General features: G+C 62.3%; 50 protein-coding genes, 3 tRNA genes and 4 pseudogenes. 27 read left to right on the forward strand and 30 right to left on the reverse strand.

What is annotated here, in order from left to right; all coding sequences use genetic code 11:
- Together CY652_RS06665 and CY652_RS06670 are read left to right on the forward strand one after the other, a co-directional pair.
- Positions 1 to 135 (forward strand): annotated as a pseudogene (locus tag CY652_RS06665) (IS5/IS1182 family transposase); the annotation flags it as partial.
- Between the two features lie 355 nt (positions 136 to 490).
- Positions 491 to 664, forward strand: a complete 174-nt coding sequence (locus tag CY652_RS06670) for an integrase (protein ID WP_258002215.1) — start codon at positions 491 to 493, stop codon at positions 662 to 664.
- Positions 665 to 773: 109 nt separating this feature from the next.
- On the opposite strand, the gene CY652_RS06675 is transcribed toward CY652_RS06670, so the two are convergent.
- The 5 genes from CY652_RS06675 to acs form a co-directional block, all read right to left on the reverse strand.
- A tRNA-Ser gene (locus CY652_RS06675) sits at positions 774 to 864 on the reverse strand.
- A 59-nt stretch (positions 865 to 923) separates the two neighbouring features.
- On the reverse strand, positions 924 to 2942 hold the full coding sequence (locus CY652_RS06680) for a sodium:solute symporter family protein (RefSeq protein WP_102129932.1): 2019 nt from the start codon (positions 2940 to 2942) through the stop codon (positions 924 to 926).
- Positions 2939 to 3235: a DUF4212 domain-containing protein gene (locus CY652_RS06685; RefSeq protein ID WP_308410376.1), complete on the reverse strand. Its 297-nt coding sequence runs from the start codon at positions 3233 to 3235 to the stop codon at positions 2939 to 2941. Before CY652_RS06685 ends, CY652_RS06680 begins: the two co-directional genes overlap by 4 nt.
- A 240-nt stretch (positions 3236 to 3475) precedes the next feature.
- Complete coding sequence (locus CY652_RS06690) at positions 3476 to 4072, reverse strand: acetate uptake transporter (RefSeq protein ID WP_102129934.1); 597 nt, start codon at positions 4070 to 4072, stop codon at positions 3476 to 3478.
- A gap of 119 nt (positions 4073 to 4191) precedes the next feature.
- Positions 4192 to 6174 carry an acetate--CoA ligase gene (acs, locus tag CY652_RS06695; protein ID WP_102129935.1) on the reverse strand — a complete coding sequence of 661 codons (1983 nt, stop codon included), beginning with the start codon at positions 6172 to 6174 and terminating at the stop codon, positions 4192 to 4194.
- Positions 6175 to 6489: 315 nt separating this feature from the next.
- Between acs and CY652_RS25020 the strand changes: the two are divergent.
- The 9 genes and pseudogenes from CY652_RS25020 to CY652_RS06740 all read left to right on the forward strand — a co-directional run.
- Positions 6490 to 6600 (forward strand): annotated as a pseudogene (locus CY652_RS25020) (DMT family transporter); the annotation flags it as partial.
- 338 nt (positions 6601 to 6938) lie between these two features.
- Positions 6939 to 7532, forward strand: a complete 594-nt coding sequence (locus CY652_RS06705) for a TIGR00645 family protein (protein ID WP_102129936.1) — start codon at positions 6939 to 6941, stop codon at positions 7530 to 7532.
- Positions 7533 to 7583: 51 nt separating this feature from the next.
- A complete protein-coding gene (locus tag CY652_RS06710) occupies positions 7584 to 9107 on the forward strand; it encodes a fumarate hydratase (RefSeq protein ID WP_102129937.1) in 1524 nt (507 codons plus the stop codon).
- A 128-nt stretch (positions 9108 to 9235) separates the two neighbouring features.
- Positions 9236 to 9715, forward strand: coding sequence for a bacterioferritin (bfr, locus tag CY652_RS06715; protein ID WP_102129938.1), 480 nt, complete (start codon positions 9236 to 9238; stop codon positions 9713 to 9715).
- A 62-nt stretch (positions 9716 to 9777) separates the two neighbouring features.
- A complete protein-coding gene (gene murI / locus CY652_RS06720) occupies positions 9778 to 10647 on the forward strand; it encodes a glutamate racemase (RefSeq protein WP_102129939.1) in 870 nt (289 codons plus the stop codon).
- A gap of 151 nt (positions 10648 to 10798) precedes the next feature.
- Positions 10799 to 11062, forward strand: coding sequence for a (2Fe-2S)-binding protein (locus CY652_RS06725; protein WP_102130120.1), 264 nt, complete (start codon positions 10799 to 10801; stop codon positions 11060 to 11062).
- A 252-nt stretch (positions 11063 to 11314) separates the two neighbouring features.
- The gene (locus CY652_RS06730) at positions 11315 to 12034 is read left to right on the forward strand and encodes an energy transducer TonB (protein WP_102129940.1); all 720 of its coding nucleotides are present in this window, start codon (positions 11315 to 11317) and stop codon (positions 12032 to 12034) included.
- A gap of 29 nt (positions 12035 to 12063) precedes the next feature.
- Positions 12064 to 12783: a MotA/TolQ/ExbB proton channel family protein gene (locus CY652_RS06735; protein ID WP_102129941.1), complete on the forward strand. Its 720-nt coding sequence runs from the start codon at positions 12064 to 12066 to the stop codon at positions 12781 to 12783.
- A 17-nt stretch (positions 12784 to 12800) separates the two neighbouring features.
- Positions 12801 to 13220 carry an ExbD/TolR family protein gene (locus CY652_RS06740; protein ID WP_102129942.1) on the forward strand — a complete coding sequence of 140 codons (420 nt, stop codon included), beginning with the start codon at positions 12801 to 12803 and terminating at the stop codon, positions 13218 to 13220.
- A 362-nt stretch (positions 13221 to 13582) separates the two neighbouring features.
- Here CY652_RS06740 and CY652_RS06745 read toward each other — a convergent pair whose 3' ends face one another.
- Positions 13583 to 14659, reverse strand: coding sequence for a LysR family transcriptional regulator (locus tag CY652_RS06745; protein WP_102129943.1), 1077 nt, complete (start codon positions 14657 to 14659; stop codon positions 13583 to 13585).
- 145 nt (positions 14660 to 14804) lie between these two features.
- Between CY652_RS06745 and CY652_RS06750 the strand changes: the two genes are divergently transcribed.
- From CY652_RS06750 to hemP, 4 genes are all read left to right on the forward strand, one after another.
- Positions 14805 to 15677: a pirin family protein gene (locus CY652_RS06750; RefSeq protein ID WP_102129944.1), complete on the forward strand. Its 873-nt coding sequence runs from the start codon at positions 14805 to 14807 to the stop codon at positions 15675 to 15677.
- Positions 15678 to 15792: 115 nt separating this feature from the next.
- Entirely contained in the window at positions 15793 to 16191 is a 399-nt protein-coding gene (locus CY652_RS06755) for an OsmC family protein (RefSeq protein WP_102129945.1), read from the forward strand.
- A gap of 56 nt (positions 16192 to 16247) precedes the next feature.
- Positions 16248 to 16730, forward strand: coding sequence for an SRPBCC family protein (locus CY652_RS06760; protein WP_102130121.1), 483 nt, complete (start codon positions 16248 to 16250; stop codon positions 16728 to 16730).
- 150 nt (positions 16731 to 16880) lie between these two features.
- Positions 16881 to 17129: a hemin uptake protein HemP gene (gene hemP / locus CY652_RS06765; protein ID WP_102129946.1), complete on the forward strand. Its 249-nt coding sequence runs from the start codon at positions 16881 to 16883 to the stop codon at positions 17127 to 17129.
- Between the two features lie 173 nt (positions 17130 to 17302).
- Here hemP and uvrB read toward each other — a convergent pair whose 3' ends face one another.
- On the reverse strand, positions 17303 to 19396 hold the full coding sequence (uvrB, locus tag CY652_RS06770; RefSeq protein ID WP_102129947.1) for an excinuclease ABC subunit UvrB: 2094 nt from the start codon (positions 19394 to 19396) through the stop codon (positions 17303 to 17305).
- A 274-nt stretch (positions 19397 to 19670) separates the two neighbouring features.
- On the opposite strand from uvrB, the gene CY652_RS06775 reads away from it, so the two are divergent.
- Positions 19671 to 20870 carry an amino acid aminotransferase gene (locus tag CY652_RS06775; RefSeq protein WP_102129948.1) on the forward strand — a complete coding sequence of 400 codons (1200 nt, stop codon included), beginning with the start codon at positions 19671 to 19673 and terminating at the stop codon, positions 20868 to 20870.
- Between the two features lie 118 nt (positions 20871 to 20988).
- On the opposite strand, the gene CY652_RS06780 is transcribed toward CY652_RS06775, so the two are convergent.
- Both CY652_RS06780 and CY652_RS06785 read right to left on the reverse strand, forming a co-directional pair.
- Positions 20989 to 22248, reverse strand: a complete 1260-nt coding sequence (locus CY652_RS06780) for a patatin-like phospholipase family protein (protein WP_102129949.1) — start codon at positions 22246 to 22248, stop codon at positions 20989 to 20991.
- Positions 22249 to 22259: 11 nt separating this feature from the next.
- Positions 22260 to 23063 (reverse strand): 3-hydroxybutyrate dehydrogenase, encoded by an 804-nt coding sequence (locus tag CY652_RS06785; protein ID WP_102129950.1) that lies wholly within the window; start codon positions 23061 to 23063, stop codon positions 22260 to 22262.
- 266 nt (positions 23064 to 23329) lie between these two features.
- Between CY652_RS06785 and CY652_RS06790 the strand changes: the two genes are divergently transcribed.
- Entirely contained in the window at positions 23330 to 24175 is an 846-nt protein-coding gene (locus CY652_RS06790; protein WP_102129951.1) for a 23S rRNA (adenine(2030)-N(6))-methyltransferase RlmJ, read from the forward strand.
- A gap of 24 nt (positions 24176 to 24199) precedes the next feature.
- On the opposite strand, the gene CY652_RS06795 is transcribed toward CY652_RS06790, so the two are convergent.
- From CY652_RS06795 to cueR, 3 genes are all read right to left on the reverse strand, one after another.
- Entirely contained in the window at positions 24200 to 24580 is a 381-nt protein-coding gene (locus CY652_RS06795; RefSeq protein WP_102129952.1) for a hypothetical protein, read from the reverse strand.
- Between the two features lie 258 nt (positions 24581 to 24838).
- Positions 24839 to 24985: a DUF3563 family protein gene (locus CY652_RS06800; protein WP_102130122.1), complete on the reverse strand. Its 147-nt coding sequence runs from the start codon at positions 24983 to 24985 to the stop codon at positions 24839 to 24841.
- Between the two features lie 290 nt (positions 24986 to 25275).
- The gene (cueR, locus tag CY652_RS06805) at positions 25276 to 25710 is read right to left on the reverse strand and encodes a Cu(I)-responsive transcriptional regulator (RefSeq protein WP_102130123.1); all 435 of its coding nucleotides are present in this window, start codon (positions 25708 to 25710) and stop codon (positions 25276 to 25278) included.
- 151 nt (positions 25711 to 25861) lie between these two features.
- Between cueR and CY652_RS06810 the strand changes: the two genes are divergently transcribed.
- The gene (locus CY652_RS06810) at positions 25862 to 26068 is read left to right on the forward strand and encodes a heavy-metal-associated domain-containing protein (protein ID WP_102129953.1); all 207 of its coding nucleotides are present in this window, start codon (positions 25862 to 25864) and stop codon (positions 26066 to 26068) included.
- A 267-nt stretch (positions 26069 to 26335) separates the two neighbouring features.
- Here CY652_RS06810 and CY652_RS06815 read toward each other — a convergent pair whose 3' ends face one another.
- From CY652_RS06815 to sixA, 4 genes are all read right to left on the reverse strand, one after another.
- A complete protein-coding gene (locus CY652_RS06815; RefSeq protein ID WP_102129954.1) occupies positions 26336 to 29836 on the reverse strand; it encodes an error-prone DNA polymerase in 3501 nt (1166 codons plus the stop codon).
- Between the two features lie 5 nt (positions 29837 to 29841).
- Positions 29842 to 31461 carry a Y-family DNA polymerase gene (locus CY652_RS06820; RefSeq protein WP_102129955.1) on the reverse strand — a complete coding sequence of 540 codons (1620 nt, stop codon included), beginning with the start codon at positions 31459 to 31461 and terminating at the stop codon, positions 29842 to 29844.
- Entirely contained in the window at positions 31376 to 32209 is an 834-nt protein-coding gene (imuA, locus tag CY652_RS06825; RefSeq protein ID WP_102129956.1) for a translesion DNA synthesis-associated protein ImuA, read from the reverse strand. Before imuA ends, CY652_RS06820 begins: the two co-directional genes overlap by 86 nt.
- Before the next feature lie 257 nt (positions 32210 to 32466).
- Positions 32467 to 32934, reverse strand: a complete 468-nt coding sequence (gene sixA, locus CY652_RS06830) for a phosphohistidine phosphatase SixA (RefSeq protein ID WP_180970437.1) — start codon at positions 32932 to 32934, stop codon at positions 32467 to 32469.
- A 167-nt stretch (positions 32935 to 33101) separates the two neighbouring features.
- On the opposite strand from sixA, the gene CY652_RS06835 reads away from it, so the two are divergent.
- Positions 33102 to 33178: transfer RNA gene (locus CY652_RS06835), tRNA-Pro, on the forward strand.
- A gap of 345 nt (positions 33179 to 33523) precedes the next feature.
- Here the strand turns inward: CY652_RS06835 and CY652_RS06840 are convergent.
- A tRNA-Ile gene (locus CY652_RS06840) sits at positions 33524 to 33608 on the reverse strand.
- Between the two features lie 419 nt (positions 33609 to 34027).
- On the opposite strand from CY652_RS06840, the gene CY652_RS06845 reads away from it, so the two are divergent.
- The 5 genes from CY652_RS06845 (at position 34028) to CY652_RS06865 (ending at position 37750) form a co-directional block, all read left to right on the forward strand.
- A complete protein-coding gene (locus CY652_RS06845) occupies positions 34028 to 34456 on the forward strand; it encodes a hypothetical protein (protein WP_102129958.1) in 429 nt (142 codons plus the stop codon).
- Positions 34457 to 34761: 305 nt separating this feature from the next.
- The gene (locus tag CY652_RS06850) at positions 34762 to 35337 is read left to right on the forward strand and encodes a recombinase family protein (protein ID WP_102129959.1); all 576 of its coding nucleotides are present in this window, start codon (positions 34762 to 34764) and stop codon (positions 35335 to 35337) included.
- A 207-nt stretch (positions 35338 to 35544) separates the two neighbouring features.
- Complete coding sequence (locus tag CY652_RS06855) at positions 35545 to 36183, forward strand: LysE family translocator (RefSeq protein ID WP_102129960.1); 639 nt, start codon at positions 35545 to 35547, stop codon at positions 36181 to 36183.
- 121 nt (positions 36184 to 36304) lie between these two features.
- The gene (locus tag CY652_RS06860; protein ID WP_102129961.1) at positions 36305 to 36730 is read left to right on the forward strand and encodes a GNAT family N-acetyltransferase; all 426 of its coding nucleotides are present in this window, start codon (positions 36305 to 36307) and stop codon (positions 36728 to 36730) included.
- A gap of 216 nt (positions 36731 to 36946) precedes the next feature.
- Positions 36947 to 37750, forward strand: coding sequence for a lipid II flippase Amj family protein (locus CY652_RS06865; protein WP_102129962.1), 804 nt, complete (start codon positions 36947 to 36949; stop codon positions 37748 to 37750).
- A 467-nt stretch (positions 37751 to 38217) separates the two neighbouring features.
- Here CY652_RS06865 and drt3b read toward each other — a convergent pair whose 3' ends face one another.
- From drt3b to CY652_RS06885, 4 genes and pseudogenes are all read right to left on the reverse strand, one after another.
- Positions 38218 to 40245, reverse strand: coding sequence for an antiviral reverse transcriptase Drt3b (gene drt3b, locus CY652_RS06870; RefSeq protein ID WP_219723709.1), 2028 nt, complete (start codon positions 40243 to 40245; stop codon positions 38218 to 38220).
- A gap of 37 nt (positions 40246 to 40282) precedes the next feature.
- Positions 40283 to 41629 carry an antiviral reverse transcriptase Drt3a gene (drt3a, locus tag CY652_RS06875; protein WP_180970439.1) on the reverse strand — a complete coding sequence of 449 codons (1347 nt, stop codon included), beginning with the start codon at positions 41627 to 41629 and terminating at the stop codon, positions 40283 to 40285.
- Between the two features lie 441 nt (positions 41630 to 42070).
- A pseudogene (locus tag CY652_RS24765) lies at positions 42071 to 42271 on the reverse strand (SIR2 family NAD-dependent protein deacylase); the annotation flags it as partial.
- A 268-nt stretch (positions 42272 to 42539) separates the two neighbouring features.
- Positions 42540 to 43517, reverse strand: a complete 978-nt coding sequence (locus CY652_RS06885; RefSeq protein WP_102129964.1) for a hypothetical protein — start codon at positions 43515 to 43517, stop codon at positions 42540 to 42542.
- 191 nt (positions 43518 to 43708) lie between these two features.
- Between CY652_RS06885 and CY652_RS06890 the strand changes: the two genes are divergently transcribed.
- Positions 43709 to 44035, forward strand: a complete 327-nt coding sequence (locus CY652_RS06890; RefSeq protein WP_102130125.1) for a helix-turn-helix transcriptional regulator — start codon at positions 43709 to 43711, stop codon at positions 44033 to 44035.
- Here the strand turns inward: CY652_RS06890 and CY652_RS06895 are convergent.
- The 9 genes and pseudogenes from CY652_RS06895 to CY652_RS06940 form a co-directional block, all read right to left on the reverse strand.
- Positions 44032 to 44715, reverse strand: a complete 684-nt coding sequence (locus CY652_RS06895; RefSeq protein WP_102129965.1) for a hypothetical protein — start codon at positions 44713 to 44715, stop codon at positions 44032 to 44034. The two genes, CY652_RS06890 and CY652_RS06895, sit on opposite strands and share 4 nt — an antisense overlap.
- A gap of 2 nt (positions 44716 to 44717) precedes the next feature.
- Positions 44718 to 45011, reverse strand: coding sequence for a hypothetical protein (locus CY652_RS06900; protein ID WP_102129966.1), 294 nt, complete (start codon positions 45009 to 45011; stop codon positions 44718 to 44720).
- A gap of 682 nt (positions 45012 to 45693) precedes the next feature.
- Entirely contained in the window at positions 45694 to 47466 is a 1773-nt protein-coding gene (locus tag CY652_RS06905) for a UvrD-helicase domain-containing protein (RefSeq protein ID WP_180970441.1), read from the reverse strand.
- A 235-nt stretch (positions 47467 to 47701) separates the two neighbouring features.
- Complete coding sequence (locus CY652_RS06910; protein WP_102129968.1) at positions 47702 to 48577, reverse strand: hypothetical protein; 876 nt, start codon at positions 48575 to 48577, stop codon at positions 47702 to 47704.
- A gap of 107 nt (positions 48578 to 48684) precedes the next feature.
- Positions 48685 to 50295, reverse strand: a complete 1611-nt coding sequence (locus CY652_RS06915; protein WP_102129969.1) for a hypothetical protein — start codon at positions 50293 to 50295, stop codon at positions 48685 to 48687.
- The gene (locus tag CY652_RS06920) at positions 50292 to 50591 is read right to left on the reverse strand and encodes a helix-turn-helix transcriptional regulator (RefSeq protein ID WP_180970443.1); all 300 of its coding nucleotides are present in this window, start codon (positions 50589 to 50591) and stop codon (positions 50292 to 50294) included. Before CY652_RS06920 ends, CY652_RS06915 begins: the two co-directional genes overlap by 4 nt.
- 492 nt (positions 50592 to 51083) lie before the next feature.
- A complete protein-coding gene (locus tag CY652_RS06925) occupies positions 51084 to 52433 on the reverse strand; it encodes a tyrosine-type recombinase/integrase (RefSeq protein WP_102129971.1) in 1350 nt (449 codons plus the stop codon).
- Between the two features lie 515 nt (positions 52434 to 52948).
- Positions 52949 to 53074: pseudogene (locus CY652_RS06935) on the reverse strand (DUF3761 domain-containing protein); the annotation flags it as partial.
- Positions 53075 to 53407: 333 nt separating this feature from the next.
- Positions 53408 to 54481 (reverse strand): TylF/MycF/NovP-related O-methyltransferase, encoded by a 1074-nt coding sequence (locus CY652_RS06940; protein WP_102129972.1) that lies wholly within the window; start codon positions 54479 to 54481, stop codon positions 53408 to 53410.
- 967 nt (positions 54482 to 55448) lie between these two features.
- Here CY652_RS06940 and CY652_RS23845 point away from each other — a divergent pair.
- The gene (locus CY652_RS23845; RefSeq protein WP_146010033.1) at positions 55449 to 56516 is read left to right on the forward strand and encodes a hypothetical protein; all 1068 of its coding nucleotides are present in this window, start codon (positions 55449 to 55451) and stop codon (positions 56514 to 56516) included.
- 6 nt (positions 56517 to 56522) lie between these two features.
- Positions 56523 to 57125, forward strand: a complete 603-nt coding sequence (locus tag CY652_RS06945) for a Stf0 family sulfotransferase (protein WP_102129973.1) — start codon at positions 56523 to 56525, stop codon at positions 57123 to 57125.
- Positions 57126 to 57671: the final 546 nt, after the last annotated feature.

The raw sequence follows: 57671 nt of genomic DNA on the forward strand, positions 1-57671 counted from the left end.
TTTGGATGGCTGAACCGCTTCAGGCGGCTGGCACGCGACTATGAGCGCCTGCCTGAAACCCTGGCGGGCCTGCACTTCGTCGTTTTTGCCATGCTCATGCTCGTCCATGCTGTGCCCATTATCCAAAGTGCCTAACACGCTCTAAGCGCGGATTTTGAGATACCAGTGAAGTTGAGAGCATGGTGCAATTTTCTTGGCGACTATTCTTATGCCCTGTATCTATTCCATATCCCCGCGATCATCGGTGCGCTAGCACTTGGATCAGATCGATCAGTAATCACTTTGGGTTCTGCCTTTGTGGTATCCCTGATCGCTTTATACGGAATCGATTACCCTGCTCGAAAGCTGTTCAGAAGAAGACGCAGCGCCCCGGCTCTTGCCGCCTGATTGACATGCCAGCAGATTGCGGGCATTTACCCAATCAAGTTCCGCTGCCTGCCTGGACGGACCCTGTACGCGAGCATGTTGCTGCCTGCCGGCGAACCCGCCGATGTGGGTGGTCAACCAGATGGAACACATCAGCATGAAGATGCTCGAGCAGCGGTACGGACGGTGGATCAAGGACGCCGCTGCCGCGCCGGACGTCGGCAAACGCGCCGGAGCACTGTTCGGAAGAGCGTTGTACAGGATCAAACCGGCACTGATGGGTCGGGGAAATGCCTGAAAAGCTGGCGCAAATGCTGCCATTCCGCAACCACCTTAGGCTACTTCCAGACGCTTTCGGGGATAGGTTTCGATGGAGCCTTGTACAGCAAGGCGTTCAAGAATCATTCTGGCGGAGAGAGGGGGATTCGAACCCCCGATAGGTTATTAACCTATACACGCTTTCCAGGCGTGCGACTTAAACCGCTCATCCATCTCTCCGGCGGGACGCGCATTGTAGCAGAATCCGCGCGGCAACCCAAACGGCGCCGAAAACCTCTTCACGGATGCCGGATGTAATCCACGAGCGCCAGCATGTAGGCGTCGGGTCGGCGATCCGCTAGGCTCACGGCGATCGCCGCGAGAAAACCGGCCGGCACGCCGAACAGGCCCGAGCTGATCGGGTCGATGCCGAACCAGCGCGGGCCCTCGAAGCCCGTTAGCTGCGTGAAGAACGGATAGGTCGAAACGATGTAATAGACGCAGACGGCAAGCCCTGCCACCATGCCCGCGACGGCGCCGAGCCGCGTCGTGCGTTTCCAGAACACGCCGAGCACGAGCACCGGAAAGAGACTCGACGCGGCCAGCGAGAACGCGGCGCCGACGAGAAACAGGATGTTGCCCGTGTTCAGCGAAGCCACCCACGACGCCAGCAGCGCCACGCCGAGCAGCAGGATCTTCGATATCGTCACGCGGCGCTGGCTCGAGGCCGTCGGATCGACGAGGTGGTAGTACACGTCGTGCGAGAGCACGTTCGAGATGGTGAGCAGCAGGCCGTCGGCCGTCGAGAGCGCGGCCGCCAGCGCGCCCGACGCGATGAGCCCCGACATCACGTAAGGCAGCCCCGCGATCTCGGGCGCGGCGAGTACGACCATGTCCGGCTGCATCCCGATGTCGCTCCAGCGCACGATGCCGTCGCCGTTCACGTCGGCGACGCTGATGAGGTAAGGCTCGATGCTGCGCCACTGCATCACCCAGCGCGGCAGATCGTCGAAAGGCCGGCCGACGAGATGCGAGAGGATCTCGAACTTGATCAGCACGGCCAGCACGGGCACGGTCAGATAGAAGAGCGCGACGAACGCAAGGGTCCAGCCGACGGAGCGCCGTGCCGAGGCCACTGAGCTCGTCGTGTTATAGCGCGTCAGGATGTGCGGCAAGCTCGCGGTCCCAAGCGAAAGGCACAGCAGCAGCGCGAGGAAATTGCGCCGGTGAACGCGACGTTCGTCGTCGGTTGCGGCGGGAAACGGCTCGTGCATCGGCACCGGCGCCGCCGCGCGCTCGAGCAGCGCGTCGCGTTCGGCGGTCCAGGCCGCGCGGGCGGTCTGCGCGTCGCGCGGAAACGCGGCCAGTTCGCGCTCCCGTGCATCGACGTCGCGCAGCGAACCGTCGTGCCGGCGCAGATCGGCCAGTTCGCTCGCTAGGTGCGCCCGGCCCTCGGCATACGACTGCGGCAGCGCATCGATCTGCGCCTGCCAGAGCGCGGCGCGGCGCCGGTATGCGTCGCGCACCTGCTGTTCGGCGCCCGCGTCGCGCACGGCGTGCTCGAGCGTCTCGACGCGCTGCATCACGCGTCCGTAGTCGAACTGCGGCACCCATCCGAGGCCGTCGCGATGCGCGATCAGCGACACCGGAATCAGCATCGCCGAGATCAGGATCACGTATTGCGCCACCTGGGTCCACGTCACCGCGCGCATGCCGCCGAGAAACGAGCACACGAGAATGCCGGCCAGCCCGCAGAAGATCCCGATCGCGAAATCGACGCCGATGAAGCGCATCGCGATAAGCCCGACGCCCTGGATCTGTGCGACGAGATAGACGAACGAACAGAGGATCGTCGCCAGCACCGCGAGCGCGCGCACGAGGTTGCTCGAAAAGCGCGTGCCGAGGAAATCGGCGATCGTATAGCGCGCGAGCTTGCGTACGTACGGCGCGAGCAGGAACGCGACGAGGCAGTAGCCGCCGGTCCAGCCCATCAGGTAGGCGAGCCCGTCGTAACCGCTCGCGTAGAGCGAGCCCGCGAGGCCGATGAACGAGGCGGCCGAGAGCCAGTCGGCCGCGGTCGCCATGCCGTTGAAGAGCGACGGCACGCGACGGCCGGCCACGTAGTATTCGACGAGATCGGAGGTACGCGAGAGCAGGCCGATCACCGCGTACACCGCGACGGGCACGAACAGGAACACGTAGCCGACCCACACGCCCGGCCCGATCGCGAGCTCGATGCGCCACATCACCCAGACGAACGCGAGGAAGCCGAGCGTGTAGCACGCGTAGGAGCGGATCAGCCGGTGAACGAGCGTCATGGCTGCCGGGCGCGATCGGTGGCGAGGTCGGCGGCGCGCGCTGCCTGCAGCACGCGATCCGCCCGCTGCATCAGCACGATGTAGACGGCAACGAGCGCCACGTAGATCAGGATCGAGCCCTGCGCACCGAAGTAAAACGGCAGGTTCAGGCCCATGAAACGAATCCGCTCGAGCCGATCCGCGAAGAGCGGCACGAGGAACGACACGGCGAAGCCGAGCGCCATCAGCACGGCGATCAACGCGAGGTTGAAGCGCCAGTAGCGCCGATGCGCGACGACCATCGCCTCGCTCACCGGCGGCGGCTCGGGCGGCGGGTTTAGCGGAGCGGAAGAAGGGGGACGAAGCGCGGCCATGCGCCTGTTTAACAAAAATACGCATGGCCGGCAATCGGGATTGCAGCGGGGACGCGGCGGTCCGCCCGGGGCCCGGCCGCCGCGGGGAAAGGCATCCGCGCGCCCGCGGAATGCGCCGGCGAACCACCCCGCGCGGCGCGTCATCCCGCGTGGGCGAGTGACGCGCCGATCACGGCAAGATCACGAAGCCGCGAGACGCGTCTTCACGCCGCCGACGCCGACCGGCAACACCGCCCGCCCGTAGGCCTCGTTGATGACGTCGGCGGCGGACAGATAGAACGCAAGCGCGGCGGTGATCAAACCGAAGTAGCCGCCGGCGGCATGCAGCGCGACCGAGCCGGTCCATTCGCCTGCCGCGAGCAGGAAGAACGTGATCCACAGCGCGAGGAAAATCAGTTGCAGCGCGCGCGGCGAACGGAACGTGGCGAACCACATGTACAGCGTGAAAACACCCCACAGGAACAGATACCAGCCGACGAACGCGGGCGGCACCTTCTCGTGCAGGAACATCGCGAAGAGCGCGAACGACCACCAGAATGCGCCGTAGCCGAGGAACGCCGTCGCGCCGAACGTATTGCCGCGCGGCATTTCCATGATGCCGGCAATGGCCTGCGCCGTGCCGCCGAACGCGAGCGCGCACGCGAGCACCATGTTGACCGCGTCGCCCGAAAACCATCCGGCGTTGATCATGCTCAGCAGCCATGTCGTCAGCGCAAAGCCCGCCAGGCCAAGCGGAGCGGGGTTGGAAAATTTCGCCTGATTGGTAGCGTTGCTCATTTCCTGTCTCCTTCGTAAGAATAAGAATAAGTACTGCTTTCCATCCATGGCCCGTACACACGGCCTTGCCGACCGGAGGCCCGCCTGGCGCCGGCCTCCGGACGAACGGCGATCGACGTTCAGCAGGATTCGCCGAGCTGATCGAGAATCGCCGGATTTTCGAGCGTCGAGACGTCCTGCGTGATCGCCTCTCCCTTCGCGAGCGAGCGCAGCAGCCGCCGCATGATCTTGCCCGAACGCGTCTTCGGCAGGTTCTCGCCGAAGCGGATGTCGCGCGGCTTGGCGATCGGCCCGATTTCCTTGCCGACCCAGGCGCGCAGCTCGTTGGCGAGCTGCACCGCCTCCTCGCCCACCGGGCGCGCGCGCTTGAGCACGACGAACGCCACGACGGCCTCGCCGGTCGTGTCGTCGGGCCGGCCCACGACGGCCGCCTCGGCCACGATCGGATTGGCCACGAGCGCCGACTCGATCTCCATCGTGCCGAGCCGGTGCCCCGAGACGTTCAGCACGTCGTCGATGCGGCCCATGATCGTGAAGTAGCCGGTTTCGCGGTCGCGCACGCTGCCGTCGCCGGCGAGGTAGAGCCGGCCGCCCAGCTCCTCGGGGAAATAACTCTTGCGGTAGCGCTCCGGATCGCCCCAGACCGTGCGGATCATCGAGGGCCACGGACGCTTGACGACGAGAATCCCGCCCTGCCCGTCGGGCACGTCCTGGCCCGTCTCGTCGACGATGGCCGCCATGATCCCCGGCAGCGGCAGCGTGCACGAGCCCGGCACGAGCGGCGTCGCGCCCGGCAGCGGCGTGATCATGTGGCCGCCGGTTTCGGTCTGCCACCACGTGTCGACGATCGGGCAGCGCGAGCCGCCCACCTGCTCGTGGTACCAGACCCAGGCCTCCGGATTGATCGGCTCGCCGACCGTGCCGATGATGCGCAGCGACGAGAGGTCGTAGCGCTTCGGATGCGTGTCGGGATTCGCGTCGGCCGCCTTGATGAGCGAACGGATCGCCGTGGGCGCCGTGTAGAACAGGCTGACCTTATGCTTCGCGATCATTTCCCAGAAGCGGCCGGCGTTCGGATACGTCGGCACGCCCTCGAACACGACCTGGGTCGCGCCGAGCGCAAGCGGTCCGTAGGCGATGTAGCTGTGGCCCGTGATCCAGCCGATGTCGGCCGTGCACCAGAATACGTCGTCGGGCTTCCAGTCGAAGGTCCACTTCACGGTCTGCGCGGCCCACAGCAAATAGCCGCCCGTGCTGTGCTGCACGCCCTTGGGCTTGCCGGTCGAGCCCGACGTGTAGAGGATGAAGAGCGGATGCTCGGCGCCAACCCATTCGGGCTCGCAGACTTCGGGCTCGTCCTGCGCGAGCTCGTGCATCCAGAAGTCGCGGCCCTCGCGCCAGGCCACCGTGCCGCCGGTGCGGCGGTAGACGATCGTGCTGTGCACCGCTTCGCAGCCGCCCATCGCGAGCGCCTCGTCCGCGATGTTCTTGAGCGGCAGCGCCTTGCCGCCGCGCATCTGCTCGTCGGCGGTGACGAGCGCGACGGCGCCCACGTCGACGATGCGCTCGTTGAGCGACTTCGACGAGAAGCCGCCGAACACGACCGAATGTGTCGCGCCGATGCGCGCGCAGGCCTGCATCGCGACGATGCCCTCGACCGACATCGGCATGTAGATGACGACGCGCTCGCCCTTCTTCACGCCGCGCTTCTTCAGCGCGTTCGCGAAGCGGCTAACGCGCGCGAGCAGGTCGCGATAGGTGACGCGGGTGACCGTGCCGTCGTCGGCCTCGAAGATCACCGCGACGCGCTCGCCGTGGCCCGCCTCGACGTGGCGGTCGAGACTGTTGTACGACGCGTTGAGCGCGCCGTCCTCGAACCACGTGTAGAACGGCGCCTTCGACTCGTCGAGCACCTTCGAGAAAGGCTTCTTCCACGTCAGCGTCTCGCGCGCGAGGCGCGCCCAGAACCCTTCGTAATCGCGCTCCGCCTCGGCGACTAGCGCCCGGTACGCATCCATGCCGGACACCGTCGCGTTGGCTACCGCCTGCGCCGACGGCGCAAACACGCGATGCTCCTGAAGAACCGATTCAATCGCGGACATCGACCACCTCTTCTCAATCAGAATATATGCAATACGCGCGGCCTCTCGTGCCGACCCCGCGCTGTCTCCCTGCAACGCCGAAGGCGTCCCCGCCATTGTCCCGCGCCTGCCGCATGGGCGTCGTCCGCGCGGGCAGCCTGCCCCGCGATCGCTACCGCAGCGCAGCATCCGCATCGACGCGTCGCCGTCGTTGGACGACGATAAGCCCGGCAACTTACCGCCCACTTACGCGACCGCTCGCACCACGCACCGCATGCGCGTAACGGATAACGGGTATTCAGATGCTAACTGAAAACGCCGCGCCCGGATTCCCGCCTGAATCGCTACTCGCTGTTGCTCATGGCGTCGATGCGGCCCGTCGACCACAACGTCGGCGTCGGCCAATTCATCGTCGCCTTCGTCCCCGTTCCGCTTTTCGCACTGCAGTGATTCGTGATCGCGCTCGCCCCCCTCGATACGTCGAAACGAAGCACATACCGGCCGTTGCCGCCCGACACCTCCGGCCGGGGCCCGGACGTCCTCGTCCAGCCCGCTCTCCACGCGCCCGCGGCAGGAGCCTGCCCGCAGCGCAGCGCGGGGCCGCGCCGGCGCTGTACAATAGCGCCCGATCCCGCGGCGCGGGAAACGCCCTTGAAACAGGCGCCCGGGCAAGACAGCCGTGAGCCTGGCGAGCCGCTTGACCCGCACGCGCGACGTGCGCCGTCCGCACCGCTTTCCGTCCGATGATCGATCGTCACAGTCCGATTCCGCCACCGTGATTGACTATGCCAGCCGAACGCCCTTCCCCGAGCGATAACGTCCGCCACCGGATGCGTCCGCTGCCGGCCCTCATCTTCATGAGCCGCTGGCTGCAGGTGCCGCTCTACCTCGGGCTCATCGTCGCGCAGGGCGTATACGTCGTGCTGTTCGCGAAGGAGGTCTGGCATCTCGTCAGCCACGTGACGACGCTCGACGAGACCAGCATCATGCTTGCCGTGCTGAGCCTCGTCGACGTGGTGATGATCTCGAACCTGCTCATCATGGTGGTCATCGGCGGCTACGAGACCTTCGTCTCGCGCCTCGGCGTGGAGGGCCACCCCGACGAGCCCGAATGGCTCGACCACGTGAACGCCGGCATCCTGAAGGTCAAGCTCGCGATGGCGCTCATCAGCATCTCGTCGATCCATCTGCTGAAGACCTTCATCAATCCGGACCAGCAGTCGACCCACTCGATCCTGTGGCAGGTCGCGATCCATGTCGCCTTCCTCGTCTCGGCGCTCGCGATGGCCTGGATCGACCGGCTGACCACGCACACGCATCCCGAGCACTACCGGGAGTTCGCGGCCCGGCATCCGCCGGCCGCCACCGCTCCTGAATAAATTCCAACCGCAATACCCTGTTACCCATCCCAGTCCCCACTGAGCCTAGCCATGACTGTCATCAAGCAGGAAGACCTGATCCAGAGCATCGCCGATTCGCTGCAGTACATCAGCTACTATCACCCGCTCGACTACATCGAGGCGCTCGGCCGTGCCTACGAGCTCGAACAGAGCCCGGCCGCGAAGGACGCCATCGCGCAGATCCTGACCAACAGCCGCATGTGCGCCGAGGGCCGCCGCCCGATCTGCCAGGACACGGGCATCGTCACCGTGTTCGCGAAGATCGGCATGGACGTGCGCTGGGACGGCGCCACGATGAGCGTGACCGACATGATCAACGAGGGCGTGCGGCGCGGCTACACGCATCCCGACAACGTGCTGCGCGCCTCCATCGTGAGTCCGCCCGAAGGCGCGCGCAAGAATACGAAAGACAACACGCCGGCCGTGATCCACTACGAGATCGTGCCGGGCGACAAAGTCGACGTGCAGGTCGCCGCGAAGGGCGGCGGCTCGGAAAACAAGTCGAAGTTCGCGATGCTCAACCCGTCCGATTCGATCGTCGACTGGGTCCTCAAGACCGTGCCGACGATGGGCGCCGGCTGGTGTCCGCCGGGCATGCTCGGCATCGGCATCGGCGGCACCGCCGAGAAGGCGATGCTGATGGCGAAGGAATCGCTGATGGACCCGATCGACATCCAGGAGATCATCGCGCGCGGCCCGCAGGACTGGATCGAGGAATTGCGCGTCGAGCTGCACGAGAAGGTCAACGCGCTCGGCATCGGCGCGCAGGGCCTCGGCGGCCTCGCGACCGTGCTCGACGTGAAGATCATGGCCGCGCCCACGCACGCGGCCTCCAAGCCCATCGCGATCATCCCGAACTGCGCGGCCACGCGCCACGCGCACTTCACGCTCGACGGTTCGGGCGCGGCGAAGCTCGAACCGCCCTCGCTCGACGCCTGGCCGAAGGTCCAGTGGGAGCCGAACACCGAGACGAGCAAGCGCGTCGACCTGAACACGCTGACGCCCGAGGAAGTCGCCTCGTGGAAGCCGGGCCAGACGCTGCTGCTCTCGGGCAAGATGCTCACGGGCCGCGACGCCGCCCACAAGCGCATCGCCGACATGCTCGCGAAGGGCGAGAAGCTGCCCGTCGACTTCACGAACCGCGTGATCTATTACGTCGGCCCGGTCGATCCGGTGCGCGACGAAGTGGTCGGCCCGGCGGGCCCGACCACGTCGACGCGCATGGACAGTTTCACCGAGATGATGCTCGCGCAGACGGGCCTCATTTCGATGATCGGCAAGGCCGAGCGCGGCCCCGTCGCGATCGGGGCGATCAGGAAGCACAAGGCCGCCTACCTGATGGCGGTCGGCGGCGCGGCCTACCTCGTCTCGAAGGCGATCCGCAGCTCGAAGGTGCTCGCGTTCGGGGATCTCGGCATGGAAGCGATCTACGAATTCGACGTGCAGGACATGCCGGTGACGGTGGCCGTCGATTCGGCGGGCACGTCGGTGCACCAGACCGGCCCGAAGGAATGGCAGGCGAAGATCGGCAAAATTCCGGTCGCGACCGCCTGATCGCGGCGCCGGCCTGGCGCCGCCGCCGGGCCGGGGCACCAGGCCCCGGCCTTGGCATTTACGGGCTCAACGTTTATTTTGTTGAAAACCCCGGTTGAAAACCACGCACCGCCCTCCAAGGAAAAATCATGCAAGGCGACAAGAAAGTCATCGAATATCTGAACGCCCAGCTCAAGAACGAACTGACCGCGATTAACCAGTACTTTCTGCATGCCCGGCTCTACAAACACTGGGGGCTCGAGAAGCTCGGCAAGCACGAATACGACGAATCGCTCGGAGAAATGCGGCACGCCGACTGGCTCATCGAGCGGATTTTCATGCTCGACGGCCTGCCGAACCTGCAGGACCTGCACAAGCTGCTGATCGGCGAGGAGACGAAGGAAATCCTCGAATGCGACCTGAAGCTCGAGCAGATTTCGCAGTCCACCTGCAAGGAAGCGATCGCGTATTGCGAATCGGTGCGCGATTTCGTGTCTCGCGAGATTTTCGTGAAGATCCTCGACGACACCGAGGAGCACATCGACTGGCTCGAAACGCAACTGGACCTGATCGACAAGGTCGGCATCCAGAACTACCAGCAGTCGGGCATGAATCCGGACGAATCCTGACGAAACGCCGTTCCGGCGCGCCCCCGCGACCGGCCACCCTGCATGATTCCGCATCCGGCTCCATGAACGCGGTTCTCTCTCCCGGCGAAGCGCCGGTCGGCATTTTCGATTCCGGCCTGGGCGGCCTGTCGGTGCTGCGCGCCGTGCGCGCGCAATTGCCCGGCGAGCGCATCGTCTACGTCGCCGATTCGCGCCACGCGCCGTACGGCGAGCGCGACGACGACTTCATCGCGGACCGCACGCTCGCCATCGGCAACTGGCTCGTGGCCCGGGGCGCGAAGGTGCTCGTCGTGGCCTGCAACACGGCCACGGCCCAGTCGATCGCGCTCGTGCGCGAGCAGCTCGCCATCCCGCTCGTCGGCGTCGAGCCGGGCATCAAGCCGGCCGCGCTGCAGTCGAAGACGCGGGTGGCCGGCGTGCTCGCCACACAGAGCACGCTGCGCAGTGCGCGGTTCCGGGCGCTGGTCGAGCGCTACGCCGCCGATTGCCGCCTGATCTGCCAGCCGGGCCACGGGCTCGTCGAGGCGATCGAGCGTTGCGACGTCGGCTCGCCCGAGCTCGTGGCGCTGCTGCGCGGCTATCTGCAGCCGATGCTCGACGCCGGCGCCGACACGCTGGTTCTCGGCTGCACGCACTATCCGTTTCTCGACGCCGCGATCCGCTCGATCGTCGGCGAACGCATGACGCTGATCGATACCGGCGTCGCCATCGCCCAGCAATTGCAGCGCGTGCTGGACCAGCACGGCCTGCGCGCTGCGACCGATGCGGCGCCCGCGCCCGTGCGCTTCTGCTCGACCAGCGACGGCGCGCACCTGAAGGCGCTCGCGGCCGCGCTGCTCGGGCTCGAGGCGGACGTCGAGCCGGTGGACATCCCCTCCCGACGCACGATGGGCACCGTCGGCGCGATCGGCCCCGCGGCCGACGCCGCCTAGCGGCCGCGGCCGCCGCCGGGCCAGCCCGGCCCGTCCGGCCAAAACCCTGCCAACTACCCGGTTTTGTTACAAAAATCCCGTCCGGACGCTTGCCAAACGGGTCAAACATAATGATAATAATTCGCATTAACGTTATCTATTGCGCCTCATCATGATTGTCTGCGTGTGCAAGTCCGTGTCCGATCGGGTCATCCGCGCCTCCATCCGCGACGGCGTGGCGTCGTCTTTCGACGAGCTTCAGTTCGAACTCGGCGTCGCCACCTGCTGCGGCAAGTGCGAAGCATCGGTGCGCGACGTGATGGCGCAAAGCGGCGCATGCGCGAACCTGTGCGGCGTCGCCGCCCATCATCATCCGCAGGTGCAGCCCGCTCCCGTCGCGGTGCCGCTCACGTTCTACGAGCGCAAGGCCGCCTGAGTCCGCTCTCCTGGCGCCTGGGGCAACGTCCCCGTTCTGCCGTCCGCAGCAAGCCAGTACGCCGCCTTCGTCGTACAGCCAGCCAGCACTCTCGTCCTCTCGAGGAGGTCACGATGGAATTGCTGATCGGTTTCGCGACTACGCTGTGTATCTCGCTGTTGATTTTCCGGACATGACGCTGGCCCAACCGTTGTCGGGCGGCGCGATCAGCCGCCCCTTTTGCCGTTTCCCCGCCCGCAGGTCCCGCTGAAGATGCCGGTCCTGCCGTTCCCCGCCGGCACGTGGCCGGCCCTGACCCGCCGCCGCCGTACCGCCGCCATCGTGCTCGCCGTCGTGGCCGCCCACGTCGTGCTCGTCGTCCTCATGTTGACGCGGCACGACGACACCGTGGCCGTCCCGGTACTCCAGTCGCAAACCCTCACCGCGGAACTGCTGCCCCGCACGCCGGCGGCACCGGCAGCGATCCAGTCGGCGCCGACGCCCGTGCCGCCGAAGCCCATCCCGCAACACGTCGCCCGCGCAAAACCGAGGGCACCCGCGCGCGCCTCGCCGGCGCCAACCCCGCTGCCCGTCGCCGATACCCCGTCGCCGCCTCCGGCCGAAGCACCCGCACCGCTCGCGCCTGCCGCGCCGTCCGCGCCCGAACAGGCCGCACCGTCCGCGCCGCCGCGTCCCACGCTCGCGCTGAGCGCGCCCCAGAACGTGTCGCATCTGGACTGCCGGATCGTCCTGCCCGACTACCCGTCGATCTCGCGCGACGAGGGCGAAACCGGCGTCGTCTACGTACATTTCGTGGTCGGCACGACGGGCATCATCGAAGACATCGCGCTGCAGCGAAGCAGCGGCTATCGCCGCCTCGACGCCGCCGCACTCGACGCCATGCGCGCAAGCACCTGCAAGCCGTATCTCGAGAACGGCCAGCCGGTGCGCGCGGCCTACACCCAGCCGTTCGACTTCAATCTCAGCAACTGAAACGGCCAGACAACGCAAAAGGAAGGACCATGCAGCACTACGGTATCGCCCACGTCTGGGCGCAAGGGGATTTCGTGACGCGCGGCATCGCGCTCGCGCTGTTCGTCATGTCGGTCCTGTCGTGGTGCGTGATCGCCGCCAAGGGCTGGAACGTCGCGCGTCTGAAGCGTCTGACGAAGAACGCCGAACGCGCCTTCTGGCATTCCGACGATTTCGCCGACGGCATCGGGAAGCTCGGCAGCGGCACGCGCGAGGACAACCCGTTTCTCGCGCTCGCGCTTTCGGGCGAGGAAGCCGCGAAGCACCATCAGCAGACGCAGCCGCATCTGCACGACCGCATGGACGTCTCCGACTGGATCACCCGGTGCCTGAAGGACAGCATGGACGAGTCGATCGCGCGCATGCAGGGCGGGCTCGCCGTCCTCGCCTCGATCGGCAGCACTGCGCCGTTCGTCGGCCTGTTCGGCACCGTCTGGGGCATCTACCACGCGCTCCTCGCGATCGGCTCGACCGGCCAGACCTCGATCGACGCCGTTGCCGGTCCCGTGGGCGAGGCGCTCATCATGACCGCGTTCGGCCTCTTCGTCGCGATTCCCGCCGTGCTCGGCTACAACGCGCTCACGCGCGCGAACCGCACCGTCGTGAGCAAGCTGAACCGCTTCGCGCACGGACTGCACGCGTTCTTCGTCACGGGCACGCGGTTGCCGCCCACGCGCGGCAACCTGCGGGTCGCCGCGCGCGGCCGGTAAGTCACGGAGACGCCCTCATGGCCATGAGCCCCTTCTCCAGCGACGAAGACGACGGCCTGCTGAACGAAATCAACATGACGCCGCTCGTCGACGTCATGCTGGTCCTGCTGATCGTCTTCATGGTGACGATTCCGGCCATGCGGCACGCCGTCAGGATCGATCTGCCGCACGCGAGCAGCCGGCCCGAGGACACTAAACCCGCGCACGTCGACGTGACGATCGGCGCGGACGGCTCGGTTAGCTGGAACGGCCAGCCCGTCGACGAAGCGACGCTGCGCGCGAAGATCGACGCCGCGGCCGGTGCGACGCCCCAGCCCGAACTGCATCTCGACGCCGACCGCAAGGTTTCCTACGAAAAGGTCGCGCAGGTGATGTCGGCCGCCCAGGCCGGCGGGCTGACGAAAATCGGCTTCGTCACCGATCCCTCGCGCCATTGATTCGCCTGATCCCGCTTTCTTCAGGCAGTACTGCTTAAAAAGTAAAAGGCCTTCATCCTCGGATGAAGGCCTTTTTTCCGGCGCACGCGGCGCATTCGGGCGGCGGCGACACTTGCCGTTGGGGGCTCGCGTCGACCGCATGCGACATGCCGTGCCGGGCACGGACCGCGCGTTCCGCCCTGAAGGCTCGCTATGGATAGCGGCCATCGATTCCCGCACAAGTCAGGCGCTTGACGAGAGGGATTTCAATATAGGCTGCACGTCATGCGCATTCAAGCGTCGGTCGATTGAAAGTAGTGATCGCAGACGACGCTTAAATGCGAAAAGAAATGAAAGAGCCGCGGCGCCGACGCGCGCCGCGCTCACACGGCCTCGGCACCCGGCGCTTGAACGACGGCATGATCGCCGCGCTTGCCGGCGGCGACGCCGTCCGGCACATAACGATCTGCCGCCCGCTCCACCGCCCCGCGCCTGCCCGCCGAGATTGCCGCATCGACGTCCTCGCGCAGCGGGCACTCTTGCCGCAGACGCGCATCGGCATCGAGCGCCTCGACGAGGTAGTCGACGAACGCCCGCACGGCCGGCACCATCCCCTGCCGCGAGAGGAAAACCGCGTACAGTTGCGGCACGGGCAACGTCCAGCCCGGCATGACCGGCGAAAGCTGGCCCGTGCGCAGCGGCGCCCCGTACATCATTTCGGGCAGCGCGGCAATGCCGAGCCCCGCGAGCACGGCTTCGCGCAGCGTCGTCAGGTCGGCGCTGACGAGGCGCGGCTCGTGCTCGTGAAGATGGCGCGTGCCGTCGGGCGCGATGAGCTGGAACACGTGACGGCCGTCGCCCGTCGGCGTATCGAGCGTTTCGAAGCGGTCGAGTTCCGCGGGCGTGAGCGGCGGCGCATGCTGGCTGAGCAGGCTCGGCGCGCCGACCAGCATCTGTTCGGTGCGCCAGAGCGGGCGGACCACGATGTTGGCGTTTTGCGGCGGGTCCGAGCGCACGCGCAACGCGACGTCGACCGAGTCCTCGAAGAGGTCGATCACGCGGTTGGTCACGCGCATGACGAGCTTCACTTCCGGATAGCGGTGCATGAACTCGGGAATGACGCGCGAGAAAATCGCCTGGGAGAGCGTGACCGGCACGCTCACGCGCACGGTGCCGCGCGGCGAGGAGCGCAGCGACTGCACGACGTTGACGGCCGCCTGCGCCTCCGCGCGCATGGCCTGGCAATGCTGGTAGAACAGCTTGCCCGCCTCGGTCAGCGCGAGCTTGCGCGTGGAGCGCTGCAAAAGTCGCACGCCGAGCGACGCCTCCAGCTCGCTCACGCGCCGCGACAGGCGCGACTTGGAAATGCCCAGCACGCGCTCGGCAGCAGAAAACCCACCGTGCTCGACGACCTGCGAGAAATACATCAGGTCGTTCAGGTTATGCGAATCGACTTTCATGCCGCCATTCCATCCGCTGTTTCCGCTGTTTCACTACCAGGACAATCCATTGCGCCCAGGCCGCTAAATGCCCCAAACTGGCTCTCTATAATAGCCCTTCGTTTCACGAAACAGCACAATTCCCGTTTTTTTCGAGGTGATTCCCATGGCAACGACCCGCACGATCGACCGTATCCATCCCTCCGTACGCACGACCGAGGGCGCGGGCTTCGTCGTCCACCGGCCGTTCCCGACACGCATGCTGATGGACTTCGATCCGTTCCTGCTGCTCGACGAGATGGGGCCGGTCGACTATGCGCCGGGCACGGCCAAAGGCGCGCCCGACCATCCGCACCGCGGTTTCGAAACCGTCACCTACGTGCTCGCGGGCCGCATGGGCCACAAGGATTCGGTCGGCCACTCGGGCGCGCTCGGCCCCGGCGACGTGCAGTGGATGACGGCCGGCGCGGGCGTCGTCCACAGCGAGATGCCCGAGGCCGAGTTCGTGCGCACGGGCGGGCGGATGCACGTCCTGCAGTTGTGGGTCAACCTGCCCCAGCGCGACAAGATGATCGCGCCGCGCTACCAGGAAATACCGGACCGGCAAATTCCGCTCGGGCAGTCGGCCGACGGCGCGGTGAAGGTCAAGGTCATCGCGGGCGAGGCGCTCGGCGTCAAGGCGACCATCGAAACGCGCACGCCGATCCTGTATCAGCACTTCACGCTCGCGCCGGGCGCGCGCATCGAGCATCCGGTGCCGCACGGCTACCGTATCTTCGCCTACGGCCTCTCGGGCACGGGCCGCTACGGCCCCGAGGGCGAATCCGTTGCAGCTCAGCAGATGGTCGTCTTCGCCGCCGACGGCGACACGGTCACGCTCGCCGCCGGCGACGAGCCGCTCGACGTGCTGCTGATCGGCGGCGTGCCGCTGAACGAGCCCGTGGTCCGCTACGGCCCGTTCGTGATGAATACCGAGCAGGAAATCCGCCAGGCCGTGCTCGACTATCAGACCGGACGCATGGGCGCCATCACGCATTGAGCGCGCACGGCATGCGGAACCTGCCGCAAACATTTCACGACGATAGCCGCTTTCCGTCACAATAAGCGTTCGCGCCGCGCCCCGCGGCATGCTCCGTTCCCCGAGAGGCGTCCTCATGGCTGCAAACGAAGTCACCGCCCGCATCGGTTCGACCGACTACCAGGTTCAATTCGACGATGGCGTCCACACGTGGATCGCCGACGAGCCGGCCTCGGCCGGCGGCGGCGATCGCGGCCCGTCGCCGTTCTCGCTGCTGCTCTCGAGCCTCGGCGCCTGCACGTCGATTACGCTGAAAATGTACGCGCAGCGCAAGGGCTGGCCGCTGGAAGGCGCGCAGGTAAGGCTCTCGCTCGAAACCGGCGACGCGGGCACGACCATCGACCGCCGGATCGTGCTCGAAGGCGATCTGTCGGACGAGCAACGCGAGCGGCTGCTGCAGATCGCCAACGCCTGCCCGGTACACAAGGTGCTCACGCATCCCATCGCGATCCGCTCCGGGCTCGCCGCCGCATGACGGCGCGCCCCGCCGCGACGCCGACCGTATTCACCCCCTCAGAGGAAAACGCCGAGTTGAATTTCGAGCATCTCGTCCAGATCAACGATCCGCTGAACCCGCTCGTCGAATCGATGAGCCGCGAGCAGCTTTGGGAAGGCCTCGTGCTGCGCGCCGAGCAGCCGCAACTGTTCGTGCTCGGACTCGATAGCTGCACGATCGTCTCGCGCACCGACCGCACGCTCGAACGCGAGCTGCACTACGGCCAGGCGACCGTGCGCGACCACGTCACGCTGGCGCCGAACGAAAGCGTGCGCTACGACATTCTCGCGACCGAGGCTCACGTGGGCGGCTCGCTCACGATGACGATCGAGCAGCCCGACGACGTGCAACTGTTCCTGCGCTTCGAATACCGGACCACGCTGTCCGCCGCGCAGGACGAGGACGCGCGCCGGACGGCCGAGATCGTGAAGTCGGCCTATCGCGAGTCGGACATCGACACCGTGCGGCTGATCCGGCAATTCGTCCTCGGCGCCGGCGAGCCCGACGCCCTGCATTGAATCGGCTTCGGCACGACCGGGCGCAAGCCCGGGAATGCGCGAACGAACCGGGACTATCGGTCGGGAATTTCGATGAATTTATCGTCCTTGAAAATAAGAACGATTATCATTTAGAATTACTTCATCGAATTCAGCAACCGACTCCGTCCGATGACTGACCCGCACCGCTCTTCCACGCTCAGCCTGCGCCACGCGCCGGGTGCCGCGCCGACCGGCTCCCGCCCCGCCGCCCCGCGCGAATCCGGCGCCCCGGTCGCGGCCCCGCCGGCGACGGATGCAGCGCGCACGTTGCGCAGCGAAACGCTGCTGCAGGGTCACAGCTACGTCAGCATCCTGCACAACGGCGAAACCTATCAGCTTCGCGCCACCCGGCTCGGCAAGCTGATCCTGACCAAATAAGCAGTACGTACCGGGTATTGTGGGGACCACCTCCATGAGAGGTGTTAGGCATTAGCCAGTCATGACGGCTTGCACGCGAGAACTGGACCCCTTCGTGCAAACATTCAAGCCAGCCGTCACAGCCAGCAAGGCCTCTTTTTCGTTCCCGCCGGAATCTCGCGCCCCGCCGCTGCTCAGGCGGCGTCGCCGATCCTGTCGTTCACGCTCGCGCCGAACGCCCGCTCGCGCAGCACCGTCAACTGATCGCGCGTCTGCGCGGCCTTCTCGAATTCGAGATTCTTCGCGTAGTCCATCATCTGCTTTTCCAGCCGCTTGATCTCCTTCGCGAGCTGCTTCTCGGACATGTCCTCGAAGCGGGCGCGTTCCTGCTCCTCGCGCAGTTCCGCGCGCGCCTCGTCGACGTTGTAGACGCCGTCGATGATGTCCTTGATCCGTTTCACGACGCCGCGCGGCACGATGCCGTGCTCCTCGTTGAACGCCATCTGCTTGATGCGACGGCGCTCGGTTTCGTCGATCGCGCGGCGCATCGAATCGGTGATGCGGTCCCCGTAGAGAATCGCCTTGCCGTTCACGTTGCGCGCCGCGCGGCCGATGGTCTGGATCAGCGAGCGCTCGGCGCGCAGGAAACCCTCCTTGTCGGCGTCGAGGATCGCGACGAGCGACACTTCGGGAATGTCGAGGCCCTCGCGCAGCAGGTTGATGCCGACCAGCACGTCGAACGTGCCGAGGCGCAGGTCGCGGATGATCTCGACGCGCTCGACCGTGTCGATGTCGCTGTGCAGATAGCGGACCTTCACGCCGTGATCGGACAGGAATTCGGTCAGTTGCTCGGCCATCCGCTTGGTCAGCGTCGTGACCAGCACGCGTTCGCCGACGGCCACCCGCTCGTTGATTTCCGAGAGCACGTCGTCGACCTGGCTCGACGCGGGCCGCACCTCGATCATGGGGTCGACGAGGCCCGTCGGCCGCACGACCTGCTCGGCCACCTGCCCCGACACCTTCTGCTCGTAGGCGGCCGGCGTCGCCGACACGAAGATCACCTGGCGCATCTTGCGCTCGAACTCGTTGAACTTGAGCGGCCGGTTGTCGAGCGCCGACGGCAGCCGGAAGCCGTAATCGACAAGATTCTCCTTGCGCGCGCGGTCGCCGTTGTACATGCCGTTCAACTGGCCGATCAGCACGTGCGATTCGTCGAGCAGCATCACCGCGTCGGACGGCAGGTAATCGACGAGCGTCGGCGGCGGCTCGCCCGGCGCCGCGCCCGAGAAGTGTCGGGAGTAATTCTCGATGCCCTTGCAGAAACCGAGTTCCTGGAGCATCTCCAGATCGAAGCGCGTGCGCTGCTCGAGCCGCTGCGCCTCGACGAGCTTGCCCGCGCCGTGAAAGAACTCGAGCCGCTCGCGCAACTCGGCCTTGATCGTCTCCACCGCGCGCAGCACCGTCTCGCGCGGCGTCACATAGTGCGACGACGGATAGACGGTGAAGCGCGAAATCTTCTGCCGCACACGGCCCGTGAGCGGGTCGAACAACTGCAGCGTCTCGACCTCGTCGTCGAACAGCTCGACGCGCACGGCCATCTCCGCATGCTCGGCCGGAAAGATGTCGATCGTGTCGCCGCGCACGCGGAACGTGCCGCGCTGGAAATCCTGCTCGTTGCGGCTGTACTGCATCGCGATGAGCCGCGCGATGATGTCGCGCTGGCCGAGCCTGTCGCCCGTGCGCAGCGTCAGGATCATCTGGTGATACTCGGACGGATTGCCGATCCCGTAAATCGCCGACACGGTCGCGACAATCACGACGTCGCGCCGCTCCATCAGGCTCTTCGTCGCCGAGAGCCGCATCTGCTCGATGTGCTCATTGATCGACGAGTCCTTCTCGATGAACAGGTCGCGCTGCGGCACGTAGGCTTCCGGCTGGTAGTAGTCGTAGTACGAGACGAAGTACTCGACCGCGTTGCGCGGAAAGAACTCGCGGAATTCCGAGTAGAGCTGCGCGGCGAGCGTCTTGTTCGGCGCGAACACGATAGCCGGGCGACCGAGCCGCGCGATCGTGTTCGCCATCGTGAAAGTCTTGCCCGAGCCGGTCACGCCGAGCAGCGTCTGGAACGCGAGCCCGTCCTCCACGCCCTCGACGAGGGTCGCGATCGCGCCGGGCTGGTCGCCGGCCGGCGGATACGGCTGGTAAAGCTGGTACGGAGAGCCTTCGTAGCGGACGAACTTCGTTTCGTCGAGCGCTTCGGCTGCGTCGGGCACGGAATGTTCGGACATGGGGCGGCGTCCTCTGCCAAGAGCAAACGACCATTCTAGCGTTTCGGCGTCCGTCGGGCCGGACGCGACCGCGAGACCCCGTCCCCGGGCGTGCCCGAACCGTCCCCGAGCGCCACCGTCGCCGCCGCGACGAACCCCCTGAAGATCGCCGGAGAAGCGTCAGGATTCGTTACAATGACGGATTGCGCCGCCGTTCGTGCCCGGCGCCCGCCGCGGCGGGCACGGCCAATCCGGCGCTGCCCGCGGTCTTTCCTTGACTTTTGCCCAACCCATCATGTCCCTCTTTTCCGCCGTCGAACTCGCTCCTCGCGACCCGATTCTGGGCCTCAACGAAGCCTACAACGCCGACACCCGCGCCACGAAGGTGAACCTCGGCGTGGGCGTCTACTTCAACGAGGAAGGCAAGATTCCGCTGCTGCGCGCGGTGCGCGAGGCGGAGAAGGCACGGGTCGAGGCGGGGCTGCCGCGCGGCTACCTGCCGATCGAAGGCATCGCCGCCTACGACGCGGCCGTGCAGAAACTGCTGCTCGGCAATGACTCGCCGTTGATCGCGGCCGGTCGCGTCATCACCGCGCAGGCACTGGGCGGCACGGGCGCGCTCAAGATCGGCGCGGACTTCATCAGGCGGCTCGACCCGTCGGCGAAAGTCGCGATCAGCGACCCGAGCTGGGAAAACCACCGGGCGCTGTTCGAGAGCGCGGGTTTCGACGTGCTCGTCTATCCGTACTACGACGCGAAGACCAACGGCCTGAACTTCGAGGGCATGCTGGCCGCGCTGAACGGCTATGCGCCGGGCACGGTCGTCGTGCTGCACGCGTGCTGCCACAACCCGACGGGCGTGGACCTGAGCGTCGCGCAATGGAAGCAGGTCGTCGAGGTCGTCAAGGCCCGCAAGCTCGTGCCGTTCCTCGACATCGCCTACCAGGGCTTCGGCGACGGCATCGACGCCGATGCCGCGGCCGTGCGCCTGTTCGCGGCCGCCGAACTCAACGCGTTCGTGTCGTCGTCGTTCTCGAAGTCGTTCTCGCTGTACGGCGAGCGCGTCGGCGCGTTGACGATCATCACCGATAGCAAGGAAGAAGCCAACCGCGTGCTCTCGCAGCTCAAGCGCGTGATCCGCACGAACTACTCGAACCCGCCGACGCACGGCGGCTCGGTCGTCTCGGCCGTGCTCGGTTCGCCCGAGCTGCGCGCGACCTGGGAAACCGAACTCGGCGAAATGCGCGACCGGATTCGCGCCATGCGCCACGGCCTCGTGGAACGCCTCAAGGCCGCGGGCGTCGCGCGCGACTTCGGCTTCGTCAACGCGCAGCGCGGCATGTTCTCGTATTCGGGCCTAACGGCCGCCCAGGTGGACCGCCTGCGCGAGGAGTTCGGCATCTACGCGGTGAGCACCGGCCGGATCTGCGTCGCGGCGCTGAACCTGCGCAACATCGACGCCGTCGCCGGCGCGATCGCGCAAGTGCTCAGGTAATCGCGGACGACAAACGCGTTTGCGAGACCGGCCTTTCGTCCGGTCTCATCGAAAAAAACGGCGCCTTTCGGCGCCGTTTCAATTTTCCGGGAAGCTTTTTGCCGCAAACGGTCCCTACCTAACCCGCCGCCTCTTTCGCCAGGTGCGCGTCGCGGTGAATGTCGTGCGTGACGAACCCCGCGTCGTTGTCCGGCTTGTCGAGCCAGCCGGGCTGCGCGAGCGACGTCCGGATGTCGCGCAACCCGCTCTCCCAATGCTCGCGCATCGTCGAGGTGCCGAACTGGAAGTCCTTGTAATGCCCCTCGTATTCCTTGGACCGATAGATCAGGTGAATCACGTCGTACTTGCGCGAGCACGAGAGCTCGTCGGCCAGCCGGCACCATTGATCGTCGCGATGCTCGGGCGCCACGCGCTCCAGCACTTCGCGCAGCACGTGCCTGAACCGCTGCGAGCGCTGCAGCACGTCGGTCACGAGACGCGTGCGGCTCGAATACTGGATGTCCTTCATCCGGCCCTGCACGTCGGTGAGATTGTCGGGCACCGGACCGCGCGCGCTCCACAAATCCACCTGGAAGGCGAGCGTGTCGTGGCGCGGCGTGGTCTGGATAACCTGGTTGAGCGGCGTGTTCGACATGAGGCCGCCGTCCCAGTAGTACTCTCCGTCGATCTCGACCGCCGCGAAGCCGGGCGGCAGCGCCCCCGACGCGATGAAATGCTCGGGCCGCAGACGCGTGCTGGTGTTGTCGAAATAGACGAAGTTGCCGGTGCCGACGTTGACCGCACCGACCGAAACGCGCGTCTCGCCTGAATTGATGCGGTCGAAGTCGCATAGCCGCTCGAGCGTGCCCTTCAACGGCTTCGTGTCGTAATAGCTGGCGCGTTCGGGATGCCCCGACGCCTGCGGCAACGGCGGCGGAAAACGCGGCACGAAGAACCCCTTCTGCCCCTCGACGAGCGCGCCCACCGCCTGCATGGCCGTAAAGGTCTTGCGCAGGACGTCGCCCGAGTTGAACAGCGCCTGCTCGACGAACGCCGGCAGCGCGACGCTGTAGGCCGGGTGACAGATCGTCTCCCAGAACTCGCGCAACCGCGCCACCCGGTGCTCGGGCGCGTTGCCGGCGATGAGCGCGGTATTGAGCGCGCCGATCGAGATGCCCGCGATCCAGTTCGGCGTGATGCCGGCCTCCGCAAGGCCCTCGTAGACGCCCGCCTGGTAGGCGCCGAGCGCGCCGCCGCCCTGCAGCGTCAGCGCAATCGTCTCCCACTGCTGCAACTCGCCGTGCCGGTCCGCATGCCGTTGCGGCGCGGCGCCGGCATGCACGCCGGCCTCGGCGCTCACGACCCCCGCCTGCGCCTGTCGCGTTCTGCGTTGAGCCATGGTCGCTCCCGTTACTGCATGAACCAGCCGTGGCTGACGATGAACGACTGGCCGGTGAACGCCGCCGTCGGGAAGGCCGAGAGGAACAGCACCGTCTGCGCGACGTCCTCGACCGTCGTGAACACGCCGTCGACAGTGCCGCCCAGCATGACGTGCTTGACCACTTCCTCCTCGCTGATGCCGAGCTCCTTCGCCTGCTCGGGAATCTGCTTGTCGACGAGCGGCGTGCGCACGAAGCCGGGACACACGACGTGCGAGCGCACGTTGTGCTTCGCGCCTTCCTTCGCGAGCACGCGCGCGAGGCCGAGCAGCGCGTGCTTGGCCGAGACGTAGGCCGACTTCAGCGGGGATGCCTCGTGCGAATGCACCGAACCCATGTAGATCACGACGCCGCCGCGGTCGTCCTTGTACATGTGCTTGAGCGCGGCCTTCGTCGTGAGAAACGCACCGTCGACGTGGATGGCCTGCATTTTCTTCCAGTCGGAGAACGCGTAGCTTTCGATCGGATTCACGATCTGGATGCCGGCGTTCGACACGAGGATGTCCACCGAGCCCAGCTCGGCGGCGACGCGATCGATGCCCTGGTTGACCGCGTCCTCGCTCGTGACGTCCATCGCCACGCCAAGCGCCTTGCCGCCCGCCTTGCGGATTTCCTCCGCGACCGCGTTCGCGCCATCCGGATTCAGGTCCGCGATCGCGACCGCCGCGCCCGCCTGCGAGAGCGTCAACGCAATCTGCTTGCCGATGCCGCTGGCCGCGCCGGTAACGACGGCAACCTTGCCGTCGAGCTTGGTGTTCAGGTTAAGGGACGACATCCAGCACCTCCATGCGATAGATGAAATGACGGCCGACGCGCCTGACCCACCAGCGGACCTTGCCCATCCGGATACTTCGGGCGCCCTGGCCAACCGGCCTCATTGTGCATGAACCCGTCTGCGCGCCGCAGTGAAATGGGCAAAACCGGCGGCGGCCCACGCCACCCGCACGCCGCGGCCGGCCGGCGCGTGCCTCGCGTACAATACGCGGCCCATGCGCGGCGTCCGCCGCCTGGCTCTCCCGATTTTCCGGACCGCCGCCCATCATGCTCAGCTACCGTCACGCCTTCCACGCAGGCAACCATGCCGACGTCCTGAAACACGCCGTGGTCGTGCAGCTACTCCACTATCTCGGCAAGAAGGACAAGGCGTACTGGTACATCGACACCCATGCGGGCGCGGGCGCTTACGCGTTGCAAGAGGGTTACGCGACCCAGACCGCCGAGTTCGAAACCGGCATCGGCAAACTCTGGAGCCGCACCGATCTGCCTCCGGTGCTGGCCGAATACGTGGACGAAGTCGCCGCGCTGAATCCGGACGGCGAGCTGCGTTTCTATCCCGGCTCGCCCTATCTCGCCTGGCGGCTGATGCGCGAGCAGGACCGCATGCGCCTCTTCGAGCTGCACAGCACCGAGATCGAAGTATTGCGGCAACGTTTTCGCGACGCGGGCCGCCGGGCCATGCTCTATGCGGGCGACGGCTTCGAGGGCATCAAGGCCCTGCTGCCTCCGCCGCCGCGCCGCGCGCTGGTGCTGATCGATCCGTCGTTCGAGGACAAGCGCGATTACGCGCGCACGCTCACTTGCCTCGCGGAAAGCATCGAGCGCTTCGCGACGGGCACCTACGCCGTCTGGTATCCGCAGGTGACGCGCCCGGAATCGCAGCGCTTTCCCGAGCAGCTAAAACGCGTGCAGGAGAAGAACTGGCTGCATCTGACGTTGACGGTCGGCGATCCGCCCGAGGACGGCTTCGGCCTCTTCGGCAGCGGCATGTTCATCCTGAATCCGCCCTACACGCTGGCGGCGTCGATGCGCGAGACGCTGCCGTGGCTCGTCGACGCGCTCGGCCAGGGCCGCTCGGCCCAGTTCAAGGTCGAATATCGCGGCGATTGAGGGACGCCGCTTGCGCCCCGCACGTCACGGCTGCTGGGTCGGGGTTGGGACGTTCGGTGAAAACTGGCGCGAGAAACCGGACGACGACGTGCCCATGACCGTGCTCGGCGGAAAGCGCGTCCCGGACGCGCCCGCGCCCATCGATTGCGCACCGCCGGGCGTCCGGATGTAGGGCGAGACGATGATCGGCTGCTGCGCGGCGGTATTTCCTCCGCTGCCGGACGGCCCCGGAAGCGACTGCATCTGCACCATCGGCGCGCTGGACAGCGGCGCGGTCTGCAGGATCGTGCCGCCCGAACCACCGCTGATGCCGTGCTGGGTGTCGAGCACGAGCGGCGGCGCGCCCCAGGCGGCGGAAGCGGAAACGGCGCAGGCGAGCAGCGCGGCTACCCGGACGGAGGGCATGGACAGATTGCCTGCGCGAAATGAGCGAAACGAAAGCATGGGCGAACCTCGAATGGCGATGGCGCCGGGTACGGCGTCTTGTCGCAAAAAAACACTTTACCTTACCCCGGGGGCAGGCTTCAGGCTATCTCGCATCGGGCCTCGTCTCGAGCCCGGCAGCCGCCGTGCAGGATGCCGGAAAGACAAAAGCCCCGCTTGAAGCGAGGCCTTTGTCTTTCCGCCCGCAACACGCATGCGTTGCGGAACGCGCGATCCCGGTCAGAACGAGTAGCCGTCCGATTCGAGCGAGCGAATACGTTGTTCGAGCTGAACGATGTCGGCCGACGAAGCCAGCCAGGCCTCGCAACGGCGGCGCTCGGCGGTTTCGAACCAGGTGCCCAAGGTTTCCAGCAGATGCGCAAACATGATGTTGTTCTCCAATGCCCATCAAGCATCCCCGATACATGGAGATCAGGGATTACCCTTAATGGGGTTAACCCTGATTATAGCGATTTGGCCGCAGCTTGCCAGTGAAATGCCCGAATGGCGTGCATTCCAGAGTGGAATGGTGCATGAGCTCGTTTTCCCAACCTCATGACGAAAAAGGATATTTTCCCTATCGCACCGATAGCGCGCTCATTCCGGCAGCCATGACGCACCAAACTAATGCAAATCCAGCTCCGCGAAGTAGACGGCGGGTGCCCGGACGGCGGCATTCATGCCGCCGGGGCCTCCGTGGCGCAATGATCGCAGCCGACCGGCTCCGGATCGGCGAGCCGTTCGATGATCGGGCAGTCCGGCCGGTCGTCGCCGTGACAATGCACGGCCAGGTGGACAAGCGTGTCGCGCATCTGCGTGAGTTCGGCGATGCGGCGGTCCAGTTCGGCCACGTGCTCGAGCGCGATCGACTTGACCTCGGCGCTCGCCCGCGAGCGGTCGTGCCAGAGCGCCAGCAGGCGCCGGATGTCGTCGACGGGAAAGCCGAGCCGGCGCGCCTGGCGGACGAAGCGCAGCGAATGCACCTCGTCCGTGCCGTAGACGCGATAGCCCGCCGCCGTCCGCCCCCTGGGCGCGAGCAGGCCGACGCTTTCGTAATAACGGATCATCTTCGCCGTCACGCCCGACGCCCGGGCCGCTTCACCGATGTTCATGACCATGCTCCCGCTGGCTGTCCGATAGACTCGATCGTACATCTTCCCATCATGGCAAGGTTAACGGGCGGCCCTTTCCAGAACCCGGAAGGGCCGACGTTGCCCTGCCGCCCTTTCCCCCAACCCTCCTCTCGATAAAGGAAAACTCACCATGATCCAGTTCCAGGTAGAAGGCATGAGCTGCCAGCATTGCGTCGCCTCCGTCACGCGCGCCATCCACGAACGCGACGCCGCGGCAAAGGTCCAGATCGACCTGGCCGCCGGCCGCGTGGCGGTCGAGTCGAACGAAAGCGCCGACGCCCTGAAGGCGGCCATCGACGACGCGGGCTATACCGTCGTCGGCACCGTCGCCGGCTGAGCCGGTGCGCGACGATGTTCAGGGTCGCGATCGTTGTTGGCGCGTCGGGCCGTGGGAGCGGCGCGACCGCCGGAGAGCTCGCGGCAACGACGGACTGGCAGGTCGTCGAACGGCCCGCCGGCGCGCCGGGCCGTGTCGGGCCGGGACAGCGGATGCATTGGCCGGCGCACGCCTTTCGACACGGCGATCAGCCGGATGCCGGCGGCCTTCCCGTGACGCTCGGCGGCATAAAAACGCCGGCCGGAACCGTCCTGTGCCCCATCCCGCTCACTGGAAATCCCGGCTCTGAGTCGCGAGCCGGCCGAGCAGCGCGCTATGGTCTTCGAGCCGGTGCGCCACCAGATGCACGACCTCCCCCTCGCGCTGCACGACCCCGGCCACGGCCATCAGCGACGCGCCTAGCAGCGTCTTGCGTTGCGCCTCCACAAGGCGCTCGTGGACGATCACGTTAATCGCGCCCGTCTCGTCCTCCAGCGAGACGAACACCGTTCCCTTCGCCGTGCCCGGCCGCTGCCGCCCCGTGACGATGCCGCAGACCCGCGCGAGCATGCCGTGACGGCACGCCGCCAACTGCATCGCCGTGCGAAAGCGCTGCCGCTCGAATCCCCGGCGCAGCAGCGCGAGCGGATGGCGGTTCAGCGTGAGGCGCAGGCTCGCGTAGTCGGCAATGATCTCGCTGCTTTCGGGCGCGCGCGGCAAGGTAAGCGGCGCCTCGGCGATCGGCGCGTCGCGCAGCAGCGCTGGCACGGTCTGCTGCGCCGTCACGGCCCACCAGGCCTCGCGCCGATGTCCGGCGATACTCGCGAGCGCGTTCGCGGCGGCCAATGCCTCGAGCTCGCGGCGCGTCAGCGCGGCACGCCTGGCAAGATCGTCGACGCCGGCAAACGGCGCGGCCGCGCGCGCCTGCATCACACGCCGCGCCGCCTCTTCCGACAATCCCTTGACGAGATGCAGGCCCAGCCGCACCGCCGGCCCGCGCAGCCCGTAGCGGCGTGCCGGCATCGCGATCCGCAGACGCACGCTGCGACGGATGGTCCGCCCCACGCCGCGCATCGGCCAGGGCACGGCCTCGCGCAGCCGGCGCCGCCGGTGCGCCACTGCGTCGCGACGGGCCGCCACATCGTCCGTTTCGCCCGCCCCGAGACGCGCACCCGGCACATCCAGGCGCTCCAGCACCGACTCCCAGTCGCTGACCGAGACGTCGGGCGCGCGGACCGTCACCCCATGCCGGCGCGCATCCTGCACGAGCTGCGACGGCGAGTAGAAGCCGAGCGGCTGGCTGTTCAGCAGCCCGGCCAGGAACGCCGCGGGCTCGTAGCGCTTGAGCCACGCGCTCGTGTAGATGAGCAGGGCGAAGCTCGCCGCGTGGCTCTCCGGAAAGCCGTAGTCGCCGAACCCCTCGATCTGCTTGCAGATGCGCCCGGCGAATGCCTCGCTATAGCCTTTCGCCATCATTCTTCGCGTCAGGTCGGCCTGGTAGGGGCGCAGGTCGCCGTCGCGCCGCCACGCCGCCATGGCGCGCCGCAACTGGTCGGCTTCCTCGGCCGTGTAGTCGGCGGCCGCCATCGCGAGCTGCATCACCTGCTCCTGAAAAATCGGAATGCCGAGCGTGCGCTCGAGCACCGGCTTCAGGTCCGGGTTCTCGTATTCGACGCGCTCCCGCTTCTGCCGGCGCTGCAGATACGGGTGCACCATGCCGCCCTGGATCGGCCCGGGCCGCACGATCGCCACCTCGATCACGAGGTCGTAGTAGTTGCGCGGCCGCAGGCGCGGCAGCATGCTCTGCTGCGCGCGCGATTCGATCTGGAACACGCCGACCGTGTCCGCATGGCTGCACATCCCGTAGACGGCCGGGTCCTCGCGCGGAATGTCCGCCACCCGGAAACGCGGCAGCCCGCGGCGCAGCGCGACGAATTCGAGCGAGCGCCGGATCGCCGAGAGCATGCCGAGCGCCAGTACGTCCACCTTCAGCAGCTTCAGCGTGTCGATGTCGTCCTTGTCCCACTCGATCACGCTGCGGTCCTTCATGGCCGCGTTCTCGATCGGCACGAGGCGCGAAAGCTTGTCCTTCGCGATCACGAAGCCGCCGACGTGCTGCGACAGGTGGCGCGGAAAGCCGCGCAGCTCGCGCGTAAGCCGGATGAGATGGCGCGTGACGTGCGAGTCCGGCGCAAAGCCCGCCTCCTCCAGATACCGCGCCACCGCGTCGGGCCCGTCCCACCACTGATGCGCGCGGCTGATGCGCTCGATCAGCGCGGCGTCGAGCCCGAGCGCCTTGCCGACGTCCTTGAGCGCGCTGCGCGAGCGGTAGGTGATGAGCGTCGCGGCCAGCGCCGCGCGCCGCCGGTCGTACTTGCGGTAGACGTACTGGATCACCTCCTCGCGCCGCTGATGCTCGAAGTCCACGTCGATGTCGGGCGGTTCGTTGCGCGCGCGGGAAATGAAGCGTTCGACCAGCATGTTCATGCGCACCGGGTCGATCTGCGTGACCATCAGGCAATAGCAGACCACCGAGTTCGCCGCCGAGCCGCGTCCCTGGCACTCGATGCCCTGCTCCCTCGCGAAGCGGACGATGTCGTGCACGGTCAGGAAATACTTCTCGTAACCGAGCCCGGCGATGAGATCGAGCTCCTTGTCGATCTGCCGGGTCTGCGCCTCGCTCACGCCCTGCGGCCAGCGCTCGCGCGCGCCCTTCTCCACGAGTTTGCGCAGCCAGCGCGCCGGCGTTTCGCCCGGCGGCACCAGCTCCTCGGGATATTCGTAGGCGAGTTCGTCGAGCGAGAACGTGCAGCGACGCGCCACTTCGAGCGTTTGCGCGAGCGCCTCCGCCGGATACAGCGCGGCGAGCCGCACGCGCGAGCGCAAATGCCGCTCGGCGTTCGGCTCGAGCGCATGGCCGCAGGCCGACAGCGGCCGACCCAGACGGATCGCGCCCAGCGTGTCCTGCAGCGGCTTGCGTGAACGCGCGTGCATCAGCGCCCCGCTCGCCGCGACGAGCGGCAATCCGCTGCGCCTCGAGACGGCGCGCAGCGCGTCGATCTGAATCTCGTCGCCACCGCCCTGCCAGAGTTCGAGTGCGAGCCATGCACGACCGGCGGCGAAGCCCGCTAGCCAGCGCGCGCCACGCAGCGTCTGCGCGAGCGTGGCCTCGCGCCAGGGCACGAGCAGCAACACGCAATCAGGCAGATGCAGCAGATGCCCGGATGCCGGCTCCGGCGCGGTGAAGTCTTCGGGATGCAGCCGATAGTGGCCCTTGTTCGCGCGCGAGCGCGCCAGCGTGATCAGCTCGCTGAGATTGCCGTAGCCCTCGCGGTTCATCGCCAGCGCGACGAGCGTGCAAAACGGCTCGCCCCGGGCATCGGTCAGGTTCAACTCGCTACCGATCAACAGATGCAGGGGCGGCGTCGGCAAACGGTCGGCGGCCGGTTGCGCGAGACTTGCGCCGTCGTCCGGCGCATCGCCCGGCGCCTCCGCCTGTGCCGCCCCGTGCCCGTTTGCCTCCGCCGCCGCATCCGCCAGTTCGAGCGCCCTGGCGCGCCGTGCTTCATGGGTCTTGACCGCGTCGTGCGCCCGCACGACGCCGGCCAGCGAGCATTCGTCGGTCACGGCAAGCGCGCGATAGCCGAGCCGGATGGCCTGATCGACGAGCTCGGCGGGATGCGAGGCACCGCGCAAAAACGTGAAGTTGGTCAGACAGTGCAGTTCCGCGTAGTCGGGCAACGACGGCGCGGCGACGGACGTCTGCGGGTCCGCGTGCGATGCCGGCATGACGGTCAACCGAACAGCCCTTGCAGAAACCACTGCCCGCCCGAACGCTCCCGATACACCCAGAACATCCGGCCCCGGTCGTCGGCGGCGACGTAGTAATCGCGCTCCACGCCCTCGCCGTCCCACCAGCCGGACTCGATGCGTTCTGGGCGCGTCAGGGTCTTGAGCGGACGGCGATAGACGGGGCGCTGGCCGCGCATCGCCAGCTTCAGCGGACGTTCGAGCAGCCAGACCGGACGCGGCAGGGACGGCAGCGGCACCTCGGGCAGATCGAGCGTCGCCTGGGCCGGCCCGCCGCCCGGACCGACCGGCGGGCCGGCCGCCGACGGCGCCTGGCGAGCCGCATCGTCCGCCGTCCTGCGCCGCCCGCGCTGGCGTGCCGGCACCCGGCTCTCGCCGAGCTGCATTGCGCGCTCCGGCCGATGGTCGTCCCCGGCCGAGAGCTGCAGGACGTTCTGCGCCCCGACCCGCGCGCCGAGGCGCTCGAATAGCTGCGCGAGCAAGGCGTCCTGCGCCTCGGGCAACGGAAACAGCAGGCCGGAAGGCGCCGCGCAGGCGCTCATTTCTCGCGCGACGAGCTTCAGCCCGATCACCGGCGCGGCCAGCGCAGTCTGATCGAGCTGCTCGCGCAACAGCCAGAGCAGATGGTCGGCATCGCGCGACGGCGCCGACCATGCGACCTTCAGGCTCGACGCGCGCGGCGCCCGCCGCGTCGCCAATTCGTGCTCGAAGCGCAACTCGAACGCGCGCAGCGCCAACTGGCGCGCGGCCAGCCAGCCGGCCAGTTGCATCACGAGCCGGCGGGCGGCAAACAGCAGCGCCTGCGCATTGTCCACGCGCGCCTGCAACTCCAGCTCCGCATGGAACGACGGCGGCGCGCGAAACGGTTCGCGCGGATCGGGCGCTTCGCCATAAGCTTGCGCCAGCCAGTCCAGCACGCCGTCGCCGAAACGCCTCGCGACGCCGGCTCGCGGCAGGCGGCGCAGATCGGCCAGCGTCGCGCAGCCGATCTGCTCGAACGCCAGGCCGTGTTCCGCGGCGAACGGCGCGAGCGAGACGGGCAACGCATCGAGCACGCGCGCAAGCGTCGTCTCCCGTACCGCGTGCCAGCGGCGGCCCGCGCGCTGCACGCGCGCCTGGGCGAGCAACCACGCGCCCCAGGCCGTCGGCGCGCAGGCGACGCGCACGACGTAGCCGAAGCCGGCCGCCGTCTCCGTCACCCGGGCCAGCAACGCGCGCAATCCGCCGAACAGCCGCAATCCCGAACCCACCTCCAGCAGCAGCGTATGCGACGGCGCGAACGACACCTGCGGCGTGTAGGCCAGCAGGGCGAGCGCCAGCGCCTCGAGCGCGCGGGTTTCGCGAGCGGGATCGGGGTCGAGCAGCACAAGCCCCGGCGCGAGCGCGAGCGCATGCGAGCGCGTGATGCCGGCATGCACGCCGCAGTGGAGCGCATCGAAGTCCGGCACCAGGATTCTCAGCCGATCGGCCAGCGCATGACAGCCGGCAGGCGGCTGCGGACCGGATTCGGCGGCCGTTTCAGACGGCGGCGGCATCGCGTGCAGCCGCGGCGGCCTCACGGCTTCCAGCGGCAACAGCGGCAGGGTTACGGCAATCCACAACATGATGAACTCCAGTTCCAGTCCGGGACGCAGGGACAGCGGAAGCCGCTTCCGGCAGCACCGCCGCCTCCAGCGGCAACACGAGGTTGAGCGGCTCGGCCGGCGGCGGCCCGCGGCGCTTGAAAATGTCGATCGACAAACCCGTCAGTTGCAGCCGGCGCCGCCGCCCGACCGTGCCCTCGGCCGGCGGCGGCGAGGGCGTGCACGTCATCCGCAACGGTGCGGGCGAAGACTGGCCGCGCGCATGAAGCGGACGGATCGCGAACGCCAGCGCACCGGAATCCTGAGCGGCCACCTGCAAGCGCCGCACCGCCTCCGGACGCGCCTTCGCGAGCCAGACCAGCACCGCGCCGACGCCCTCCTGCCGCAGCGCCTGCCCGGCGGCCCAGAGCGCCTCGTCCCCGGCCGCGCGCACCCAGACCACGCGCCCGAGCGCCACGCCCCATCTCCGCAACGCGCACGCATAGGGCTGCCAGGGCGGGGCGATCAGGAGAACGTAGCGCTCCGACTGCGCCGTCAGTGCCCTCAGCACCGGCGCGAGCAGCCGCATTTCGCCGATGCCGCCTTCGTCGACCAGCAGTTCAGCCAGACTGCCCGCGGACCACCCTCGTCCTGGCAACAGCGCATCGAGCTCGGGATACCCGCTCGATACCGACCGCGTGCCCGCATGAGCCAGTTGATCGCCTTGCCAGACCCGGCTTTGCAGCCGCTCGGGAAGGCCGGTCGTCGCCAGACGGATTGCCGCCGCCATGAGTCGTGCCCGTCGGAATTGCGTCTGTGTCTGTCGAAAGGAAAAGCTCCACCCGGCCCGAACGGAACGGACACGGACGACGAACGGATCAGCCGGCACCGGGGGAGTCGGATACTGTACATTTATACAGTATTTAAGCTGATTTGGGGAAGCGCCTGAACGACGGACGGGGACGGGAAAAATGGGAAGCGCGGCCTCGGGCCCGCCCTGCCGGGAGAAAGATCGGGCAAGGCGGCGGAAAGATCCGTGCCCCGGACCTAGACGAGATCGGGCGTGATGGCGGCCAGCAGTACTGTCTGCGCGTCGCCGTCGCGCTCGCGGCTGGCCAGCCAGTACAGAGCGCCCTTCTTCAGCGCCCAGCCGCGCGACGGCGATGCCTCGCCGGACAGCAGCCGGCCGGCGGCTTCGCCCAGCGTCGGCTGATGCCCGACCACGACGACCGTCGGCGCCGCGCCATGCGGCCAGCCGACGGCGGCGAGCACCGCGTCGACGCTCGCGCCCGGCGCCAGATCGGGCACGACGCGATACTGGTCGGTCAACGCCTCGGCCGTCTGGATCGTGCGCGCGGCGGGGCTTGCGAGGATCAGCGCATCGTCGCCAAGCCGCGCGCGCAGCCATTTCGCGACGCCTTGCGCCTGCTTGCGGCCGCGCGTGGTCAACTGCCGGGCGAGATCGCTGGCGGCAACGTCCTCGGCTTCGGCGTGCCGCCAAAGAATCAGGTTCATCGATGGTCTCCGGAAAGCGGGACGGCGGTTGCGCCCGTTGCGCCGCCGGTCCTTCCGTTGCATGCTGCACGCGCCGGTGCCAGGCGGCAAGCCGGGATCGCACCAGGCAATAGCGGGAAGGCCGATTTGACTGGGGATGCCGAACCCCGATAGAATGGCCGATTCGGCGGAGCGTAGCGCAGCCTGGTAGCGCATCTGATTTGGGATCAGAGGGTCGTAGGTTCGAATCCTATCGCTCCGACCAAAGAAATCAAGGACTTACGGTATCATGCCGTAAGTCCTTTTTCTTTTTCCCTTGGCTGTTACCGTCTGGCTACCGGAAAATGACTCGAACAACTCAGCACCTCAGCATCCCTACTCGGACACTAACGAAGTCAGGGCGCTGTATGTGGTAGATCGAGAATCCAGATGATGTGGAAGCTCATGCGGAGCAGTGCACGAATCGGCATGAGTTGCACATGCGCAAGAACTGTCGACAGACGTCGGTCCGAGACCGACCCGACGGTGCCGGATTGACTTCGGAATGGAGCATCCGATCTTTGAATGGCGGTAAACCGTGAAAGCCCCCGCCTTGCGGACATGGGTTTTGCGGAGAGGACGGGATTCGAACCCGTGAACCGCTTGCGCGATTGGGGGAGTATCAGCCCCCTGCTTTCAGCCACTCAGCCGCCTCTGGAATGCTGCTGCATTCCACAAAAGGCTAAGAACTGACAAATATACCGTCGGTAGCACGTGCCTGTCCCGGGACGCCGCTTCTTTAGGCGCTTCGCCCAATCGCCACAGTTCACCTACACCCGATGGAACCGATCATTCAAGGACAAAGATCGTTCAAACATTGATGCCTCGCACTTTAATTCCCGGGCGCGTGCGAATCGTTCGACACGAAGCCGGGCCGCAGCAGCCAGATATTCCCACAGACTTATCCACCGAGTTATGCACACGAATTGTGGATAACGCACCGCCTTTTTCATGCAACATCTTTCTTCTTCACTCAAGCTATCGGTTGCGTTATGACCCGATTTGCCTAAGAATAGGTGCGGCGGCAAACGCTGCCGCCCGACTGGACGCAGTCGTCGCAGCAAAAGGAGCATTCATGAGCGATGTAAATCAAAACGATGTCCTGCCAGACCAACCCGTACCTCCAACGCCCGAAGAGATTGAGGACCTGAGAGATCGGGTGGAAGCCGCATTTGAAAACGGCGAGGAATATCTCGCTATCACGGGACCGATTGATGATCGGTACCGGGCTGCACATGAGGACCAAACGATCAGCTTGGACGACCTTCCCTTCGGTGAGGAGCGCATTCGCGTCCGAAACGATGTGGTTGAACCGTTGGGGGAAGCTTTGGACCACTTCGAACAGTGCAACGAACAACTGACGGCAGAAAAATTCGCCGCCATCGAACAGGATTTGGATACCGCTCTCAGTACGCAGGGTGATGTAAAAGAGGCCCCTAAGTCGGACGATGAGGACGACAGCGAAGACGAGGACGCCGAGGAAGACGATGAAGCCAAGGAATAACTGGCTGTAGTCATAGAAGGCAACTGGACTTATGTGAGGAGGTTAGCAGCGCACAGATGCGATCGGCGGCCAACTATTCATCGCGACGCGGAGAGGACCAAGGAGCAGCGGTACAGAGACGGTAACGCCGTAATCAACAAGCAAGGGGGCTTTCGGCCCCCTTTTTTATTTTGCCAACTATCTTGGCAGTAAAACGTCCGCATTATTACTGCCCTGAAAGCTGGTGCGCCAGCGGTAAAAATATCTTGTAAACCAATTGATTACCTGGCATCCTGGGCTACCACGTCAAATTACCGGGGTCGCCCATGTCTCGCACGTTCCTGTACGCCCGCGTCTCCACCGCGGAGCAAACGACCGAAAATCAACTGCTGGAAGCCCGTACGGCCGGGTTTATAGTGCTGCCACGCCATACCGTCGAGGAAACCATCTCGGGCAGCGTCCCGGCTGCCGAACGCCCCGGCTTTTCCAAACTGCTAGACCGGCTCGATGAGGGAGACATCCTCGTCGTAACCAAGTTGGATCGGCTGGGCCGGAACACCATGGACGTGCTCGCGACAGTCGAACGGCTGGCCGAGATGGGAGTTCACGTCCATTGTCTGGCACTGAAGGGCGTTGATCTGACCAGCGCGTCGGGCAAACTGCACATGACCGTACTTGCCGCCGTTTCCCAGTTCGAGCGGGACCTGCTTATCGAGCGCACCCATGCGGGCTTGGCCCGCGCGCGAGCCGAGGGAAAGAAATTCGGGCGTCGCGCTGCGCTGACCGATCAACAAAAAGCAGAGATTCGCCAGAAGCTGGCCGAGGGGGCGACGGCTCGCGGGCTCGCGAAGGACTACGGCGTTTCGCACCCGACCATCCTCAAAGCTGTACAGATGCGCTGACGCCCGGCGCTCTGGGGCTGCATCATTGGCCGTTGCGGAACCGCCAAACGCTAAGCATCGTCGGCCATGCCTCTCTCCGTGGGAACGCAATGAAGGTGGCGCCCAATGCGACCGGCAGCCAGCGCATTGCGGCTGTTCATCTGAGCTACCAGAGGACAGAAAATTGGCTGGGGTAATATGCGGCATCCTTTCGAGAGGGGAACGCCGATGACTCCGACCGCCGCAGTTGCAAGCATCCTCGTCGCGCTCTTGCTGGGGGCGATAAGCCCCGGCCCGAGCTTTGTACTGGTGGCGCGAAACGCCATCGGCCTATCCCGTCGTGACGGCATTGCCACTGCGATCGGAATGGGCATCGGTGGCGTTATTTTCAGCGGCGTTGCATTGGCCGGACTCTACACCCTGCTAACCGCCGTTGACTGGCTATACATTGCGTTGAAAGTTGCTGGCGGCATGTACCTGCTTTACCTCGCGTCGCGGATATGGCGTGGAGCATCCGCACCGCTATCGGTTGGCGCAAGCGACGGACCGCGCAATATCAATGCTGCCAAGTCGTTTTGGCTTGGGCTGTCCACGCAATTGAGTAATCCCAAGACGGCTATTGTGTACGGAAGTATTTTCGTCGCATTGTTGCCGCAACACCCGCCCCTATGGTGCTATTTGGCGTTGCCGCCGCTTGTATTCGCGGTTGAAGCGGGGTGGTACACGGTCGTTGCGGTGTGCTTTTCTAGCCGCCGTCCGCGTGAAATGTATCTGCGAACGAAAAAATGGATCGATCGGTTTGCCGCAGGCGCAATTGGCTCGCTCGGATTGCGGCTGATACTCATGGCAAATAAAACCGGTCTGTAGGGGGACATGCTGGACGATAGCCGAACGATAAAAACGAACTCGTCGCGCAGTTGTCGAACACCTGCGAACGTTTACTGTTGCTCGCGGTTCGTCTTCTCTCCAGGTATCGCGCGAAACGATCATGAAAATCGAAGTCACCGACGTACGGAACGACCACGATGACGCTTTCGTCGTGGCACAACTGCGAGCCTACAATGCCGCGTTTGCTGTAAAAGACTTCAAGCTGTTGCGCGTGTTTGCACGCGATGCAGACGGCAGCATCATCGGCGGCCTGCTCGCCGATACGTATTGGCAATATCTCGAAATCCACGTCCTTTGGGTCAGCGAAGCGCATCGCAATGCGGGGCATGCATCACGACTACTGGATGCCGCAGAGAGCGAAGCCCGGCAACGTGGCTGCATGCATGCCTTTCTCGATACGTTCAGCTTTCAGGCGCTCGGTTTTTATCACAAGCTCGGCTATAGCGAGTTTGGCCGACTTGAGGAGTTCAGCGGCAAATATGAACGACACTACCTGCACAAAAGGCTTGATGACAGGAGCCAATAGGACATCATCCGGTGCGGCCTGATGGCTGCGTTCAACGTCCGGGCTGATGGACTGAAGCTCTGCTCCGATCCGAACAGCAGCAATGGGGCGGCTAGGACTGACTGCCTCGGTCGGCTGTCGGCTTTCGGTCATTCGGCATCGGTGTCTGGATAGTCGACAATCGGCCGGTAGCGCGCTCCGGTAGACTACGGATCGTGTCAACATCGCGGCAACAACATGGACACCCAGCTTTTGATCATATGCGGGCTTACATTCGTCATCCATGTGATCGCGACGCTTGCGTATGCCGTACGGATTGCGGGGGTTCGTACGCGCCGAATCGCCGTATCGTTCTCTTTATTCGGGATCATCGCCTTAGTTTCGCGAACGGCAAACTCCTTTCAAGGACCATTCATAGCGAAGCGAGTCGAGCTGGATATTGCTCATCACATGGGGCATGGTTTGCTCGGTGACTTTCGGCTTTTCCTGTTGACCGCCACGTTGGCAAGCGTTGTCGGTACGTTCCTGATTCCTACCTTCCAGCGTTACTTCAGCCGCGCTGTTGAGCACTTTCAGGCAAATCGCTCAGTCTCTCGTCTGCTACTCCACATCTTCAGTCGAGGTGGCGTCAACTACATTCGGATTGGAGCACGGTTCCCGTCTCGGCACAACGTAACCCAATTGGCATCTGGCGCAGGCGTTTCCCGGAAAGTCATAGGACTGAACGCTATCGCGATGGCTATCTGGACAGTGGGTGTTTTTGCGTCACTGTACGCCGGGTATCTGAAGCCAGATTTGCGCGTTACGTGTGCGAATCTGTCGTCAGTGATCAACGGGCTTGCGACCGTAGTCCTGGCGGTTGTCATCGACCCACAGGTTTCGGTGATGACAGACGATGTAATCGAAGGTCGCATTTCGGAAAACAGCTTCCGGCGGGCCATTACAACTTTGGCCGGCGCACGCGTACTCGGGACACTCTGCGCGCAGGCCGTTTTGCTGCCAGCGGCCTTGATCATCGTTCGCGTCGCAGAACTCATTTAGCGACCCGCGGTATTAGGCGCGAACGTGGAGCGACCGGTATCGGAAACGGAGACAGGCTCTTCGGGGGTGCGTGCTGCCGACGAACGCCGTCTAGGCGCAAGCCGCACGATATGCGATTCGCATCGGACGGCACCCGGCCAAAAGGAGACAGTTGTCACGCGCTTCGGTTGGCCGACCAAACGGCGGCTATCCATCCATTAGCGAGCGGCCTTTTCAGCGCGGTGAGCCGGTGACGCTTCCTTGCCCCTCTAATGGGGTCTGGAAAAAGAAAATTCTGGCTGCCTAGACGGCAATGCCGATGGATCGAAAGACAAGAATGCGTAGGCAGTGTCGAACGCGAACCGACGAGTGGAGGAGACGGCCCGCTCCTACCGTCTAATTACCCAACCCCCAATTGATATAGGGGAAGAGAGGGCGCTTGTGTGTGGGCTGCCAACAGCCATTAAGGGTAAAGCGGAGCGCCGAAGCTAATATACCTCGCGGCTGCGCTTCGCGTCCAGCTCTTTCCCGAGATCGAATTTATCGCCCCAGGCAGTAAACCAGTGATCATTAGAGGTCTGAACAGACGAGAGGCCTGCTGCATCTAGGCCAAAAATCTTTCCGATGTCGTCCTTGGTGGCGGTGCCGATGTAAGGACAGACCACGAGATCGAGCAGCATGATCAGCGTCTCGGCGTCATCGGGGCAATGGGCCTTCATATATTCGAGTTTGGCGATGATGTGTGCCTCCACGAAGGCCTTCAACTTTGCATAGCGAACCTTGTCTTTTATGTAGGACAGCAGGATCGTGATCGAAAAGTGGCTCATGAAGCCCGCCGGGCGAACATAATCCCCTGTGCCATCTTCCTCCTTGATCAGGAAATGACGGAGAAGGACGGAAACCGGCAGCCAATATTCCCGGCCGATCTGCGACAGGGAAATAAGCAGGTAGAGGCTCTCGACCTCGCGATGAACGCTCATCGTGTTCTTTTCGAGCTGCTGTATCACGTTGTCGTGAACGTACTTAAACAGCAGGTGTTTCAGCTCATAGGGCACGCCCTGCACATGCAGGAAGTCCACAGAGGTCGCAATCATCCGGCAGAGGCGGATTGTGTGATTGACCTTCGGGCTCGCCGAGTACGCGAAAAAAGCAAACTCCATGATTGCGAGCAGGGCATTGGAGAGGCGTTTACGATCGCGATCTGACTTGTCGCTCGCAACATAGGCTTTGAAGAGCTTCTCGATTCTATTCTCGGCTATGGCGAAGGTGTAATTCAGCAAATCACCATAGGTGACGCCTGTCTCCTTGATGGCGGACTTGTACCGGATGATCAGATGGTTCGCGTTTATGGCACAGACCAGGTTCTGCTTGGGCGGCATGGAGGGATCGGCCGGCAACTCCTCCTCACACACCGGATCGATCTCGTCAATCAGAAGCGTCGAGATATGCTCTTTGGCCACCGTAATTGCTGTGATGATCGGCTTTTGATAGTGCTTGATCTTCGCTGTGTTGATGTTCAGCTTTTTGGACTTGAGAATCTCCTGGAGCGTCTCGAATATCTGTAACTGCGTGGACTCCTCGTTGTAAAAAACGAAGAAGTCATCTACATACCGGAAAATTTCATAATCGACCTTGTGGGTCAGCTTATTTCCCTCGGCCAATTGCGTGATCAGTTCCGCATCGACCGACTGCAAAATGATCTCAGCGAAAATCCGAGAAAACTCCGGCCCAATGACGATGCCGTTCGTCTCTTTATGATTCAGGTTTTGCATGAGGGCATCGAAGCGGCCCCCGAAGGTAGCCTTCGATTCGTCTAGACTGAATTTTGTCTGATCCTTGCCCAGAACGGCCCAAGGCAGCGAGTGAGTGTAGATGCTATCGAAGCATTTGCTCACATCGAGCTGCACCATCGCATCGTATTTCTTCTCACTGCGGTGGTATTGGTGCGATTCAAAGAAGCGATGGATGTTCCGGTATTTCTGGTAGACGAAATAGGAGCCGAGCTGCTCGTACTCCCGGTCTTCCTCCTCCACCCCTGAAACGGCGTCCTTGCGCTCTTCATGGAGCTTGTCCTTGAAGTAAGCGTAGCGCGACACCGACACTGGACGGCGTATCGAAAACTCGCTGACAGACGTGTGGTATATGATCAGCGCGCTGTGCGTTGCGTAGAAGCTCGCCACGGCAACCTGATTGCGGGGATGCACGACACTTAGCGTGCGTCCATCAAGATTATGAGCGACACGGAAATTGAAAGGGATGGTCGCCATCTGGCATTTGCCGATGGGCACGGAGCGACGCGTCTTCTGCTTGCCCCATTCGGTCACAACCTCGGTCGTGATCACGGCCGTGGGGTCGATTCCGAACAGTAGGCGCATCGTCTGGTCGAGATCGGTCTTATCGCAAATCCAGCGCAACTTGCCCTTTTCGATCTCAATACTGTTGTTTCTCAAGAAGCGATAATAGCCACGATTGGAGAATGTCGGAGGCACCTCGAAAGGCAGCATGTCCGTCAGCACGGACCTTTGCTTCCTGTGGGTAAGCGAGACGCGCCGCTTAGCCATGTTTCCAAGCCCTCACGATCATCTGCAGCTCTCTGGTGCTGAAATTATGATACCGGCGTTGCTCAAAGCCCGTGGTGAATTTGAGATTTTTCAACTGCTTTTGCAGGCTGGTCCGCTTGAGTTCCGCGATGCGGGTCTTGAGCCGTTTATCGAGCAGCTCGAAGCTCGACAAGTCGGTCACGATCGAATTGTTGAAGTATATGCCGGTGACCGCGCATGACTTGCTGTTGGAAAGGCGGGTGTTGCCCGTCAGGAATTTTACCCGTCCGACCAGCTTTCTGAATGCACCCTTCGGGTTGACCGGCTTCTCTCGCCAATAGTCCGCGAACGCGGCATTCATCCGCGCACGATATTTCGCCACCTTCGCTGCGCTCGGGCTGATTTCAAACCGCCCCGGTCTGAGGTGGAAACGATAACCCAGATACTCGAACTTCTTCGGATCGGCGTCGGCCAACTTGAATTCCGACGTTTTGACTGCGTTGTGCGTAAGCCCGTTGTTGCCGAAGATCGCGATGATGAGGTCCTTAAACGAACCAAGATTTTTGCCTACTGGCGGCCGTGCAAACACGGCCACGATGTCATCGACAAACCGGCAATATAAGACCAAACCGGGGATCGCCCGGATCGCGAGGTCCACCGGTTTCAAATACAGTTCGGCGAGATATGCGCTGATGCCAACGCCCCGGGGAACGCCGATCGGGGAGCCGGAGATCACGCCGTATGAGTCCAGCACCTGCTTGACGTATTTCTTAGACGCCGGGCTCAATAACTGGTCGCGATCCAGCTTTTCGACCAAACGCTTCCGGTCGATGCTCTCATAAAATGACGAGATGTCGGTGCGAACCAGCTCGAAAGGAAATTTGCTGCCTAGCATGTCGCGAAGCTGGCTGACCAAGTCGTGACGGTTCGCTTGTTTGACACCGTAGATGTGATGGATGTTACGCTGGAGCTGCTTGATGACGAAGAAGGTCTCAGGGTCCGCGTCGATGCAGAAAACCGGCTTTCCCTTCGGTCCGGTCTTTTGGGAAAGGCCAATCTTGAAGCTTGGCTTTAGGACCTTCTGGCTGATGTCATCCATCAGGGCGTCGATGGCGGATGACTTGGCTGCTTTCAAGGTAACTAGTTCAGCCTTCAACGCAAGCAACTTCGCCTCGAAATCATCAGCCTTCAGTGTGGCTTCGACTTTCCGTAAATCACGAATTTCCTGCACCTTGTCGCGTACAGCGAGCGTGAATGATTCGAGCGTCGGGAAATAGCGGGTTGCCAAGTCGACACCCTTGCGGTTCTCGGCATCATAGATGCGACGGAAGTTCTCCGTGGTGAACATCTGGTCGAGCATCACTGGCGATTCATTCCATTTGATTCAGTTCGGTGGCTGGGCTCGATACCGTGCAACATCGAGCCTGGCTGCGCCATTGAAACGCGATGATCCGCTGATTCATTGACACAACTAGGACGTTGAAAGCTTGACGGGAATATTAACCCGGCAATTGGGGTCGAGATAGTCAGAGATGGGAATTTTTGGCGTGTCCGGAAACTACCGCTTGATGGTCACCTTCGGAGCCGTCGCCGTCCTTCGACTTAATGGCAAAAAATCGCTACGAGTCAAAAGAAAGTCGACACGCGGTGGCAGACAGCGCGCCGGCTGAGCCTCTTCACGGCCCCGCTCCCTCGACGAGTAGCGGGCCGTGATCTGGCGCACAACCATGTATGGCCGTGGCCGCCGTATGACTACTTCCAACTCATGAGCGGTTATGGGAAACCAGTTCCCCCATTGGGCGAAGCCGGCTTTCTGAAGCTGGCCGTCGACATTGCTGGTGTACACAAAGGCACCCACCGGACAGGTTTCTGCCCACTTGCGCAGAATCTGGATTCCGTCGTGCGGCACGGTCGATCGGTACATCGCCAGCCTGTGACCGTAGAAGCCCCATGCGAGCTGTGGATCACGGTAAAAGGTGTGTGGGCTTGCGACTTCAGTGAAGGATAGGCTTCGCGTTACATTCTGAGAGCCACGGCTCACCCTCCGAGGGGTCAAGTATCAGCAGCGAAGTTGGCTCAGACGTGCGGCCTGCCGGAAGCCCCTTCGTGCCGACGCACAATATCGCATGCAGAGTCCCCGTCGAAGTGGCTTCCAGCTCAAGATAACGAGGTTCCGCGCATGCAACTGCCGCACGCTGGTGGCGATCACGTCCCGATGCCTGCTCTCGATCAGTTTCGGTCGAAGTCACTAACCAAGTTCATACACGCGGTCAGAACTTCGGCGTGGCAGCCGTTGCCGAGCGTGCCTGGGTTTGCTCTTTTGCGAATGCACCAGCCGGTTCGGCCCACTGCGCGACCAAGAACTGTGACTCCTTCGGCAACGCTGGATTCGCCATCAGCGCGAGGTCGAATGATGGGCTGGAACCACATTCACCATCGGCAAGGCTTGCGATGACCAGTGTCCCGTCGGGGTTTGCCCACCGCAGTTCGTAAACCGTATCCGCGGGATGGCATGCAACCCATTGCTTTGTCGCCTGATCCTCGACGGCAACGCTCTTTCCAACGGCCTCGTTGTTGTCGATACCGAGCATCTTCGCGCGGCTTTCGATGCCTGCCACCGCATTTTTGTGGTCCGCAGCCAGTTTTTCGCGTGCGCCAATCACGCTGGAGGGTTTGCCGTACCTCTGTTCGAGTGAAACGCGAAATGCATTACCGGGTTGCAGCGAGTTGGTGATATCGGCCGCGCCTATATGTTCTTCGACACTAAGCACCACGGCCTTTGCCAATCCCACAGGCCGGGCACTGGCCCTTAACGTTGCCAAAGTTATCGTCACGCCACCTGCTGAGAGCCGGGTGATTGCCACGTTTTGCGTCGAGGCCAACTGCCGCATGTCATTTTCTACGGCGTTGGTCAAGCCGACGGGCGATCCCGTCGTCAATTCCGGTTGCGCACAAACATCCCCGAGCTTGATGTTGCGAAGCGCAAATGCCGACAGGAGTTGGCTGGTTGCCGGCCGGTCGCAGCCAAACAAAGGACCAAAGAGAGGGCTTCCGCTAGAGGCTGTTGTTTGCGGAAGGCCGATACCAGGATGAGAGGCAGGGGGATCCGCAGGCGATACCGGAGCAGATTGCTGCTGGACAGCGGATTGGGCTGAATGAATCACGCCAAGAATCTGGTTCATCTGCGCGTGAGCAACGACTGGTGCAACGGCCACCAGAACGGCGGCTGAAATTCTCGAAAAATTCATGGTCTCTGGTTTCCTTGATTGTGATCGTAACGGTCGACTGTCAGGCAGCGCCGAGCGAGTTCCACACCCCGGCTCCCTTTGGGCGCCCCGCTCCCAACTCCCCGGAGCACAAAAATTCTATCGTTAACGATGTTTATAAGCATCAAATAACAGATGTTTATAAGACGTGGTTGCAAATGCGTCGTGTCCGCATGCTTTGCGGCATGAGCGAGAAATCGAAAATCCGTGACCGGCGTAGCCCCGTAGCAACTGCTGTGGGCGAGCGGGTCAAAGCGTGCCGAATCGCAGCGGACAAGTCGCAGGAGGAACTGGCGTACGAGGCGTATCTGGATCGCACGCGTGTGAGTGCAATCGAGCGCGGGGTCGCCAATCCCACGGTCGAGACGCTGGCGACCATTTGCCACGTGCTCGGCATTACGCTTTCTGACTTGTTTGAGCCGCTGGCGCTTTCGCTCAAGCCGTTCGGGAAGCATCGCCGGACTACCGCACCGCAGCCCCGGCGTCGGGCTTTGCGCTAGGGTGGCCGCCGCTGCGGCAGCGTTTGCACTTCAGCTACGTCAATTGCTACTGCGCCGGTAAGTACCGCAGAGAAAGCGTCGACTGCCGTGGTGTACTTCGCGTATCGTGGCAAGGTGTCGGATGTGCCGTGCCGGTACTGGAGCCGGGCATTACATGGCGCAAATGCGGCGGGTGGCCCCTCGGCAGGATCGAGGATCAGCAGTGCGTGCGCTTCGAACCGGCGATCGCGCTGGACGCCTTCAACCCCGGTCGCAAGCACGGCGTGATTCTGTCTGTCGCCAACGGCACGGACGCTGCATATCACCAGTCGCCCCCGCGCGAGTTCGTGCTCGATCCACGGAATAGCCTCCCGATGCGAACTGTGTTCGAGCAGCTTTGTCCACAGCCCACAATCCAGATCGGCGACGAACACCACCAGTTCCGAGAACGTCATGCCCTTCGCGAAGACCTCAGTCGTCTTGCGCCATAGCATCGATTCGATCCGCCGTTTTCGCGTAGCGATTTGCGACGGATCGGTAATCAGGCCGGCGATTCGCAACGCCATCGCGACGCAATGACAGGTGCACGCGGCGTCCCATCGACTCTGCTGGCTATGTACGGCGATCTTCGAGCCAGCGGCGCCGAGATGCAAGCCGGGGCGGATCAGCGGATGAAATCGCTGAATGACGAATCCGCCCATAGTTAACACTCGCCGGGTAGCAGGATGACCGTGCTGCTGCGGTCCGCGTCGCTGATGACCCACATTTTTTCCCTGTTCTCACCCAGTTCGTAGGCACTCAGGATTTGCGCGCCTTCGACCACGGCACGATCGTTGGCTGCGCAATCAGCGGCGTCCAGTGTTCCCCAGTCGCCAGCCTGATGTCGTAGCAGGAGTTGAAAGGGGTGGACGCCAGTGCGGTGCATGAGTTCGCGTGCGCCGGGTGTTGTAACGGTGCGACCGAGTGGAAAGAGCGGCTTCCAATTTTTGTTATTCATAGTTCAGGCATCCTAAATTTAAAAGGCGAGCGTTACCCCCGGACGACTTCCCGGTTTCAGAGGCAACAGGAGTGGGAAAACTGAAACGCGAGGCTGCTGCTTGTGCGGTTCGGGACCGCGGAGGTGTTACAGGAGATGGTCAGCGGGTACGGCGACGCAAGACATTGAGGTTGAGATGGGAAATCACCTGTGCGACTCAGGCGGGAACCTCAAAAAACCGTCAATTTCATCTAAAGTTGATGAAAAATACCAAAAATCCGTGTAATGAAAGAGAAATGTAACACAAATTGGCCAGAATTATAAATAGGGGTGAATCACTAATCGTCTGGACCGCTATTTTGCCCGGATCGGGCGTTACGGGGATTCTTCTAGCGTCAGGAATCCCGCTCCGCCCCGTTTTAAGCCACCTCCAGCGGGTCGCAGTCACCCGGCCAAGGGGTTCGTGTGGGTTCGGGACGCCAGCGTCCATACGGGTCGATCCCCGATTCGAAAGCTATTTGAAATATTTTGCCATCGACCAAAGTGGTCCTTCGGTCGCCAAAAAACAAGAAAATTGCCCATTTTTGGTGCGAATCAGGCTATTCGAGGCAATTTTTTAATCTGCAATCCAAAGTTTGTGATTTTTTTGGAGAAATACCTCGAAGCGAGGTATTTCTCGGCCTGCTGGTACTGTCAGAGCGGTTCACTGAGTGTCCAGACAAGGCGCCGTTGCCAGTTTTGCCGTGACTTCCTCCGTCAAGAACGGAGACGGTAGCGTAAACGATTGCCCCGACGGCGCGTGATGGAACGGTGCGTGGAACAAATGGACCTGCTTCCGCGCGCGTGTCACAGCAACATAGAAAAGCCGCCTCTCCTCGGCAACATCACCGCGTTTCATCTCTCGGTAGAACGGAATTGATCCCTCCGTTACACCGAGCACGATAACGTGCTCCCATTCGTCACCTTTCGCGCCGTGGATTGTCGACGTGACGATCTTTGCCCGCTGTGACAGTGCAAGCACGTGTGAGCGCAGTTGCGCAACGTTCTCGAACTGCCGACTCACGCTTTGCCAGCGACCCAATTCAGCCGCCAGATTCTTCGGAGCAATTCCGGCAGCCCGAGCAAGACGCAGATAGATGCGGACAGCCAACACGTAGCGGCCCTCGAACGACGGAGTGCGGGCCGCCTTCGCAAGCGCGCGCAGACATTCGTTGATCACAGCCTGCCTTACGTTTGAGTCAACGATGCGACGAAGTTGGCGAGCATGCCACTCCCGCCTCGGCCTCCGCCCGGCGTTCGCCGTACCGATACAAGACAGCACCAGCTTTAGCAGGTCGAGCACCTTGAACACGTGCGCGTACTGCCGCTCGCTGAACCGGGACTCCGTTTCGAACTCTGCCGCGAGCAATGCCTGCTCTATCAAGCGGACCTGCGCTTTCGTGCGGCCGAGCACAGCGATATGATTAGCTTCGACTCCGCCGCCGATAAGTTGGCTGACCAGACCGACAACCGCATCTTCCTGTTCGATAGCGGAAACGCAACGCACGAGTGACGGCGTGACACCGTGACGGCTCCCTGATACGCGATACTTGCCTTGACTCAGGACGGCGTTCGCAAGAGCCGCATTTTCTTGGGTGAGCCGGAACGAGCGCGTCAGTCCCAGTGTCACGGCGTCACGGATCACCACGCTGGAGACCCGTACCTTTCCGCCGATAAAGCCATACACGGCCTGCTTCGGGTCGCCGAACAGCATGATATTCGGAGTTCGTTCGGCAAGCGTGGCGAGAAGCCGTGCCTGCTCCGCGCTCATGTCCTGAGCTTCGTCAACGAGCACATAGCGGTACGGCAGGGAGGCCGCTCCGAGCATCGCGTTTGCTCGACGCAGCATGGCCGGATAGTCGATGCCGCCAGTGCGCTCGACCATCTTGTCGTAGGCAACGCGAATCGAGCGGAGTTCTGGCAGCACTGCTGCATAGTCCGAAAAGCCTGATTCTTCATCGCGAGCGAGGCGCGCGGCCAGTTCATCGCTGCCGTTGCAACGCGTGACAAAGTCGGCAAGCCGCCCCGCTTCATACCGCGAGGCGAGGTCGATACCGCTCTTTAGCCTCACGCTACGTCGTGTCTTCGGACAACGCTTGATCGTTTGCCGCAGCAGATCGAGGCTGCGCTTCGGTGTGAGCAACATCGGCATCTGCGATCTTGCCCGTGCCGTGCTGCGCACGATGCCGAAACCGAAAGCGTGGAACGTCTTTGCCATCACGCCGGGCGGCAGGCGTTCGTTCAATACGCTCACTGCCTTGTCCGAAAAGGTCAACACGAGAATATGCTCAGGGCGCACACCGCGATCAAGCAAACGACGAACCCGCGCGCAGAGCGTTTCGGTCTTGCCGCTTCCGGGGCTCGCCCAAACAACTACGCGCTGAGCCGTCGTGTTGATGATCGCCAGTTGTTCCTGTGTGTACTTGAAATTTTTCACGATCATTGCCTGCGACACGTGACAGCGTGACAAGCATTCCGGTTGCTGCAGAACGGGCTGGAAGGTTGCGAAAATTCCGGTCGAAAATCAGGCCAGAAAGCAGCGTAAGAATGCAAGAAAACGCTATACGTGTCGATGAAAATGGGTTGAGAGATGGGCGGGAAGTGAGGAAGGGGAAGGGAATATATAGGAAACATTTGGGAGATATATCATTGCCTCTTGCAGCCCCTTCCTGTCACGTCGTCACTTCGCCGATGAACGGCGCATTGTCGATACTCGTCACGAGGTCGCTGATGATCGGGTTCTCGCGCCAGCAATCCTGCAGTACGAGCGCATCGCCGTGCCGGTAGCGATCAAGCAGACGGTTAGCGCGCTTCGTCAGTGCCGTGTCCGAGACGTTCGCTTTATCCGGCGCAAGGCGGTAGCCAAGTTCGACCTTCTTCGGCAACTTGTACAGTGGAAAGTTTGCGCGCCAGAATGCGTGGTGGTCGAAGTCGATGCAGTCGGACAGACTGAGCAGACCGTGCTGCGCCAGCGTCTCGATACCCTGAAACCGGTATTCAAGATGGCAGCACGGCTGGTCGAGGCCGCGGGCTGGCCAAAGCTTGCTGACCCGGTCCGCGTACATGACGACGTTGGTTCCGGTCTTTGTGCCGTCATGCGATGCGCGCCGAGCGAAGTAAGCCGTACCCTCCTTGAACTTTACGGGCTGACGCATGTACTGCACGCGGAAATGTTCCAAGACGAAGTCGTAGATGACTTTGGCGTCGTCGTAGTTGTTCGTCAGCCAGTCGAGCGCGGGTTCTGCGTAACGGACACAGGTGCTGCGGCGCGGCCCGAGCGCGGCTTGCAGTTCGATCAGCGCGCAACGGCTGGGCTGAAGGATTTTGATTTCCGTTTGCCATTCGGGGTTAAATTTCAGAGAGCGGCCACTTCGCATCACCAGCTTTCGGCAGTGCGGCTCGATTACGTGCACCGGAATGTCGGGCGCGGGATGGTTGATCCAGAGCGTAAGGCGGTCGAAGCCGCTAACGGCGCGCTCGAAAGCATCGAGTGCTTCGCGAGTTTCTCTCGGCTCCTTGGTGGGTAGTTTCACTTTGGTCGATTTCATGGCGTGACGGGAGCCGCAGCGGCGACGCGTGATGAGCACGGAACCGCGCGCGGCATGGAGCAGGATCGAATGAGAAGCGGGCGGTCGTGGGCCGCCCGCGCGGATGACTACAGCGCGCGCAGAACCGCAGCGTCAATGGCATAGAAGCGCGTCTGCTTGCCGTCAACACGCACCTGGTACTGCGCCCCGTCGCCGTTCGTCACGAGCAGCTTGCGCTTGCGAAGGGCGTCGAGAACTCGCGCTTTATCGAGGTGGCCGACGACCAACGTGTCGAAGCTGCCGGAGTCGATCAGCATCAGTTCGTTGCCGTTTATGGTCTTGAAGCGGACCTCGCGGTCATTGAACTTTGCGCGGTGATTCGGGGAGCCCGGGTGGAGCAACTTCTTTACAGCATCGACGACCTGTCGTTCGAAGGCCATTTCCCGTTGGCGGCGGTGATCTGCCCACTGATTCACGCACGCGTCCATGACTTCGTCGGCGGCTTTCTTGCTCCACGGGACGATGCCGAACTTGTGCCCGCACGTGAGCGCATAGCGCAACACGGCGAACGAGTCAACGGCGGCCGAAACGGCATCTTCGTTTTGCAGACTCTTCGCTATAGCTAGATAGCGTTCCACGAAGTTAGGCAGGTTCGTATCGGCGTTGCGAGAGACTGCATCTTGTTCGCGGACTACCGCTTCGATGTACGTCTCGACTGCACGGGCGTCGCAGGATGCCGTCGTATCTGGCGAAGTTCGGGCGGGCTTGTTCGCCGCATCCGGACTTGCCGCGTCGATATGAATCTCGATGCAGCCGGGCGGCGGTATAGGCGACGCAAGGTTTCCGGGCGAGTCCGTCTCCGTCGTGAGGATTAGCGTAACCGGCGCGTGCGTGCGCTCGGTCTTGTTGTTGTGCCTTGTACCTTTTGTATCAGTTTCGAGCAGTGCTCGGGCCTGAGCGAATGCCTGCTTGCGCGACTTCTCGCTTACGAACTGGATAAGCACATCGCCCGAGTCCTTGCGGCGCGTATGCATGGTGGTGAGCGTGGTGCCGAACGCGAATTTCGCTAGTGTGGTGAGGCGTTTGGCCTCCAGAATCGGCACGCTGGATACGACTACCACGATGGGGCGACAGTCGAGCAGGTGTACCAACAGGCTCGCGCAGTGAGCCGCCGTCAGAATGAAGGTGGCCGGTGAGCGATCCTCCGCCAACGCCGCCAGTAGCTTGCTAGTGTCGGCGCTTTGCTTCGACTCGGGCACGATGCCGTCGGCGAAAATGGCGATCGGTCCCGACGACGCGTATGCCGTATTACCATAGCGATAGATCAGGCCCACATCGCAACCACGCGACCAGCCACACGGTACGTCATACATGCCGGTGACCAAAGTCGATTTATCGGCAACGGCTGCCAGCACCGAATCGTCGGGCACCACGGCGGGCGGGACGCCTGCCTTGACCAGCGCATCGCGAGCGCGCTTGATCGAAGCGAACACGCGCGTCTCCACGAGGCGGCGGGCATGGTAGCCGGAGCCGTGATCGAAGTCGAAGACGTGACACGGTCGCTGGCCGTGCAGGTTGTACGCGGTGGCGACCATTTCGAAAGTAGGTGGCTGTGCGGCTTGCGCAGAGCCCGCGTTTTCCGGCTGTTCGGCATAGTCGTCGGTGCGCGATTCCGGTACCGGCTCGAGATTACCCCGTGCTTCCGCATCGAGTGGGTCGGGTTTGATCGGGTCGCTCATTGCTCATCCTCGCCAAGCGAAGCGAGGTGGCGTGCGATGTCCGACAGTTTCCAGCCGCGTGCGCGCGGACCGAGAGCGACTGAGCGCGGCAAGAGCCCCGCCTTTTGCCATGCATAAGCAGTCGTACGGCTGATCTGGAAGATGGCGAGCAGCTCCGGGAGGCGAACGATGCGGTCGGCGGTGGGCAACGGCAAGGACGGATTGCCAGACGTCGTTTCACGCACGCCTGCAGAAGCTACGGACGTGCGCGCGGCGAGTTGACGGCGTGCCGTACGCGACAAGTCGTCGTATGTCACTTGACGATTGATCGTCTCGCCGCTAGACGACTGCGCTGGCTGCACGTCGCCCACGAGGACAGAGGAATCAAGATAGGTAGGGGCCGCGCTGGTCGGCGGTCGCCCGAGAGAATTTTTGGAACCCATGGCAAACAGTCTGAGTGGAGGTTCGGCTCAAAAATAATCCAGACGCTGAGAAGTCCTTTATCGACCATCACACACCAAGCCACACGAACATGAGGCTGATATGCGAGCGCGTCTGGGCGCATATGGTGCTGCACACCTGCGAGCATGAATTCGCTAAAACAGGTGGTGATAAAGGGCTTCTGAGGCCTGAAATACTTTGCCCGACCCGATTTCCAAACTGCAGGGTTCTCAACATCGGTCGTATCCACTGACGACCGCGTTAGGCAGGGTTAGGACTGTATCAGTTTTTAAGATGCGCGTAATCCTGCCGAAACCCGACCGGCTGGTCGGGTATTGGTGGACTGAAATTGGGGCATGGTAGGGAGCTTAGGTCGTGGTTGTTCCGGCTAAAGCTTGGAGACGCTGCCCCAAGACGTGCCATGCGTGCTCCATTTCCTCGGCATAGTCGTGCTGCAGGTAGACCCGATCAAGCTTGTCCGCCCGCGCATGGTTGAGGCAGCGATGAACAATGCTTTCCGCGATGCCGAGACTCTGCATCAGCGTTCCGCAGGTTCGCCGCAGATCGTGGCATTTCCATTGCCCACCTTCAAGTAGTAATGCGCTCGTGTGCTCGGTCCGGCCAGGCAAGGGCTCGCGATTCGGACGCTGTCGATCTGCCAGAGCTTTCCCGACCGTCTGGTTGTTCAGCGCAGTGCGGTAGTCTCGGCTAGACGGGAATACAAATTCGCTTTGCTGGTCTTCCGGGAGTTTTTCGCGCCAATCCCATAACGCAGCAAAATGCGAATGCGTGAAATCCGACATTCGCACATTGTGCGTAACGCCAGACTTCGCGTTTTCGGCTGGGATGAGCCAAGACTTGCTGTCGAGGTCAACATGCTTCCAGCACGCAGCGACAGTCTCTCCTACGCGTGTCCCTGTCGACAACATAATCCAGATCGCGGAACGGATTGCGAGCGATAGTCCGGCGTTCGGCATGAGCTGAACAAGCGTTTTGATTTCGGCCTCGCTGAGAACTCTATCGCGTTCATTGTCGCGAACTGGGTCGTAGTTACCACTTACGATATCCTCGGGGCGGATGGCTAGGATATCGCTGCTTGCAAGGAGGCGCTTCCACGGCTGATTCTGGTCGCCCCAGCGAAACATCTGCTTCAGGTCGACCAGCAGGGCGGTCGCTTGCCTGTTTGCGCCGCGATTAGATATCTGGGTAAGGATCGGGCGGATGTCTGCAGCGTACAAATGCGTAAGTGCTTTGGCCCCGAGCTCGCCCAGTACAAATTTCGCAAATGTTCGGGCGATCTCACTGCCACCGTCTTTCCGCCCGCGCTTGCCGCGCTTCGTTGCGATGGTTGGAAACCACGCGTCATACAAGTCTTGTACGGTTTTTGCCTCAGATTGTTGCTGTTCGCGCTGGCGACGTTGTACTTCGAGATCGTCTTTGACTTTCTGTTGATGGTCGACTCCGCTTCGCGCCAGTGCTCGAATAGCCGCTGCCTCATGCCTCGCATCGGCAAGCGATAGATTGGCAGCATCGGTGGTTGCGCCGTAGCGACGGGGCAACGTTATGGTTGTCTCCTTGCCGTCGACGGAGTATTTGACTTGCCAGCTCTTCGTGCCGTCCGTTGCGACGCGAACCCGCAGGCCATCGCCATCCGGTAGGTAATAAGCCTTATCCTTTCTCTTAGCTAACTCAATCGCCCGTACTGTAAGCTTTCCCATGACTCTATGGTGGCCGGCTGTTGCGTTACCGGTATGTTACCGGAGAAGCGCAGAATTTAGCCGAATTTCACGACCCACTATCGTACGATCCCTAATAAAAAATTAAGTATAATCAACAGTATTTTTGGGGTTGGCGTACTTTGCCGAACGTAACCGACCTATGTGGAAATAGATTTGGGATCAGAGGGTCGTAGGTTCGAATCCTATCGCTCCGACCAGTAGAATCGAATCAAGCCCTTGGCCCCGTCATTGCGACGGGGCTTTTTGCTTTCTGGGAGCCGTGCAGACAGACAATTTCAGGCAATACCCCCACCCGGGCGAAACCTCGACGCCACGCGATGCCCCCATGACGATCCCGAGCACTCCGGCGATATGCCTACGCAGCATATTGCCGCCCCGGCCACACCGCGCCCCGCAATTCAGCAACCTTGTCGGCAATCTTCAGAATTTCGCCCAATCGATGAGTTCACGTTATCCTCGCCACTGGGCTACGCCTGTCTGAGACCGACTCCCACTCAGCCACGCCTGATGTGTGAACACGTTCCGGAGTGGTACTGGCCAAGGCTGTACGTCCCGTCATCGCAATTCGCGGTCGTGCCAATCGGCTCCTTGCCGCTTCGGAGATGCGCCGGCGAGTGAACGAGGCGCCCGTCTCACGGTTCACGTAGTGACAGTGCTCCTGTACGGGACTCGTCGGGAGAAGATGGCCAGTAAGCATGCGCGGCGCCAGCGATGACCAGCGTCAGCACAACCCAATCTCGATGAAAATGACCTGTCGTCGCAATGCACATGTTGTCGACGTGATCTGTAGCAGAATTTTCAATCAATCGGACAGTGAGTTGGGTATCGACACGGACCGTCGCTGGGGATTGATATCGATGCGCACGATGGAACCCGGAGAACTGACAAACTGACGCGTGGGTTTGACAAGCCCCAGGCATTCCTGCATATGCACAATTAACGATCGTCTGCCATCAAGGCTCCCGGTTTCGCCTGCCAGCTAAAGCCGCTTTCAATTTCCGCAACGGTGCTGTGACACGCCAGCTAGTCGAAGCATGCAATGCAGACAAGCTTTTCTGAAGCTCGTCGATTCTTTCATTGCGGACGCCGAGCTGTTCGTCTTTGTTGCGAAGCTGCTCCTGGAGTGCCCCAAGCTTTTCTTCGATTATCCATAGCCGCTCTTCCCTGCTACGTATTTCCTCCTCGAGGCTATCTGCTGCCCTGATTAGTGGCGCCGGAAAGCGATAGACGAGATGCGGGTAAGCTTGTTCCGCGTGCAATCCGTTAGCCTGAACCATGTCCTCAACGGCCTCCAGTGCACCCAGACAAGTTGCCTGCAGAGGATCATCGAATGCGAGATACCCTCCGCAGGCATGCATCCTGGGTTGGATGACATCGATCGCAAATTTCACCGCTGAGTAGATATCGCAATCGATATGTGCAAGCATGACCGCGTCAATCGTCTCGAGTAATGCGGGCGCCGTGTCTTCGAACAACCCCTGTACAGGAATCAGGTTAGACAACTGGTGTTTTTCGGCAAATGCACGTAATGCGTCGATCGAGGTGTCGTTAAAGTCACCTGCAAGATGCAGATCGCGCGCGACGTCCGTCTCAGGCATTCCCTGGAAGGTATCGAGAGCGTAGATTCTTGCCGTCATGCCGAGCCGCCGCGCGACATTCGCCATGAAGATCGCCGAACCGCCTTTGTAGCTGCCGAACTCAACGATGTCGCCCTTGATATCCGCCAAGCCGTATTTCATGATCAGAAACAGATTCATGAGCTTGTGCTCAGTAACCAAGGTCAAATCTCTCGCTAGCTCTATGCTTTCCCTATAGACCGGGTCCTGTGCAACCGCTGGGGCAATCCCGACAGGAGAATAAAGCCCCCATGCCCGAATGTAGCCGGCTGTAACATTCCTGCCGCCGACGACATTTCTGGCCGTATTCGCATGAAGTCGACCAAGTGCACGTTCGAGATCCGGACCATGTGGTTGATTCCGGAGAGGGTCAATTGCCTCGAGATAGGAATTCACTGTTTCCGTCACCATGAAAATGGGTTCAAAAAAACTGCTCGATGCATAGAGAATAATCTATTAACGAGCCTGCTACGCAATTCCCCCGCATTCGTGACTGGCAATCCAGACGATCCGAGCCTGAAGAAGCACCCCAATCGGATGAATAAATTTCCGATTTTTTATCCATTACACAGTTTATAAGTACTCCATATACAAATAATTCCGCATAACGAATCATAAATAGAAATCCGTATGCAAATGATTCGGCCGTACCCGCTACCCCCCACCGAAATACCCCGCCGCCTTGTCTGCATGATCAGAGTCAAGGAGGGCCTTGAGTTGAGCGATAAGGCGCAGCAATCCTCGTGTCCGAACCTGTATCCGGCAAGCGTTCACGATGCGTGAAGTGCAGGCGAGATCGATGCGCAGGCTGGATTGTAGGCCTGCCAGAACTGCTGCCGCACGTCAAGGCATTGTATTGATGTTGCCTCGTCGTCGCATCGAGGATCGTCACCCAATGTACACGCCAGAAAGGTAACAGACGCCTTGCCGGTGGTGCTCCGGCTGCATGGGAGAAGAGGAAGGCCTATCGGAAGCGGATACACCGACTAGAGAACAGTGTATTCTGCTAAAACGCCAAATATGCAGCAGAAACGAATTTTGCCCTAAAATATTGGCAGGCTTTTACCTCCCCAGTAGTCGTTCGAAAGCCAGGCAAGAGGAGTCCAACGCGTCCATCCTGGCATGCAAATGCCTGTGTAATGAGCACCTCGCATGCGGATGTGAACTCGACCCTTCCAGCCGTAAAACGGACCTTTGCTGTGAATCGTTCACCGAACCTCTTTCCGATGGATTATTTGCTCGAAGATCCCACTGGTATTGCCATCCGGAATACATCCTTCCGGACCCTGCAGGCCAAGGCAATCTGACACGAAAATAGTCTGTGCAGGTAGCGCTGCGGATCAACGAGATCGAAAGCACTACGTCCAGCAAATTCTCAATGAAAAATTTGAAGCAAGATCTACTCCCATGCATCCCTGAACCGTTCTTTGTCCAGCACGGTGAAAAAGTGGGAGATTATTTTTTCTCTCCCCTTCGAAAATTCACCTTTACCGGGCAGGGCATCAAACGATGGTACGCCCCGCGTCTGGCAGGCCGCCCCGAAGACGGGACGGGATTTGCAGCAACCAACATGGGTAATGCCACCATTGTTTACGAACATGTTGCCATCCCTCCTCACCAGACGGTCCTGGTTGCGCACGCTTTCGAAACGATGGCTACCCGAATTTATGCACCCGAGCCAGGAACTTACTTTATCGCAGTGTCATTTACTCCGCCTATTTTCGAAGGAGCCTATGCTGTTGCAGTCTGCGCCAATGGACATCGAATCTGGAAAGACGATATATCATCTTCCAGCGATCTCTCTCGATATTTTGCGTTTCTTCACTTCCACTCACCGGGTTTTATAGATTTCTCAATAAATATCGAGAAGGAAACGCAGACGGCACCCTGCCGCTCCTTTATTCAATCCGCAATCGTCAGATGCGAAGATAGCACTGGAGTATTGCAAATTCGCTGTGACGATCCTGCATGGGGACACAGCACCAGCGACATCATCGATTTCCACGGGAAAACGTCTTTCCAGCCGGTAGACATCCCTGCCCCAAATATTAGTGTTAGTGAACGCGCCAACATCTTCGAAAAAGAGTGGACATTATCGAAGGAATATATTGAATCTCAATATCGGCGTCACCCTCAAGAATTGGTGGAGCATATTTTAGGCAACGAGGAACCAGCCTCATTGAAATATTGCATTTTCATGATTCCCCGTTCCGGCTCGACCTTCTTGACGGAGCTACTGGCCAGCAGCGACAAACTCGGATTTCCAGGGGAGTCTTTCGTTCCGGACGTGATACGGACACTCTCCCTCTCTTTCTCTGATATTTTTTCTTCCTACGAGCAATTTCTTCTCTCCAGACTCCGCTCAAAAAATGGAGTATTTGGAATAGAAATCGAAGCCGAGCGACTATTGGAAGAACCAGATTTTTTTGAAGATGTTAAAGATTGACGCCACATTTATCTTTGGAGGGAAGATGTGCTCGCCCAATCAATCTCGTATCAATTGTCTATAGAGACCGGAGTTTGGCACAATTTCTCAAACTTATCTCACGATGAAGGCTTCCGTTACATCCCGAGAGAATATTTTATAGATAAAATAAATTTTCTTTTGAGAATGGAGAAATTTTTTCTTGAATTCTTCCAGAACCACGGGATCGATCCATATAAGCTTTCCTACGAAGAATTCATTGCCAACCCAGTCGATCATGCACATCGCATCGCTCAACATATCGGCATAATCGATTGCAACTTCGATATCGTCAACGAAGGCAAGGTTGCGCTGCGCCCTACAGCAAAAGCCCGCAATTCGTACTATAAAACGCTCGTCATTACCGGAGGCGGAGATTTATGGGGCTATGACATACATGAAAGAGATAGCCAATATATAGCCGTTCTTCATGGCGTGGATCTTTCGTTACTGGATACGACAACTGATCGCACCCCCGTTCTTTTTCTCTCAAATAGCAGGGAGGAATTGTCTGATAACGTGAACGCCTACGTCATGAGGCATCTATCATCATTGCCCTCCATATCGACAAGCTTTATCCCTATGACCTGACGGTTCTCGAGTCCGGAAGTATTATTGCCGCCAGACAGAATATAACACTGGCTGCTCAAACATCGAAGCCTTACGTCCCGGCGGATTTGGTACGTAAGGCAACTCCCTCACGCTTGCCGCCCCACCCAGCCTTTCCAGCTTACCTACACTCTCTTTCGAATCCGAAATTAAGCACCCAACCGGCAGGAGCAACGTTCACATCGAAATCAGGTCGATCCACTATGGCGCAGCAACAGGTTCTTTTCTGTATATTATCCGAATTATTATTTTTTACCTTCAACATGCCCCATCCTGGGATTACTGCATCCAAACATCAAGCCAGATACAAGTCCCAGCAAACCTGCCATCAGCAGTAACGATACTCTGCGAGAAACCATATATCAATAAAATAAGGCACCGCACGCAAACATACCGTAGCAGGTAGAATCGCTCAACCCGTGGCTCTGCAAGGCAACATAGATAACATCGACCCGCCTGGCAAAGTTTGATGCCCATACATAATAGGTAAACCGGAAATATTCTGCGATCCAATGAGTAATTGACTCA

The organism is Burkholderia sp. WAC0059 (genome assembly GCF_002870125.1).
Classification (GTDB): Bacteria; Pseudomonadota; Gammaproteobacteria; order Burkholderiales; family Burkholderiaceae; genus Paraburkholderia.

Coding starts and splice junctions, on each gene's coding strand:
- CY652_RS06895 (WP_102129965.1), bottom strand. CDS start 44,715: ATGGGCGGATTCGTCATTCAGCGATTTCATCCGCTGATCCGCCCCGGC.
- CY652_RS06670 (WP_258002215.1), top strand. CDS start 491: ATGTGGGTGGTCAACCAGATGGAACACATCAGCATGAAGATGCTCGAG.
- CY652_RS06940 (WP_102129972.1), bottom strand. CDS start 54,481: ATGGTGACGGAAACAGTGAATTCCTATCTCGAGGCAATTGACCCTCTC.
- drt3a (WP_180970439.1), bottom strand. CDS start 41,629: ATGCTCGACCAGATGTTCACCACGGAGAACTTCCGTCGCATCTATGAT.
- CY652_RS06885 (WP_102129964.1), bottom strand. CDS start 43,517: ATGAATTTTTCGAGAATTTCAGCCGCCGTTCTGGTGGCCGTTGCACCA.
- CY652_RS06865 (WP_102129962.1), top strand. CDS start 36,947: ATGGACACCCAGCTTTTGATCATATGCGGGCTTACATTCGTCATCCAT.
- CY652_RS06755 (WP_102129945.1), top strand. CDS start 15,793: ATGGCTGCAAACGAAGTCACCGCCCGCATCGGTTCGACCGACTACCAG.
- CY652_RS23845 (WP_146010033.1), top strand. CDS start 55,449: ATGAAAAATTTGAAGCAAGATCTACTCCCATGCATCCCTGAACCGTTC.
- CY652_RS06745 (WP_102129943.1), bottom strand. CDS start 14,659: ATGAAAGTCGATTCGCATAACCTGAACGACCTGATGTATTTCTCGCAG.
- CY652_RS06750 (WP_102129944.1), top strand. CDS start 14,805: ATGGCAACGACCCGCACGATCGACCGTATCCATCCCTCCGTACGCACG.
- CY652_RS06705 (WP_102129936.1), top strand. CDS start 6,939: ATGCCAGCCGAACGCCCTTCCCCGAGCGATAACGTCCGCCACCGGATG.
- acs (WP_102129935.1), bottom strand. CDS start 6,174: ATGTCCGCGATTGAATCGGTTCTTCAGGAGCATCGCGTGTTTGCGCCG.
- CY652_RS06850 (WP_102129959.1), top strand. CDS start 34,762: ATGTCTCGCACGTTCCTGTACGCCCGCGTCTCCACCGCGGAGCAAACG.
- CY652_RS06680 (WP_102129932.1), bottom strand. CDS start 2,942: ATGACGCTCGTTCACCGGCTGATCCGCTCCTACGCGTGCTACACGCTC.
- CY652_RS06710 (WP_102129937.1), top strand. CDS start 7,584: ATGACTGTCATCAAGCAGGAAGACCTGATCCAGAGCATCGCCGATTCG.
- CY652_RS06915 (WP_102129969.1), bottom strand. CDS start 50,295: ATGAGCGACCCGATCAAACCCGACCCACTCGATGCGGAAGCACGGGGT.
- CY652_RS06900 (WP_102129966.1), bottom strand. CDS start 45,011: ATGAATAACAAAAATTGGAAGCCGCTCTTTCCACTCGGTCGCACCGTT.
- CY652_RS06925 (WP_102129971.1), bottom strand. CDS start 52,433: ATGGGAAAGCTTACAGTACGGGCGATTGAGTTAGCTAAGAGAAAGGAT.
- CY652_RS06735 (WP_102129941.1), top strand. CDS start 12,064: ATGCAGCACTACGGTATCGCCCACGTCTGGGCGCAAGGGGATTTCGTG.
- CY652_RS06790 (WP_102129951.1), top strand. CDS start 23,330: ATGCTCAGCTACCGTCACGCCTTCCACGCAGGCAACCATGCCGACGTC.
- CY652_RS06810 (WP_102129953.1), top strand. CDS start 25,862: ATGATCCAGTTCCAGGTAGAAGGCATGAGCTGCCAGCATTGCGTCGCC.
- bfr (WP_102129938.1), top strand. CDS start 9,236: ATGCAAGGCGACAAGAAAGTCATCGAATATCTGAACGCCCAGCTCAAG.
- CY652_RS06820 (WP_102129955.1), bottom strand. CDS start 31,461: ATGTTGTGGATTGCCGTAACCCTGCCGCTGTTGCCGCTGGAAGCCGTG.
- cueR (WP_102130123.1), bottom strand. CDS start 25,710: ATGAACATCGGTGAAGCGGCCCGGGCGTCGGGCGTGACGGCGAAGATG.
- hemP (WP_102129946.1), top strand. CDS start 16,881: ATGACTGACCCGCACCGCTCTTCCACGCTCAGCCTGCGCCACGCGCCG.
- CY652_RS06860 (WP_102129961.1), top strand. CDS start 36,305: ATGAAAATCGAAGTCACCGACGTACGGAACGACCACGATGACGCTTTC.
- uvrB (WP_102129947.1), bottom strand. CDS start 19,396: ATGTCCGAACATTCCGTGCCCGACGCAGCCGAAGCGCTCGACGAAACG.
- CY652_RS06725 (WP_102130120.1), top strand. CDS start 10,799: ATGATTGTCTGCGTGTGCAAGTCCGTGTCCGATCGGGTCATCCGCGCC.
- CY652_RS06780 (WP_102129949.1), bottom strand. CDS start 22,248: ATGGCTCAACGCAGAACGCGACAGGCGCAGGCGGGGGTCGTGAGCGCC.
- CY652_RS06785 (WP_102129950.1), bottom strand. CDS start 23,063: ATGTCGTCCCTTAACCTGAACACCAAGCTCGACGGCAAGGTTGCCGTC.
- CY652_RS06690 (WP_102129934.1), bottom strand. CDS start 4,072: ATGAGCAACGCTACCAATCAGGCGAAATTTTCCAACCCCGCTCCGCTT.
- imuA (WP_102129956.1), bottom strand. CDS start 32,209: ATGGCGGCGGCAATCCGTCTGGCGACGACCGGCCTTCCCGAGCGGCTG.
- CY652_RS06740 (WP_102129942.1), top strand. CDS start 12,801: ATGGCCATGAGCCCCTTCTCCAGCGACGAAGACGACGGCCTGCTGAAC.
- sixA (WP_180970437.1), bottom strand. CDS start 32,934: ATGAACCTGATTCTTTGGCGGCACGCCGAAGCCGAGGACGTTGCCGCC.
- CY652_RS06890 (WP_102130125.1), top strand. CDS start 43,709: ATGCTTTGCGGCATGAGCGAGAAATCGAAAATCCGTGACCGGCGTAGC.
- CY652_RS06775 (WP_102129948.1), top strand. CDS start 19,671: ATGTCCCTCTTTTCCGCCGTCGAACTCGCTCCTCGCGACCCGATTCTG.
- CY652_RS06910 (WP_102129968.1), bottom strand. CDS start 48,577: ATGAAATCGACCAAAGTGAAACTACCCACCAAGGAGCCGAGAGAAACT.
- CY652_RS06815 (WP_102129954.1), bottom strand. CDS start 29,836: ATGCCGGCATCGCACGCGGACCCGCAGACGTCCGTCGCCGCGCCGTCG.
- CY652_RS06795 (WP_102129952.1), bottom strand. CDS start 24,580: ATGCCCTCCGTCCGGGTAGCCGCGCTGCTCGCCTGCGCCGTTTCCGCT.
- CY652_RS06855 (WP_102129960.1), top strand. CDS start 35,545: ATGACTCCGACCGCCGCAGTTGCAAGCATCCTCGTCGCGCTCTTGCTG.
- CY652_RS06845 (WP_102129958.1), top strand. CDS start 34,028: ATGAGCGATGTAAATCAAAACGATGTCCTGCCAGACCAACCCGTACCT.
- murI (WP_102129939.1), top strand. CDS start 9,778: ATGAACGCGGTTCTCTCTCCCGGCGAAGCGCCGGTCGGCATTTTCGAT.
- CY652_RS06800 (WP_102130122.1), bottom strand. CDS start 24,985: ATGTTTGCGCATCTGCTGGAAACCTTGGGCACCTGGTTCGAAACCGCC.
- CY652_RS06730 (WP_102129940.1), top strand. CDS start 11,315: ATGCCGGTCCTGCCGTTCCCCGCCGGCACGTGGCCGGCCCTGACCCGC.